The organism is Aquirufa sp., from assembly GCF_044239315.1.
Lineage (GTDB): Bacteria > Bacteroidota > Bacteroidia > Cytophagales > Spirosomataceae > Aquirufa.
Window position 1 is genome coordinate 1 of record NZ_JBIIBQ010000023.1, and the last position, 48,078, is coordinate 48,078.

The window sequence follows — 48,078 nt, forward strand, 5'->3', positions numbered from 1 at the left end:
GGATTTAGTAGATACCTATGGTAATGTTCCATTTACTGAAGCATTAAATGCAGCTAATTTCAATCCTAAGACAGATGATGGTGCTACTATCTACGCTGCCGCATTGAAATTGTTAGATGAAGCAGCTGTTCATTTTGCTGCACCTACTTCAGGTGGAACTCCGAATGATTACTTTTATGCAAGAAATTATACGCGTTGGGGTAAATTTGTTAATACTCTTAAGTTAAAGTATTACTTATACACTCGTTTAGTAAATGCTGATGTTTCTAAGACTGAAATCAATAAGTTGATTACAGCAAATGCACTTATCGGAACTGGCGATGATTTCGTTTTCCGTTTTGGTACTACTGCAGCTGATCCAGATTCTAGACATCCTAAATTTGCTGGTCAGTATACTGCCGGTGGTGGTGACTATCAATCTACGGATTTCATGCACCATTTGACTGTGGAAAAAGGTTTTGACGATCCTCGCGTTCGTTACTACCTGTATCGTCAAACATTGACGAATACGACTAACGTGGATGAGCAAGAGTGTATTTCTCAGATTGCACCTCCACACTACTTAGTTGGAAACTATTGCTACTGTAATCCTGCGGGTAACAAAGGATACTGGGGTCGTGATCACTTAGATCCAGACGGTATACCACCCGATGGTTTAAAGCGTACTGCTTATGGTGCTTTCCCTGCTGGTGGTCGTTTTGACAACAGCTCAGGAGCTCCAGTTGCTAACCCTGCTTTAGGTATGCGTGGTGCAGGTATCCACCCAATTATGTTAGCTGCTTATGTTGACTTTATGTTAGCTGAAGCTGCCTTGACTCTTGGAACAACAGGAAATGCGAAGACTTTGATGCTATCAGGTGTTAAGAAGCAAATGGACTATGTTCGTGCTTTTGCAGTAGCTGGTGCTGAAGGTGCTCTCATTAATACATTTGAACCTGCTGCTACTTTTACTACGAAAGTAACTAATTATCAAAATTATATAGGAGCTCAGTTTGATGCTGGTGCTTCTAATGATGCTAAGTTAGATGTTGTAGCAAGAGAGTATTGGTTGGCACTATATGGTAATGGTATGGAGGCTTATAACTTGTATAGAAGAACTGGTAAGCCATCTCGTATGCAACCTGGTTTAGAAGCGGTAACAGGACCTTTTGTTAGATCATTCTTGTATCCTAACAACTATCTTGTGACCAATACTAATGCTAAACAGAAACAGAATCTAGCTACTCAAGTGTTCTGGGATAAGAATCCTGCATCACCTTGGATTTATTAACCTTAAAAATTAGAAAATATGAAAATGCTAAGATATAGTTTCGGATTGTTGGCAACTATGCTCATCTTTCTAAGTTCTTGTAGAGATTTTGTGGAGCCAGCTGTTCCTTACAAAGATTTTGACACAGGAGCTTACTTGAGAACCATTGCCAGAACAAGCACTACCTTTAACTTCTTTGATTTGGCTAGCTCAAAATTTGCGCTAACTGTTGAAGCAGTTGATAAGGAAGATGGTAAGACGGTTCAGACCGTAGAAATTCGTGTTCGTCACAGACGTTTAGTTACGGGTGTTGGTTTAAAATACACTCCAGCGAACGACGTGTTAGTGAAGACGCTTCAAGCGGCTGATTTCAAACCAAACAGTAATTCTCGTTTTTTGAGAGCTGATTTCACTATTACAGCTGCTGAAGCGATTGCTGCTGTAGGCTTGACGAATGCAGGAATCAGTGGAGGAGATGCATTTGAGTTCCGTTTAATATTGAAAGACAAGTTTGGAAGAGTATTTTCTTCTGACAACGTTACTACCAATGTTGCGGGTGCTCCTTTCTATGATTCTCCATTCCAGTTCCCTGTTTCTGTAATTTGTCCTTCTGATTTAGCGGGTACATATGATTTCACTGCTACTGAGCAGAAGTCTGATTATGGTACTTGCGCAGGTGGTACTTATACAGGTAAAACTACATGGACTAAAGTTGGTACTTCTGCTAAATATACAATATCGGATGGTACATTTGGATTGTATGGATGTCAGAATGATAAATACTCAGGTGATGTTGCCATAAGCGATGCTTGTGGTGTACTTAGCATGGGTGGAGTAGATCAGTATGGTTCTCCATACTCTATGAAGTTTATCAGTAGTACTCCTGAACTTTTAACCTTTAGTGTTACTAATGGTTATGGAGATTTCATGATTGTTAAAGTTAAGTCTAACGCTGGCAAACCATGGCCGGCTACTTTGAAGTAATAGGTTAAATCCTATGATTATAAAAGGCAACGTCTTCTGACGTTGCCTTTTTTTTGTTATTTCTTTACGGTTTTTGAAACTAGGTAAGGAACTTAGAATTTTTCTATAACTCCTAACCCGAATAGCGCAAAGTCATATTTTACCGGATCTATTGGGTCAAACTCTTTTAAAACTGAATCTAAATCAACTACAGCTTTAGCATCATTCTGTTTGCGAGCTAGCATACCTAATTTACGGGCTGTATTTCCCGAATGAACATCTAGTGGTATGGATAGTTTAGATGGGCTAATGTTCTTCCAGAGGCCAAAATCTACACCCTTATTATCTTCTCTTATAAGCCATCTAAGCATCATATTAAGTCTTTTTGCGGCAGAACCAGTACTTGGGTCGGATACATGCTTTAGTGTTCTAGTGGGATGGGGTAGTTCGAAGAATATATGTTTGAACTCTGTTATAGACTCTTGGACAGAATACTTGGAAGTCAAAGTATTAAATATACGCTCTAGGCCTCCATGGTTTAGGTAGATATTTCTAATTGATTCTAAAAAATAGCAAAAATCTACACCATTAAAGGTCCTGTAGTAAAAATTGGATATTTGAGGGCTCTTGTAATCTTCACAATTCATAATGAAATCATAAGGGCTCTCACCCATTATTTGAATCATTTGATTTGCAGCACCTAGAATCGCTTTTCTGTTTCCCCAGCTAATGGTGGCGGTTAAAAAAGCAGCGATTTCGATATCTTCTTTTAAGTAGAACTGGTGAGGAATGCTAATAGGATCCAGTTCAATGAAATCTGGTCTATTGAATTCATCTACTTTATAATCTAGGAATTCTTTTAATTCAGTTTTGGAAAGACTATTCATATTTACTGTGTAAAGAATGAACTCCTAATCAGATGTTTTATGAGAATCGGTTGCAGTTAAAAAAACTGAAATCCACCTTGTGTAGGCGTCATTTAAGTAATTACTTTTTGCTAAACAAAGCAACCAAACGAGATGGAAGAGAAAAGATCCATACTAAAACTGTAACAGCCATTGAAAATGCAGCTATAAAGGGATAGGATAGGATAAAGAATACTTCAAAAACGATATGCCCTGCCGTTATGGGTCTTTTTCTTTTATTCATATTACTGTAATAAATAAGAGATTTCAGCTCGTACTCGCTTATCAACGGCATTTAATTTTTCAAAAGCTTTAGGAGATAGTTTGATGATTACTTTGCTATCTCCATTCGGTAAACGACCTATTACCTTCACCCAAATACTCTGATTGTTAGTAAGGTTCTTCACTAAAACTAAGGTTCCTATAGGGGCTGATCGATGAAGTGCAAGGAATTTTCCTGAATTATCAGGTACATCAATTAATTCAGCAATACCCGTTTCAATTTTCTTTTTGATGTCTTCAGGCCCTTTTTCTTTGGCAGGTATTGGAGCCTCTACTGTGGTTGAGGTAGGAACTGTTGTAGATTTAGCGGGTAATAAACTTGATTTGTCTACCGCGATACTGGATGTAGAATTAGTTGGATCTGAAACAATTAATCGTTGACCTTCTTGTAAGCGATCTGATGTTAAATTATTCCATTTTCTTAATTCAGCCATAGTTACTTTATGCATATTAGCCACGGACAATAATCCTTGTTTAGGCGCCACGATATGTATTTCAGCTTCTTTAGGCGAATCCGATTTAGTCGTTTCAGTTACCTTTTCCTCTATTAATTTAGGAGCTGGATTACTTTCTTCCAAATAATGCAATGGGATAAAGACGATTTCACCTGTTTTCACCGGTATTTGTAGGTCTGTATTGGCAGATTTGAATTCGCTTAAGGATAAATTATAGCGTTTGAGGATAGAGAAAAGAGATTGTTTAGGACCTACTTTGAATAATAGAAATGTCTTATTATTCTCCTTTTTTAAGCCCAAAGAATCAAGGGTACTTGCCTCTGCAGTTAGCTGCCAAGTTAATAAAAAGGCGATTAGTAGGGTTAGTTTATAATTTTTCATAAATCTTCAATTTCAGTTTATCCTTTACAAAAATCAATTGTTCATTGAGTATTGAAAAGGTTTGGTATCCGATGGTATCTCCTTCAGCGATCTGTTCTAATAGGATCGTGTCAAAAGCTAAATTGCATACTCGAAGGTAGTTTTTCCAGCCATTATCGTAAAGATAATAAGAAAACAATAGCTTATCATTTCCTTCAAAATAATCTATGCCTTTCGCAATCGTTTCGTTGAATTGCTTTTGAAAGAAGGCTTGAAAGTCTTTGAAATATTCTTGGCTTTCATCATAATGCTGTGGGACTTGAAATGAAAAGGCATTTTTCGGAATAATTGGAAGTGATTTTTCCTCTTTAATCAACTTTAACGGCTCTAATGAATAGGTTTGAATAGACTCAATACCCGGGTTTTTTGATTGTTGCAATTTGATAAAAATGGCCTCTTTTTCGTCTCCGGAGTGGAAGTTTAATTGTGCATAATCGGCGGGTGCTTTGCCTAAAAGCATTACATTTTTTGAACTCAAGTCGCATGAATGCCAAAATGCTTCCCCATTCCCCCTTGTTTCAATCCATAAACGTGGTTCCTCAGGAGTTCCCCAGTAGCGGATACTCCAGATTGGTTCTGCAAAGGAATGTTCAAAAAATGTGGACAAAGGATCGAATGTTTGGAAATTATGTGCAAATTTGGCAAAAATCTATCGAAAAAACGTATTTATTATGCTGCATGGCAAAAAGGTAGTCGCGATTATTCCGGCTCGTTTCGCATCCTCTCGTTTCCCAGGCAAGCCTTTAGTTGATTTAGGAGGAAAGCCTATGATTCAGCGGACTTATGAGCGAGTGAAAGCGGTGGAAGGTTTTGATCGTATCGTTATTGCAACAGATGATGAGCGTATTTTTGATGCTGCAAAGGTTTTTGGTGCAGAAGTAATGATGACGTCTTCAGAGCACCTTACAGGAACGGATCGCTGTGCTGAAGTGCTAAGTCGATTAGGCGAATCGGTTGATTATGTCATCAATATTCAAGGTGATGAGCCTTTCATCGAGCCCGAGCAGTTGAGAGAAGTAGCTGCCGGATTCACTTCTGGAGCGCCTATTTTAACATTGATTAAAAAAATCACAGATCAGGAAACCCTTTTTAATGTCAATACGCCTAAAGTGATTTGTGACGCGGAAGGCCATGCGCTTTACTTTTCTCGCCAAACCATTCCTTTTTTACGTGGGGTAGAGCCATCGGATTGGTTAATTAAGCACACCTTTTATAAGCATATTGGATTGTACGCTTTTCGGGCAGATATTTTACCAGGATTAAGTGCATTAAAACCTACTTCATTAGAGTTAGCTGAATCCTTAGAGCAGTTGCGTTGGGTGCAGAACGGCATTCGAATTAAAGCTATCGAAACGCAATTTGAAACGGTAGGGATTGATTCCCCGGAGGATCTAGAAAAAATTCAAAAAATGGGCCTTATTTAGGCATTTAAGCGGTATATTTGCTAGATTTTTGGCATAAATAACTGTCAAAGTTCGATTATACTTATGCATAGACCACACATAAAAGACGTATTACGTGAAAAGATTTTAATTCTTGATGGCGCAATGGGTTCTTTAATCCAACAATATAATTTAACGGATGCCGATTACCGCGGAGAAAGATTCAAAAATTTCCCGCACGAGGTAAAGGGGAATAATGATTTATTGTCGATCACTCGTCCTGATGTGATTAAAGAAATTCACGCGAAATATTTTGCCGCAGGTGCTGATATTGCGGAGACAAATACCTTCTCTGGGACCTCCATTGCCATGGCGGACTACCATATGGAGGAATTAGTGTATGAATTAAACTTCGAGTCAGCTAAAATTGCACGCGAAGTAGCGGATGAATATACGGCCAAAGATCCCTCAAAGCCACGTTATGTAGCAGGTTCAATCGGACCCACAAACCGGACGCTTTCTCTTTCTCCAGACGTGAATGACCCAGGTTTTAGAGCGGTTACTTTTGATGAATTAGTGATTGCCTATACCGAACAAATTCAAGGTTTAGTGGATGGAGGAGCTGACTTGCTCTTGGTTGAGACTATTTTTGATACCTTGAATGCGAAGGCAGCCTTGTTTGCTATCGATCAATATTTCAAGCAAAATCCATCAAAGCCCTATTTACCTGTGATGGTTTCGGGTACGATTACAGATGCCTCTGGGCGTACCTTATCCGGACAAACAACGGAAGCCTTCTTAACATCGGTTTCTCACATGCCTTTACTTTCAGTAGGACTAAATTGTGCTTTAGGGGCAGATTTAATGCGTCCTTACGTGAAGACGTTGAACGATAAATCCCCTTTCTTAGTTTCTGCTCACCCGAATGCGGGCCTGCCGAACGAAATGGGTGAATACGATCAGTCGCCTGCTGAAATGGCGGTGATTATTGATGATTTCCTTTCAAATGGTTTCTTGAATATCATAGGAGGCTGTTGCGGAACGACACCAGCGCATATTCAAGCGATTGCCGAAGTGGCTGCTAAACACAAACCACACGTTATACCTGAGGAAAATGTGAACCAGAAATTATCTGGATTAGAACCTTTGGAGATTACCGAAATAACCAATTTCGTGAACGTGGGTGAGCGTTGCAATGTGACGGGTTCGAAGAAATTTGCGCGTTTAATTCGCGAAGAGAAATTTGAAGAAGCCATCGCGGTAGCTCGTGAGCAGGTGGATGGTGGTGCTCAAATTTTGGACATCAATATGGATGAGGGGATGATTGATGGCGTGAAAATGATGCCACAATTCTTGAATTTATTGATGGCTGAGCCAGATATCGCTCGTTTACCAATTATGATTGACTCTTCTAAATGGGAGGTGATTGAGGCAGGTTTGAAGTGTGTACAAGGAAAATCGGTGGTCAATTCTATCTCTTTGAAAGAAGGGGAACAGAAATTCATTGAGTCTGCGAATTTGGTAAAAATGTACGGTGCTTCAGTGGTCGTGATGGCCTTCGATGAAACGGGGCAAGCGGATTCGTATGAACGACGCATCGAGATTTGCAAAAGAGCCTATGATATTTTAGTAGATAAAGTAGGATTTCCAGCTCAGGATATCATTTTTGACCCGAATATTTTAACGGTAGCCACGGGAATCGAGGAGCATAATAATTATGCGGTTGATTTTATTAAGGCTACAAAATGGATAAAAGAAAACCTGCCGCTCGCGAAAGTGTCAGGTGGGGTATCTAATATTTCCTTCTCTTTCCGTGGAAACGAATTAGTTCGTGAAGCAATGCATACGGTATTCCTTTACCATGCGATTAAAGCTGGTATGGATATGGGTATCGTAAATGCCAGTCAACTAGGTGTTTACGACGACATTGACAAGACCTTACGTGATTTATGTGAAGACGTTTTATTAAATAGAAATCCAGAATCAACCGAGAAATTAGTGGCCTATGCGGAGACGGTGAAGTCTGCTGGTAAGGAGCAAGTAGTGGATGATGCGTGGAGAAAAGAACCGGTGAATAAGCGTTTAGAACACGCCTTGATTAAAGGTTTGACAGAATTTATTGATGAAGACGTCGAAGAGGCGCGTCAATTAGTAGAACGCCCAATTCAGGTGATTGAGGGTCCTTTGATGGATGGAATGAACGTGGTGGGGGACTTGTTTGGTGAGGGTAAAATGTTCTTGCCTCAGGTTGTTAAGTCTGCCCGCGTGATGAAGAAGGCGGTTGCCTATTTATTGCCTTATATTGAAGCAGAGAAACAGGGAGGAGAGAGTTCATCAGCTGGCAAGATCTTGATGGCAACAGTGAAAGGCGATGTGCATGATATTGGAAAGAATATTGTAGGTGTAGTTTTGGCCTGTAACAATTACGAGGTGATCGACATCGGTGTCATGGTTCCTTGCGATAAGATCCTAGCTGCGGCTAAGGAGCATAACGTAGATATTATTGGTTTATCTGGTTTGATCACTCCGTCTTTAGATGAGATGGTGTATGTGGCCAAAGAAATGGAGCGTCTCGGTTTCAAAGTGCCTCTTTTGATTGGTGGAGCCACCACATCACGTATTCACACGGCGGTTAAAATCGATCCTCACTATTCAGGACCGGTTATTCACGTATTAGATGCCTCTCGTTCTGTGCCCGTGGCTGGTCGATTATTGCAAAGTGAATTAACTTCTCAAGAGATCTTCACCGAGATTAAAGCGGAATACGCAGAATTGAGAACGGCTCACGCTGCTCGTCAACAAGAAAAGAATTACTTATCTATCGATCAAGCTCGCGCAAAATCGAGTGGCATTGATTGGACAGGATTTAAAGCGAAAAAGCCGTCATTCTTAGGCGTGAAGTATTTTGAGGATTATTCTTTGGAAGAAATTGCGAAGTATATCGACTGGACTCCCTTCTTCTCGACCTGGCAATTGTCTGGAAAATACCCACGTATTTTTGATAATGAGGTGGTAGGGAAAGAGGCGAAGAAATTATTTGATGATGCGCAGGCTTTATTGAATGAAATTATTGAGAATAAATCACTTCAAGCCAAAGCTGCACTCGGTTTCTTCCCAGCGAACTCACTAGGAGATGATATCATCTTACACGATTATGTGGAGAAGGCTTTAGAGGTGGCTTGTGAAAAACACGGTTCACACCAGCAGGTATCTTATGAGATTCAGACGAAAGATGAATCATCCGATAAGAGCCAGTGGTTACACCATTTACGTCAACAAGGCCAAAAAGCAAGTATGCTTCCTAACCGTTGTTTAAGTGACTTTGTGGCCCCATTAAACTCGGGTGAGACGGATTATGTAGGCGCCTTTGCGGTGACGACAGGTCTAGGAATCGAAGCGCTATTAGATAAATACGAAAAAGAACATGATGACTATAACTCGATTATGGTCAAGGCTTTAGCAGATCGTTTAGCGGAAGCATTCGCCGAATTATTGCACGAACGTGTGCGTAGAGAATTCTGGGGTTATGCGGCTGATGAAAAGCTGAGCAATGAAGAGTTGATTTCGGAGAAATACGACGGAATTCGTCCGGCACCGGGTTATCCGGCTTGCCCTGATCATACAGAGAAGAAGCGCTTGTTTGAATTATTGGATGCGGAGAAGCAGATTGGGATTCAATTGACTGAAAGTTATGCCATGTATCCTGCCTCTGCGGTTTCAGGTTTTTATTTCTCACATCCGGAAAGTACCTATTTTGGTTTAGGTAAGATTGCCAAAGACCAAGTAACAGATTATGCGAAACGCAAAGGCATGTCCTTGGATGACGTAGAAAAATGGTTAAGTCCCGTATTGAATTATGACTAAGATTACAAAATATTTTGAGCAAGCGGCGGGAAAAACACTTTTCTCGATCGAGATTATTCCACCGATGAAAGGCCAACATTTGGGCGAATTAATGTCGCACATTGAGCCTTTGATGGAGTTTAAACCACCTTTTATTGAGGTGACTTACCACCGCGAAGAATATGTAGACAAAGTCGTAGGTGGCGTTTCTAAACGAATTCCTATTCGCAAGCGTCCAGGTACTTTAGGTATCTGTGCCTCCATCATTCAGCGTTTTCAAATAGAGGCTGTCCCTCACGTAATTTGTGGTGGATTTACGAAAGAAGAGACGGAAGATTTCTTGATTGATTTACATTATTTAGGAATCGAAAACGCACTATTATTGCGCGGTGATCAGGAAAAGGGCGAAGCCCATTTTGTACCCAAGCCAGGAGGTCATGCCTATGCAAACGAATTAGTAGAGCAAGTAGCGGCCATGAACAAGGGTATCTTATTGCATGAGGAGACGGAATCCTTGCCTACCAATTTCTGTATCGGTGTGGCTGGTTATCCCGAAAAACACATTGATGCCGTTTCTTTCGATCAAGACCTGAATTATTTAAAGCAGAAAGTAGATGCTGGTGCGGATTATATCGTAACGCAGATGTTTTTTGATAATAAAAAATACTTTGATTTTGTTCAAAAATGCAGAGAAAAGGGCATTAAAGTGCCTATTATTCCAGGATTAAAACCACTAGCTACGGAACGTCAATTGGATATTTTGCCAGAGATCTTCCATTTAGAAATTCCTTCGGAATTTGTTTCTGAGGCGCGTAAATGTGCTAATAATGCCGCTATTAAGCAATTAGGAATTGAATGGGCAGTTCAACAAGGAAAGGAATTGATTCAAGCCGGAGTTCCAGCGCTTCATTTCTATACGATGAGCAAGTCCGATAGCGTTAGAGCTATCGCTGAAAAATTATTCTAATGAAGGTCTTAGTCTATGGTGCGAGTACAAACCCGAGTCGATATGCTTATATCGCGACGGAATTACTGTTGCAGCACCGCCATGAGGTTTCTTTAGTTGGAATTAAGAAAGGGGAGGTGCTTGGACTGACCATTCAGCAAGAACAACCCATAGTAGAAGATATCGATACGGTTACCTTGTATGTAGGTCCTGCTAATCAGGAAGGGCTTTTTGATTATCTTAAGGCATTAGCCCCAAGACGCGTCATATTCAATCCCGGAACGGAGAATCCAGAACTCGAAAGAGCATTAGAGATAGCGGGAATACAAACTGAAGAGGCCTGCACGCTTGTTTTATTGCATACAGGCCAGTTTTAAGATCTATTGAGCTACTAACGTAAACTCAAATTCCTCCATAATTAAGTTCGCTAGCAATTTCTTGCAAGCATTGGTTACCACCTCATTTGCCTCAGCTTCTGATGCCGCTTCCACCGTTAATGTAATGTGCTTGCCAATACGAACGCCATCTACTTGGTTAATCCCTAAGTTTTGTAAGCCAATAAGTACTGCTTTTCCCTGAGGGTCAAGGATTTCTTTTTGAGGCATTACGTTGATTTCAGCTAAGAATTTCATTATTTGTTTGGATTTAAAAGGAAAATAAGGCCGGATAGGAGGATGTATGCGATCACTAAAACCGGAATTGCTGCAAATTTAAGCATAACAAGGGCAGCAATGCAAAAAATAAGGAAAATGAATTTCACTTGATTACTTTTCCAATCCCAGGTTTTGAACTTGAAGGCTAAAAGAGGCAATTCGCATACTAATAAATAGCTCATCAATACTGCATAGATTAATAGGCCTTGAAAATGTAGAATATAAGGGCTGAATTCAGGTTGAAAACGTAGAATTATAGGCAATGATGCAATAAGAAGACCGTTAGCAGGGGTAGGTACACCAATGAATTGATCGCTTTGGCGGGTATCTATATTAAATTTTGCCAAACGATACGCTGACATCAAAGTCAAGGCAAACACCATAAAGGGTTTATAAAATCCGAATAGTCCTACCGTGCAGGAAATCCCACAGCTTTGCTCCACTAAGGCAAATAAGATAAAAGAAGGTAAAACCCCAAAAGAGACCATATCTGCTAGGGAGTCTAATTCTTTACCTAAATCAGAATAAGCTTTTAAAGCACGGGCTAAAAAGCCGTCGAAGAAATCACAGACTAAGGAAATGAAAATGCAATAGGAGGCACTCACTAAATCGCCTTGCATCACGAACCAAAGTCCGATACATCCAGCGAGTAAATTACCCAGCGTCAATAGATTAGGGATTTCTTTTTTCATGCTTTTACGTATGGATTGGATACTTTTTCATCCCCGATGGTCGTGCTACCCCCGTGTCCAGGGTACACAATGGTGGATTCAGGTAAAGTGTATAATTTCGTTTGAATGCTGTGAACTAAATCAGCGTGATTGCATAATTGAAAGTCAGTTCTGCCTACACTGCGTCTGAAAAGTACGTCACCATCAAATAATAGTCCTTCCTTCTCGAAATACAAAGCCACGTGACCTGGTGCGTGTCCAGGAACAAATAAGATCTTGATTTCCATTTCACCTATCTGCAGTATTTGGTTATCCTCGTACCATACATCCACTTCAGTAGGTTGGTAATGCGGGAAACCATATACTTGCGCACGATTCGCTGAATCTGTTAGCAAAGGTTCGTCTTTCGGGTGAAGGTAAAACGGAATTTTATACTCTTGTCTAAAATATTCCACACCTAACACATGATCAATGTGCGCATGTGTATTTAAAATATGAGTCAACTTAATATTTTTCTCCTCGATGAATGTTTTTAAGGTTTGGCGTTCCTCGAAGGTATAACATCCAGGGTCTACGATAATACCTATTCCATTTTCATCCCAAATAATATAGGTATTTTCTTGAAATGGATTCAGCGTAAAGGCTTGGTGAAAGATCATATTTATTTACCTAAAAGAAATATACAAGGTTTTTTGTGCAAATCGGGTTGTGCTTTCGCCCAGTCGCTTGCCTTTTTAGTTTGAACAAAACCGGAGGGCGCAGTTACCTCACAGGCAATGCAAATTAAGGAATCTGGAGCACATTGTGCAATTAGGTCCTCTAAAAGTGCATTATTTCGGTACGGCGTTTCGATGAAAATTTGTGTTTGGCCCCATTTAGCAACATCTCGGTCTAGTTGTTCGATTTTACGAATGCGTGCAGCCTTGTCGATGGGAAGATAGCCAATGAAAGCGAAGCTTTGGCCAGAAAAACCTGATCCCATTAAACCTAATAGGATGGATGAAGGGCCTACTAAAGGAATCACTTCGAGGCCTTGTTGTTGTGCAATCGAAACCGCTAGGGCCCCAGGATCTGCTACGCCCGGGCAACCAGCTTCTGAAATAACGCCAATATATTCGACCGCGGCATGCTTTTTGTAGAAGTCGGTAACTGTCTTAGGCTGAGTGTCTTTGTCTAATACCTCAAAAATTAAGCGATCAATCTGAATCCCTAGTTTCAATTCACTAATGAATCTTCGAGCCGTCCGTACATTTTCGACTAAAAAATGTGTTGTCTGCTGTAGTGCCGCTAAGATTTGTGGGGGTAGGACTTCGGATGAAGTGTTTTCGGCAATCGGGCAGGGGATGAGGTAAATTTTCATAAAAACGGTTGAATCGCCTGTAGAAACAAGTCCGGTTGGTCCGCTTGCACCCAATGGCCCGCACCTGGAATCTCTACAACTTCAAAATTAGGGAAAATTTCGGCAATGTATCGTTCGTCTTCCGGTTGTATATAATGAGAATCAGCTCCTTTAATGAAAAGCGTTTCGGTATTTGAGGCACTAGAAACGAGTAATTCGTGTCCCACCACGTCAATATTTTTGGTTATCACTTTCAGATTAATTCTCCAGGCAAATTGCTGCTCCGCGTTACGGTAAAGGTTCTTTAAAAGAAATTGTCGAACACCTTCTTTTTCTTCGAAGCGTTTCAAATGCTCATTCGCCGCTTGTCGACTCTCAAGTGTGGCTAAATCTAAACTATTTAATCCCTCTAAAATGTGTGTATGGTGTACCGGATAGAATTTAGGTGCGATGTCGACAATGACAATGCGAGAAGCAATACCCGGGTGCAATAAATCGAATTGCATCACCACCTTGCCACCCATACTGTGCCCGATCAAAATGGGATTTTCTAATTGATGTTCGTGAATGAATTCCAATAAATCCTGAGTCATCACCTCATAATTGAAATCATCACCCCAAGGCGATTGTCCGTGGTTTCTTTGGTCCATTAAAAATACGCGGTGATTTTCAGAGATAGCTTTTCCAAAACCGAGCCAATTATCTGATGTGCCAAAAATTCCGTGTAGAATAATGACCGGCGTTCCTGTTTCCCCAAGTGCGCGATAGAATAATTTCATTAGGCTAAGTAAATGGCTTTTTCTTTCCGTTCCGTTAACTCGCCGATAGGGCTTAATTCATACCCGTTTTCGAGCGCAAATGCTTCGAATTTAGCCGTATGTTCCGCTTCTACGGCGATTAATAAACCACCAGATGTTTGTGGGTCTGCTCCAATAAAGCGTTGGCGCTCCGAAATATCTTCGCTCAATCGATCGCCATAGCTGGCTAAATTTCTTCCAGTACCACCTGGGAAACACTTTTGGTCTAAATAATGATCAATATTAGGAAGCAAAGGTAAGTTTTCGAAGGTAATTTTAGCACTTAAACCTGACCCATCCGCCATTTCGACTAAATGACCGAATAATCCAAAACCTGTCACATCCGTCAAGGACTTCACGAAGGACAAAGGACCTAGTTTCTCCCCAAAGCTATTTAACGTACTCATTTGCTTCACCGCTCGAGCTAAATCGGCAGGGCTAACGATGCCGCGTTTTTGGCCTGTAGATAAAATACCTACGCCCAGTGGCTTGGTTAAATAAAGCATACAGCCTTTTGTAGCCGTGTCGTTTTGTTTTAAATGTTCTTTACGTACTTTTCCAGTCACAGCAAGCCCAAAGATTGGTTCAGGAGAATCAATCGAATGACCTCCCGCTAATGGAATTCCTGCTTCTGCACAAGCCGCGCGTCCACCTTCTAAAACTTGGGCCGCAACTTCTGGAGCTAATTTATCAATAGGCCAGCCTAGAATGGCAATGGCCATCAGTGGACTTCCGCCCATCGCATAGATATCTGAAATGGCATTTGTTGCCGCAATTTTCCCAAAATCAAACGGATCATCCACTATCGGCATAAAGAAATCCGTCGTCGAAATAACCGCCTCGCCATTCTGCCAGTCAAATACAGCAGCATCATCCCGGCTTTCATTTCCGACTAATAAAAGGGGGTGATTAGCCTTCGGTTTGTCTGATTTTAGTATTTTGTCTAAAATCTGTGGTGATATTTTACACCCGCAACCTGCGCCGTGACTAAAAGAAGTTAATTTGATATTTTCTGACATGATGATTTAGTAGGTTGCTACATTATATCGCAACACAATTTTCTATATTAATTAGAATTTTCCTTAGAGGTTTTAAAAAATGCGAGGGCAGAAATTTATTGCGCAGCACAAATTTGGAACAAATAAAATTAAAACTCTTTATGATGCGCCATTCTAAACAAATCATCCTTACTCAACGACTTGAAATAATTGTAAGTGATCTTCAAACCCTCTGCACGACTCACCTTAGGTTCCCAGCCCAGAATACTGCGAGCTTTTGTGATGTCTGGTTTACGTTGTTTGGGATCATCTGTAGGTAAAGGAAGAGAGATTAATTTCTGAGATGTACCCGTTAATTTGATGATCTCCTCGCCAAATTCTTTTATCGTAATCTCATCTGGATTTCCGATGTTCACTGGTTGTGCATAATCGCTCAATAAGAGGCGATAAATGCCTTCTACAAGGTCATCTACATAGCAGAAAGAACGCGTCTGCGAACCATCGCCAAACATCGTTAAATCCTCACCACGCAACGCTTGCCCAATGAATGCAGGTAATACACGCCCATCATTTAGACGCATGCGAGGACCGTAGGTATTGAAAATACGGACAATACGTGTTTCTAGGCCGTGATAGGTGTGATAGGCCATGGTCATCGCTTCTTGGAAACGTTTTGCCTCATCATACACGCCACGAGGACCTACTGGATTTACATTTCCCCAATACTCCTCCGGTTGAGGATGTACATTTGGATCCCCGTATACTTCTGAAGTGGATGCGATTAAAACACGTGCATTTTTTACGCGCGCCAAACCGAGGCAATTATGAATTCCTAAAGAACCCACTTTCAAGGTCTGAATAGGGATTTTCAAATAGTCAATAGGAGAGGCAGGTGAGGCGAAATGCAAGATATAATCCAATTCGCCTGGTACGTGAATGAACTTAGATACATCGTGGTGATAGAACTCGAATTGCTTTAAATGGAACAAATGTTCTATGTTCTTTAGATCGCCTGTAATCAAATTATCCATAGCGATCACGTGGTAACCCTCTTTGATAAAGCGATCGCATAAATGAGAACCTAGGAATCCAGCTCCGCCGGTGATTAAAACTCTTTTCATATTAGTGTATGGTTTGACGGCCGATGGAATAATAAGTATATCCTAGCTCCTGCATTTGGCTTAATTCGTATAAGTTTCTTCCGTCAAAAATGACTTTATTCTTTAATAAACTATCCATTCTATCGAAGTCAGGTGTTCTAAATTGTGGCCACTCAGTCACAATTAGTAAAGCATCTGCGTCTTCTAAAGCTTCGTAGGGATTCTTTGTAAAGGTAATTTTGTCTCCTAAAAGATTTCGAACATGATTCATTGCTTCTGGATCATAGGCGCTAACCGATGCACCTAGTTCAAGTAATGCATCGATATTATATAAAGAGGGAGCCTCTCTAATATCATCGGTATAAGGTTTGAATGCCAAACCCCACATGGCAATTTTCTTCCCCGATAAATCACCTTTAAAATGTTTCGCTAGGTGAGGAATGAGCTTCGTTTTTTGATTCTCATTTACTTTCATGACCGAGTCTAAGATTTTAAACTCATAGTCGTTTTCTGCGGAAGTTTTTGCCAAGGCTTGCACGTCTTTTGGGAAGCAGCTTCCACCGTATCCGATACCGGCAAATAAAAAGCGTTTCCCGATTCGAGAATCCGTTCCGATACCTTTGCGCACCTCATCCACATTTGCACCTACGAGTTCGCAAAGATTAGCGATCTCATTCATGAAAGTGATTTTAGTGGCTAAAAAGGCATTAGCGGCATATTTAGTTAGCTCAGCTGAACGCTCATCCATAAAGATGATCGGATTCCCTTGTCGAACTAATGGAGCATACAAGCGTGACATCAAGTCTTTTGCTCTCTCTGATTGCGTACCTATAACGACACGGTCTGGTTTCATAAAATCCTCTACGGCTACGCCTTCTCGTAAGAATTCCGGATTTGAAACGACATCGAAATCGACTTTTGCGTTTTTAGCAATAGCTGAGTGTACTTTTTCGGATGTGCCTACGGGAACGGTACTTTTATCAATGATAACTGCATATTCCGATAGGAGTGGACCTAAATCATCCGCTACCTGCAAAATGTATTTTAAATCGGCAGAACCATCCGCACCCGGAGGGGTAGGTAGAGCTAGGAAAATGACTTTTGCTCCAGTAATACCTTCTTGTAAAGAGGTAGTAAAATCCAAACGACCTTCTTCCGTGTTTCTTTTGAACAAATCTTCTAAACCAGGCTCATAGATAGGAATGATTCCGGCCTGCATTTGTTTTACTTTCTCTTCATTGATATCTATGCAAGTAACGTGGTTTCCTGTTTCAGCGAAACAAGTTCCCGTCACTAAACCTACATATCCGGTTCCTACAACAGCTATTTTCATATTCTTACTGAATTACTTTACCAATACTTCCTGAGGGTTCATTTATTTTTAACCAATTCGCTAATGTGCTGGAGATGTCACTTATGTTTGTTCTTTGGTTTATTTCTTTTGGTTTTACGTTCCATCCGAAAAATAACAAGGGAACGTGGGTATCATACGTATAAAGTGAGCTATGTGTTGTACCTGTTTTGTAACCAGAAAACCACTGTGGTTTTAATAAGTACATAAAATCACCGCTTCTTGCTTGATTATAGCCATTAGAGATCATTTCACGATAAAGTGCTGGTAAAGGGCTATTCAAAGCATTTCTGATGTCTACTAATTCTGCAAATCCCGCTTGATTTTTAAATGATTTCTCCAAAATCTTTCCCACTGCCTCTTTCGAAATATGTAATCTTTCTAGGTTTGCATGGTTTAGATAGATTTGGTAATTATCATTTCCAACCATGATTTCTACCTCGCCAAATTCTTTTTTTAGCGCCGTTTTTGCCTCATTGATTGCCTTCACATTGTCAAAAACTCCACCAGGTAATCGTTTGCTCTGAAGGTAATATGGAATTTCAGCTACAGCATGATCAGCTGTTAAAAAAACAAGGTATTGATTCTTGCCTAATTTGGCATCTAAATGCGTTAAAATGTCTGCAATATCTTGATCCAAGCGTAAATAAGTATCTTCTAATTCGATGGATTGAGGACCGAATGAGTGCCCTACATAATCAGGTGAAGAGAAGCTGATGGCTAAAAAATCGGTCGTTCCGTTCTTTCCTAAATTCTCCTCATCAATCGCTTTAAGAGCGAAGTCTTTCGTTAGTGTATTGCCAAAAGGAGTCGTACGTATTACTTCCAATGGATTCCCTCCCTTTAATTCATGAGGAAAAGTAGGAGTTTTCTCTCCCGGTAATTTACTTTCATATGGACTATCGTCTTCAGCAGAACGGGTATAAGTTGCGATAGGATATAGCGTATTCCATCCTTTACTTAGGTATTTCTGTGGTCTTGCTTCTAAATTAAATTTCTGAACCCAAGTAGGTAATTCTTTCATGTAAAAAGAGGAGGTAATCCAATACCCATCAGCCGAATCATACCAATAAGCTGCATCTGCAGTATGACCACCTGGTAAAATGGACCCACGGTCTTTTAAGGCAATGGCGACCGTTTTAGATTTGTAATTCTGTGCCATTTTTAATTGATCCGTGATCGTGGAAGTGAACATATTCTTAGGTGACATAATTCCAGCTTTGCTTTTACTTCCCACTGTTAGTACGGTGCTGTCATCTACACAATACATTTTCTTTCCATTAGCTACTTCAATCCATTCGTTACCTACGATACCGTGAACCGCTGGAACCGTTCCTGTATAGACGCTAGCATGTCCTGCTGCTGTTACCGTAGGGGCATAATTATAATGATTATCCTTACAATTAATCCCTTCAATCATTAAGCGTTTGAAGCCTTTATCTGAATAACGATCATAGAATTTATTCAGGTATTCGTAGCGCATTTGGTCTACGACAATACCCACGACTAAGGCTGGTTTTTTTTGTGCCAAAACTGGTAAAGAAAGTATTCCTAGGAAAACAAGAAGGACTTTTTTCATAGATAAGAAGGGAATTCGGTTAAAATTTTTGTTGACTGATCTAGTATAATATTGCTGAGGCCGTTTGTTATAACTAGGTACTCTGCTTTTTGTATTTTCTGGTATTGGCTAATTTGTTGTAAAGTGCTTAAGCTAATGTCAATATGCGGTGCTTTACATTCAATGAGCATAAATACGTCCCCTTGTGAATTATAAACCCGTATATCCGTTCGCCTGTTCAATTGATCTACCTTCATACTTCCCTCTATTTGGAAAAGAGAAGCTGGGTATTTTAATTCATTAACTAAATACTGTAAGCAATGTTGTCTGACCCATTCTTCTGGCGTCAGTAATCGATACTTGTTGGTGATTTCTTCAAAAATATACAGTTTCCCGTCCTTTTTCTTTACTTTGTGAGAATAGGCAGGAAAGACTAAGTTTATTTCCGGGGATGTAATCATCTAAATAATCGATATAACCTCTAAATTAATCTTTTTGCTTTATTATTTCATCACATCTAAGGGTATAATATGAAAACGAAAGAGGAAATTGTTCAAAATTGGTTACCCCGCTACACAGGAACAAATTCGGAAGATTTTGGACAGTATATTTTATTGACCAATTTCAAGAATTACGTAGATATGTTTGCTGAGAAATTCGGGGTGGTAATAAAGGGCCAAGACCGTCCGATGCAGACGGCTACGGCACATAATATAACCATTATCAATTTTGGAATGGGATCGCCCATGGCAGCTACCGTGATGGATATTTTATCAGCTATTAGTCCTAAGGCAGTTTTGTTTTTAGGCAAATGCGGGGGGTTAAAAAAGAATTTATCCTTAGGAGATTTAATTCTTCCAATAGCTGCGGTTAGGGGAGAGGGGACATCAGATGAATATATGCCTAAAGAAGTGCCGGCGCTACCTTCCTTCCGATTACAGCGGGCCGTTTCATCCATGATTAAGAAACATGAATTAGATTATTGGACTGGTTTAGTTTACACCACGAATCGACGCGTTTGGGAGCATGATGAGGTGTTTAAGGCTTATCTATCCGATATTCGGGCGATGGGTATTGATATGGAAACCGCTACGATATTTACGGTCGGTTTTAAGAATAAAATACCACACGGAGCCTTGTTATTAGTATCCGATAACCCGATGACTCCTGATGGAGTGAAAACGGATGCGAGTGATAAGAATGTAACGGCTAATTTTGTTCATAAACACCTCCAAATCGGTATCGATTCCCTAGAGGAATTAGCAAATTCAGGCGAATCGGTTAAGCACTTACGATTTGATTAGTAAATAAGTCCGTTTTTATTAGTTGCAATAATCGCGGATCACGTTGTAAGCTCCTGCATAACCTAGCTCGCCAGCTTTGCTTAAATCTAAGCAGCCCGAAGTATCATTCAAGGCAAGTTTGATGATTCCGCGAATGAAATAGGCTTCTGCAAATTTGCTATTTAATTCGATGGCATTGTTGCAATCTTGAATTGCGTTGCGTTGATCACCTAGACTTGATTTAGCGATTCCCCGTTGAAAATAAGCATCTGCATAAGTGGGTAGGAATGAAATGGCGCGGTTATAATCTTCAATGGCACTTTTAGGGTCGCCGGATTTTGCTTTGGCTAAACCTCTATGAAAAAATACCTCGGCTCTTCCGGCACTCATATCGGACATTTTTGTGCGGTCTACTAAACCGTTTCGGATTTCATCCAGTTGAATTTTACCGAGTTTGGCGGTATATAGAATTTTGGCGTTTTCATTATTCCCAAATTCAATAGCTTTCGTAAAATCCTCCATTGCTGCGCGCTGGTCGCCTAATTTCGCTTTTACAAAGCCTCTCCCATAAATCGCCTCGATTTTTTCAGGATCTAATTCTAAGGCTTTATTAAAATCTTCTAATGCTCCTTTCTCTCCATTTTCCCCTCTGTAATTTTCTAACTGCACTTTGCAGAGGCCAGAATAATACCATTCGTCCGCTTTCTCTGGACTTAATTTTAATACCTCGGTGAAATCCGTTAAAGCGCCTTTATAATCCCCCATTTTCATCTTGGCAAAAGCACGTCCAGAAAGGTAATTTGTGCGTTTAGGAGTGATTTCGATCGCTTTATTATAGTCTTCAATACTACCTATGTAGTCGCCCAGCTTTGATTTGCTGTCGGCTCTTACGGCTAAAGTGGGAGCGTAATCAGGTAATAATTCGAGTGATTTATTGAAATCGGTGATGGCACCGCGGTAGTTTTCTAATTTGTTTTTGGAAATACCTCTGCTTAAATACGCCGTTCCCTCTAAAGGATTCAATCGTATGGCTTCGTTATAATCTTGAATAGCTAATGGGTGATTATCTTGCTTGCTATAACTTTGGCCACGACCAATGAAGGCTTCAAAATAATTAGGCTTTAATTCTAGTGCTTTATTGAAGTCCAAAATAGCTCCCTGAAAATCCTTTAAATTGTATTTCGCAAAACCCCTATTATAAAAAGCAATCGAGTTTGGATTAGCTGCAGTTTTCTCAATTTCAATACTGAAATTGCGTAAGGCGTCTGCGTAATTACCGGATTTATTTTGGTTCAAACCAATCTCTAAATGATTGATTTCCGTTGTCTGTGCTGATAAGGAGAAAAGGCAAGCCAAAAAGGCAAAGGCTAAAATGCCCACTTTGAATTTCATAGTAACTTATTTTTTGTAAAAATAAGCGAAATTACTGGCTTGTTAAAATTTGAATACCACCAAAAACAAGGATCAAAAACAGCGTTCTCAAGGCTGTTTTTTTCAAATAAGGATCAATTTGTGCGGCACTCATCCCAGAATGTAATTCGCGGAATAGTTGAATAATGGGATAAATACCGACAATAAGTAATTGTTGGTTGATGCCTATTTTAACCCCAGCTACGAAAGGATACGCATAAAAGCAGGCAATGGCCGCTATGTACAAGCATTTCTGGTAGTAGAATCCGAACGTTTTTCCAATTCGCACAGGAATCGAGTTTTTCCCGGCTTTGATATCATTTTCGATATCTCGTAAATTATTCAGATTTAATACGGCAACGGAGAGAAATCCACATCCTGATGCTGGTAATAGGATAGCGTAATTCACACTAAAGGTCTGAAGATAATAGGTGCCTAAAGTGCCAATTAATCCGAAAAACAAGAAAACGGAAATGTCTCCTAAACCCATGTAGCCATAAGGCCTTTTACCCACCGTGTAAGCGATGGCTGCCGCTATAGCAGCCAGTCCTAGGGCTAAAAAAGTGCCCCAAACTTCGATAGGAGCATCTTTTAATCCAAAATACAATAAACAGATTCCAGATAAAAAAGAAAGAACTGCTGTCATAATAACAGCAGTTCTCATCTCTTGTTGACTAATTTTTCCTGTTTGAACAGCTCTTAGAGCTACTTTGCGATCTGCATTATCGACTCCATTAGAGAAGTCACCTAAATCATTCGCAAAGTTGGAAAGTATTTGTAATAACAGGGTAGTTAAAGTGGCAAGAATAGCAATGATTAAATCAAATTTTCCTGTGGCATATGCCAAGAAATTGCCTAATAAAATACTGCCAACCGCCAACGGTAAGGTTCTTGGTCTCGCCGCATCCACCCATCTATTCATATTATTTTCCTATCGCCGCTAAAAATTCTGGACTGCTTGGCTTAATGCCCGAAGCAAAGAAGTTTTGTAATTCGCCTTTCTCATTGATTACGTATTTGCAAAAGTTCCAGCTAGGCTCTTTCTCATTCCAGCCATTCTTTGATTTGTCCGAAAGCCATTGGTAAAGGTCACATTTTCCTGATCCTTTCACTACCACTTTTTCCATCATTTGGAAGGAAACGCCGTAATTTAAGGTACAGAAAGAAGAGATTTCTGCGTTAGAGCCTGGCTCTTGTCCACCAAATTCATTCGCTGGGAAACCTAAGATCACAACGTCCTTATTTTCTTTGTGGAATTTCTCCCAGTCAGCATATTGAGGAGTATAACCACATTTAGAAGCGGTATTTAAGACGATAATTTTCTTTCCTTTAAATTGAGAGAAATCAATCTCTTTTCCATCGATTCCTTTCATTTTGAAGGAATGGAAGTTGGTAGAAGCTGTGGAAATTTCCATTTTTTCTGGTCTGTTTAAGACGGTTTTTTGGGTGAATGGTAGGGCTAATACCGTTAATAACGATCCGATTTTCATAAAACTTGCGATCATAATGATAATAATTAAAATGGTGAGGTAAAGGTATTTACGTTTCAAATTACATTCGATTAGGTGAAACTATACCTAATAACGAGGTGGCATGCTGAATTGTTTTACCTGTAAGCTCAGCTAAGGTAAGACGAATGTTTCTTTTTACCTCATTTTCCTCTGATAGAATGGTTTGTTCGTTGTAAAATTTATTAAATGTCTTCGCTAAATCGTAGGCATAATTGGCGATTACAGAAGGTGCAAAGTTAGCTGCAGCTTGCGTAATATTCGCTTTGTATTCCCCTAATAAATAGATTAATTCTTGCTCAGAATCTGCTAATTCTGAGTTGGTTGACACCGGATTGATTTTACCTCCTTTGCGCAATATAGAACAAATACGAGCGTGTGTATATTGGATAAATGGACCTGTATTTCCTTGGAAATCAATGGATTCTTCCGGATTAAATAACATCCGTTTTTTCGGCTCCACTTTCAATAAGAAATACTTCAAGGCGCCTAATCCTAAATTGTGGAATAAATCGTTTGATTCAGCTTCGGTAAAGCCATCTATTTTACCTAATTCCAAAGTGCGGTCTTTAGCCGTTTGAATCATCTCTGCCATCAAATCATCCGCGTCGACTACTGTTCCTTCGCGGGATTTCATCTTGCCGCTAGGTAAGTCGACCATACCATAAGAAAGGTGGAAATTGCCGTTTGAATAGGGCTTATTTAATTTTTTCAAAATATGGAAAAGCACTTCAAAGTGGTAATCCTGCTCGTTTCCGACCACATAAACCGATTGATTCGTTTTAAAATCTTCGTATTTCAATTGAGCAGTTCCCATGTCTTGGGTGATGTAAACAGAGGTACCGTCTTTACGTAAAACTAATTTTTCATCTAAGCCTTCTGCCTCTAAATTGATCCAAACAGATCCATCTGGTTTTTGGAAAAATACACCCGATGCTAAACCCTCATCTACTATTTGCTTGCCTAGTAAATAGGTATTCGACTCTCGGTAGATTTTATCAAAGGAAACGCCCATGGTTTGGTAGGATTTCTCAAAACCAGCGAAAACCCAGGCATTCATCTTATTCCATAAGTTCATCACCTCTTCGTCGCCTTGTTCCCATTTTAAGAGCATTTCCTGCGCCTTCAATAGGATAGGAGCCTGTTTTTTCGCTTGTTCTTCTTCAAGTCCATTCGCCTTTAACTTGGCGATTTCTTCTTTATAAGCCACATCGAAAGCCACATAGTATTTGCCCACTAAGTGATCGCCTTTTAACCCGGATGTTTCAGGAGTTTCATTATTGCCAAAAAGCTGGTAAGCTAACATCGACTTACAGATGTGTATGCCTCGGTCATTTACTAAATTCGTTTTGACCACATCGTATCCACCTGCTGCTAAGATTTGTGCAACCGAAAAGCCCAAGAAATTATTACGTAAATGGCCTAAATGTAAAGGTTTATTAGTGTTAGGAGAGGAGTATTCGATGAGTACTTTTTCTTTTTTAGATTCAATTTGGAAAGGATTTTTATCCGAAGCAACGCTAGCTAATAAGTCTAACCAAGCGGAATCCTGGATGGAAATATTTAAAAATCCTTGAACGACTTGAAAAGCTTTTACTATTCTGCAATTCGCCATCAAATACGTTCCTAAATCAGTCGCAATGGCAGCTGGAGCTTTTCCTGCTTGCTTTGTATAAGGGAAAACAACTAAGGTATAAGTGCCTTCAAACTCTTTTTTTGTCTCTTGCAACACGATTTCTGTAACGTCGATTTGAAAGAGGGCTTTTAGTCCTTTAGCGAGTTCTTGCTGTAATGTTTGCTGAATATTTGACATCTAAATGGCTGTAATTTTTCAATCTGTAAAGGTAGCTAAATTCGGGCTAAACATTGCCTCTAATGCTCAGAAATGAATAAATTAATCTTACCTTTGCCTTAATTATGCAAAATACGTACCACGAGGCAATTCAAACTTTAAAATCAGGAGGCGTGTTGCTGTATCCTAGTGACACGATTTGGGGTTTAGGCTGTGATGTTCGAAATGAGCAGGCTATTGAGAAGATTTTGGAGCTAAAAAATAGACCCGCCTCTAAAGGATTGATTGTCTTGATTGCTAAAATCGAGCAATTGAGTGAATATGTAGAGCAGGTGCCGGAGATTGCTTGGGATTTAGTGGAATTTGCGGAGGATCCTTTGACGATTATTTATCCCAAAGGGAAAAACGTTTCTCCCTCTTTATTAGGCCCAGATGGTAGTATTGCGATCCGTTTAGTGAAAGATGAGTTTTGTAAAGGATTGATTTACCGATACCAACGGGCGATAGTTTCCACTTCCGCGAATCTTTCTGGGGAACCTTCTCCATTAAATTTTGCTGGAATTGCGCCTTCCATTGTAGCGGGGGTAACGCATGTGTTAAAGAATCCATTAGGAGAAGGGCCAACTAAAAAGGCGAGTAAAATTGTGCAATTAGGCCTATATGGTGATTATAAGTTAATTAGAGGTTAGATGAAAGAAGGGAAGGAAATTGTACAAGATCCGATATTCTCCAAAATTGGCCTCGCAGCCGATCGTTTGGGGGTAGATAGTTATGTGATTGGTGGTTACGTGCGGGATGCGATTTTAGGGCGTGATTGCAAGGATATCGATGTGGTTTGCCTCGGATCTGGGATTGATTTAGCTTTAGAAGTAGCCAAAGAATTTGATTTACCAGAGCATGCCGTGTCCGTTTTTAAGAATTTTGGCACGGCGATGATTAAAGTCGATGACTGGGATCTGGAATTTGTGGGAGCTCGAAAGGAATCGTATAATCGGGATTCGCGAAAGCCTGTGGTGGAGGAGGGTACTTTAGTGGACGACCAAAACCGCCGTGATTTCACCATCAACGCGATGGCAGTTCAGTTAAATAAGGCGAATTGGGGTAAACTATTGGACCCATTTAACGGCCTCGAAGATTTAAGGGCGAAAATTATTCGCACACCTTTAGCCCCTGGTATTACTTTTTCAGATGATCCATTGCGTATGATGCGTGCGGTTCGTTTTGCAGCGCAGCTAGGATTCGATATTTATCCGGAAACTTTTGAGGCCTTAAAAACCGAGAAAAATCGCCTGGAAATTATTTCGATGGAGCGCATTTCTGATGAATTAAATAAGATGATTCTCTGCAAAAAGCCTTCCTATGGCTTTCTTTTGCTGGATGCTTGTGAAATTCTGCCTATCATTTTTCCTGAGTTCATGAAGCTGAAAGGCGTAGACACAGAGGATGGAAAGGGTCATAAAGATAATTTCTACCACACTTTACAGGTACTAGATAATATTGCAGAAAACACGGATGACCTTTGGTGGCGCTGGGCGGCTATTTTACATGATATTGCCAAACCACAGACAAAACGTTTCGCCCAAGGCAAAGGTTGGACTTTTCACGGACACGAAGATATGGGCGCACGCCAGGTGCCGAACATTTTCAAACGCCTAAAATTGCCTTTAAATGAAAAGATGAAACTGGTTCAAAAACTAGTTCGCCTACATTTACGCCCCATCGCTTTATCGAAAGAGGAAATCACCGCTTCCGCCTTACGCCGTCTTTTATTCGAAGCAGGAGAGGAGTTAGAAGCCTTGATGACTTTGTGCCGTGCTGATATTACTTCTAAAAATGGAGATAAGGTCAAACGCTATCTGCGCAACTTCGATATCGTAGAGCAAAAACTAAAGGAAGTAGAAGAAAGTGACTCACTTCGTAATTTCCAACCCGTTTTCTCTGGCGAAATCATCATGCAGGTTTTCGATATTGGTCCAGGTCGTGAAATTGGTATCATTAAAATTGCCATGCGAGAGGCAGTTTTAGAGGGAGTGATTCGAAATGAATTAGAATCTGGCTGGGATTTGCTGATAGAGGAAGGGCGCAAGCTAGATCTTAAACCAGTCGTTTCTCTCGCTGAAATACAATAAAAAAGGCTCCGATTTCGGAGCCTTTTCTTTTATGAATGCGGTGATTATAAGTTGATTACAAAATCTTCTTTCGCATAACGAACCTTAGTAGCACTCGCCATAAAGTCATTAGCTGCATCGCGCTCACCTACTGCAAGCATTAATACAGAATGTAACCCCATCGCTTCTAGACCTAATAATTCATCTAGTTTAGCAGGGATAAAACCTTCCATAGGAGTTGAATCGATTTGTAATTCACCAGCCGCTGCAAGAGCTGTCCCCATCGCTAAATAAACTTGGCGATCAGCCCAATTTTGCTTTGCTTCTACTGGACGTCCTAATAAAGAACCAGCGATTGCACCACGGTAATCTCCTAGCACATCCACAGAAAGACCACGCGTATCAGCTACTAATTGGATGAAAGAATCGATTTGTGCTTCTGTAATATCATTCCAAGCCGCAAATACTAACAAGTGAGACGACTCTACTGCTTGTGGTTGACCATAAGCGATGGGTTGAATTTTAGCTTTTAATTCTGGGTTTTCAATCACTAAAATTTTATAGGGTTGTAAACCAAAACCTGATGCTGAAAGGCGGATTGCTTCTAATAAAGAATCAATTTTATCTGTGGAAACTTTGTTTCCAGTCATTCTTTTGGTGGCGTAGCGCCAGGATAATGAGTCGATTAAAGACATAATGTAGATTATAGATTACAGATTATAGAGAAGAGATTCTTCTTCAAATAAGCCTTGATAATTTATCAAATAAATAAAAGCAATTTCTATTCAATCTCCCTTAAAAAGAGAGCGAAAGAGTTCGGATAGTATATATAAATTTTAAAGTGCAATCTCATAAAACATTGTCGCTAGGCAGTTTTAGAGATTGCACTTTGAAATTGAGCCATTTTACAGCCCCCTATTTAAATTTATTCTGAAACTAAAGAAACGGTAAGAGCGAAATCATCATAAATCGCCTTATCACCAATTGATTCGAAGAATTTCTTAGAACCGTAACGGATATTGAAGTCTGTACGATCGATCGTGATGTTTGCTTTTGCAGTTACTTTACCACCTTTTACAGCGATTTCAGCCGGGAAAGTGATTGATTTTGTGATTCCTTTTACTGTTAAATTACCAGTTACTTGGTTACCTGCTACTTTAGTGATAACGAAAGTGGCTGTTGGGAATTTTTCTACTTCGAAGAAATCACCTGAACTGATGTGTCCGATGAATTTTTGATTGTAATTAGCATCTGTGATATCTAAATCTTTGATTGATTTCAAATCGATCGTGAAGTTTCCACCTACAAGTTTGTTGCCATCTACATTCAAAGCGCCAGCAGAGATACCTACTGTACCATTGTGCTCGCCTGTTACTTTCTTAGCTAACCAAGCGATTGAGCTAGCTGATTTGTTAATGTTTACCGCTTTAGGTGCAGCTACACCAGCGAAAGTGATTAGGCCTACAGCCAAAGTTGCAATAATTACTTTTACAGATTTCATCTTTTTTATTGTTTAATTGTGAGAAAATACGGTTCTAAATTCGTCCAAAATTTGGTTCATTTCTTCGAGCTTTTTAACTCCTAAAGCGTCGAAATGTTTTCCCCAGTCTTTTTGAACTTGGTCTACTTGGATTAATAAGTCTAGTCCAGCCGGCAAAATCAAGATATCTACCGCTCTGCGATCTTTTGGACATTCGCGGCGAAGCACTAAATTCTTCTCCACTAATTTGTCTACTAGGCGTGAGGCATTTGACATTTTATCTAACATCCGTTCGGTAATGGCTAAAACGGTCATGGGGTTACCTTGTTGTCCTTTTAAAATCCGGAGAACATTGTATTGTTGTACGGTAAGTCCAAAAGGCTTCAAAAGCTCTTGTTGTTGCTGAACTATCCAGTTTCCAGTGTAGATCGCGTTAACAATAGCTTTTTGGGACTCTGACTGAAAATTACTTTGTTTTAAATCCTCGGAAATACCCATGACTAAAATTTGATGTAGCAAAATTAAATGTAATTACATTAAATGCAAGTGAATTAAAATTAAATTATTGTTAACTCCTGAAAATTTTAATTTTTGACCTATTTTTGAACATGCAGAATTCCTTATCCCTCCAATACCCTTTTGTCCTAGCTTCTAATTCACCACGCAGAAAAGAGATTCTTCTAAATGCGGGTTTTGAATTTTCGGTTTTGCCAAGTGATGTGGATGAGTCGTTTGATGCGGCAATGAAACCACAAGAGGTGCCTGTGCATTTGGCAGAAAGAAAAGCCAGTGAACTAGCTCGAATTTCTCCATCGACCTTGGTTTTAGCGGCGGATACGGTGGTTATTCTAGAAAATGAGATATTAAATAAGCCATCAGATAAATCTGAAGCCATTCAAATGCTTCAAAAGCTATCGGGAAAAACACACGAAGTGGTCACTGGTATTGCCTTGCACACGCCACAAGGCTTGTTTACGAAAGCAGATTCAGCTCTGGTTAAATTCAGAACTTTTGAAGAATGGGAAATTGATTTTTATGTCAGAGAGGGTTCTTGTATGGACAAAGCCGGTTCTTATGGTGTTCAAGATTACCTAGGAATGGTGGGTATTGAATCTATTCAAGGTTCTTTTTACACGGTAATGGGATTGCCCATTTACGAAGTATATCAATTAATGAAACCGTATATTCTAGACGGGAAGCAGTTATTAATTAGATAGAGAAACTCTCTCCACATCCACAGGTACGACTTGCATTGGGGTTTTTGAATTGAAAACCTTTGCCATTTAGACCATCTGAAAAGTCTAATTCAGTGCCTGCAAGGTAGAGGATAGATTTCTTATCAACCATTACTTTTACGCCCTTATCTTCGAAAATCATATCATTCGCTTGAGGCTCTGCTGCGAAATCTAAATTGTACATCAAGCCAGAGCAACCGCCACCTTCTACTGCCACGCGGATGTTAAATTCCTCCGTTAAACCTTCTTTAGAACGCAATTCTTTGATTCTATTCGCTGCTAAATCTGATATCGAGATCATGTTGGTTATATTTTGATGAATTTCCGACACAAAAATAAGAAAAAAATCGCTAAAAAAATCATTTATTTAGAGTGAATCTAAATAAAGTCTAGTTTTTCAAAACCATTGGCCTTAATTTTGCGTTTCAATTGGAGTAAAATAGCCAGATTAAAAACACATACCATGCTTTCAATAAAGAATTTACAAGCAAGAATAGGGGAGAAGGAAATCTTAAAGGGGATTAATTTAGAGATCAAAGCGGGAGAAGTTCACGCGATCATGGGACCGAATGGTTCAGGTAAATCAACGTTAGCGTCTGTTTTAGCCGGACGCGAGGATTATGAGGTGACAGGAGGTTCGGTTGACTTTTTTGGTAAGGATTTATTAGATCTAGCTCCTGAAGAACGTGCCGCAGAGGGTTTATTCCTTGCTTTTCAATACCCAGTAGAAATTCCGGGTGTGTCGACGACGAACTTTATGAAGTCGGCTGTAAATGAAATTCGGAAGTACCGCGGGGAAGAACCATTGGATGCTGTTCAGTTTTTGAAGATGTTCAAAGAGAAGATGAGCTATGTGAATATTGACCAAAGTTTATTGTCTCGTGCATTAAACGAAGGTTTCTCTGGCGGTGAGAAAAAAAGAAATGAAATCTTCCAAATGGCCGTTTTAGAGCCTAAATTAGCCATTTTGGATGAAACAGACTCTGGACTGGACATCGATGCATTGCGTATCGTGGCTGAAGGAGTAAATAAATTGAAATCCCCAGATAATGCGACGATCGTAGTGACTCACTACCAACGCCTTTTGGACTACATTATTCCAGATTTTGTACACGTTCTGTACAAAGGAAAAATTGTGAAATCAGGTGGAAAAGAATTAGCGCTTGAATTAGAAGAGCGTGGATACGATTGGATCATTTCAGCTTTAGGAGAATAAGATGGTGTATACAGAATTAAGTTCAGCGTCTCAAAAAGAGGCTATAGAACGTTTTAAGGCCAAAGGGTTTCCCACCAACAAATGGGAAGAATGGAAGTATGCGTCCTTGAAGTCTTGGAATGAAAAAGACCTAGATTGGCATCCTGCATCCTTAAATGAGTCCTCAACTGCTAGTTTGCAAACCCAAAATGGCAACACCAGTTTTCAGGGTTCCTTGCCTGCCGGAGTAGAATTCATCTCATTCGATGCATTTTTAGCTTCTAATCCAGCGCTTGCAGCGAAATGGGAGCAACGCCTACCTATTTTAGATCAGAACTCTTTGTATGATTTAAATACTGCTTTGGTGGCTAATACTAAGGTATTATGGGTCAAGGCAGGGGTTTCGGTAGACGAGGCCATCGCTCACGATTTTATTGTATCTGCCTCAAAGGCTTCCGCTATTCAAAGTCGTTTGATTGTTTATTTAGAAGAAGATGCTTCGTTAACTTTAATTGAGCGTGCCTATACTAAGGTGGGTTCAGCTGAAGTTTTGTCCAATTTTGTGCAAGAAATTTATGTGAATGAGAAGGCAAATTTGACCTATGTGAAGGAACAAGATTTGGCCCAAAACACCACTCACATTGACCATACCTTCATTACGCAGCTTTCTAATACCCAGGTAGATCTTTTTACCTTCTCGCTGAATGCTGCCTACATACGTAATAACTTGCATTTCTACAGTGATGGAGAAAATGTTATTTCGAATTTAAATGGCCTTTACGTCCCAGGAGAGGATCAATTAATGGATTCTCACACAGTAGTAGATCACCGCAAGCCTAATTCAGAGTCGCATGAATTATACAAAGGTGTGTTGATGGGGAACGCTACAGGCGTGTTTAATGGAAAGATTTTTGTGCGTCCTGATGCTCAGAAGACGAACGCATTCCAAAGTTGCAAGAACGTTCTTGCCTCCACGAGAGCAACAATGAATACGAAACCTCAATTAGAGATTTGGGCGGATGATGTGAAATGTTCACACGGAACCACGACAGGTCAATTAAATGATGAAGCCTTATTCTATTTACGTTCGAGAGGTATTTCTTTAGCGAATGCGCGAACTTTATTGTTACTCGCTTTTGTTCAAGAGGTAATCGATCGAGTAACTCATGAAGAGACGAAGTTACGTTTGACAGATAAAATTATTTCAAAAATCCAGACTTCCTTAGCGATTTAATCATGGCGGAAAAATTAAATATAGATCAAATTAGAGCAGATTTCCCTGTTTTACATCAGCAGGTAAATAAGGCTCCCTTGATTTATTTTGATAATGCGGCGACCACACAAAAGCCAAAAGCCGTTATGGATGCGCTTACAGCTTATTATGAGCAGGATAATGCGAATATTCACCGGGGTATTCACACCTTGGCAGAACGTGCGACGACTGCCTATGAGCTAACACGGAAAAAGCTATCATCCTTTTTGAATGCCCCTTCCACGGATCAGATTATATTCACTTCGGGTACAACTGCAGGGATAAATCTCGTGGCTCAAACTTTTGGACGTGCTAGCATCGGAAAAGGCGATCAAATCATCGTTTCTAACCTGGAACACCACTCGAACATTGTGCCTTGGCAAATGATCGCGGAAGAGAAAGGGGCAGAGATTAAGGTGATTCCGGTAAGTGATGAAGGCGTTTTAGATATCCAAGCTTTTAAAGGCTTACTGAATCCTAAAGTCAAATTAGTCGCAGTCAATCATGTATCCAATGCCATTGGAACCATTAATCCGATTGCAGAAATTATCCAATTATCCCATGCGGTAGGAGCCAAGGTCTTAATTGACGGAGCTCAATCTGTCGCTCACTTAGCTGTGGACGTGCAAGCATTGGATCTAGATTTCTTTGTTTTCTCTGCACACAAGTTGTTCGGTCCTACGGGAGTGGGCGTGTTGTATGGTAAGCGCGAACTATTGGAAGCCATGCCACCTTACCAAGGGGGTGGGGAAATGATCAAAGAGGTGAGTTTCAGTGGAACGACCTACAATGAATTACCTTATAAATTTGAGGCTGGAACGCCTAATATTGCGGATGTGATTGCTTTTGGAGCCGCATTGGATTATGTACAAGCGATTCCTGCAAAAGCTTTGGCCGCGCAAGAAGAAGCTTTATTAGCCTACGCAACAGAGAAATTACAAGCCATTCCCGGTTTACGTATCGTGGGAACCGCACCTGAAAAGATTGCCGTTATTTCATTCGTAATTGATGGTGTTCATCCACAAGATATTGGTGTTTTATTAGATAAATTTGGCATTGCGATTCGTACAGGTCATCACTGTGCACAGCCTTTGATGCAGCGTTATGACCTAGTGGGAACCTGTCGTGCTTCGTTCTCCTTCTACAATACTTTCGAGGAGATAGATCGTTTTGTGCTTTGTTTAGAGAAAACTTTACAGATGCTAGGATAATGGGACAGCCGATTGACGAGATACAAGAGGAATTAATTGAAGAGTTCGGTCTTTTTGAAGACTGGGCGGATAAATATGAGTATTTGATTGATTTAGGCAAGAAGTTAGCGCCTATGTCGGATGCTTACAAAACAGAGGAGAATGTGATTAAGGGCTGCCAAAGCCGGGTATGGTTACATGCCGAAAAACAAGGTGATTTAGTCGTATTTCAAGCTGATTCTGAGGCTATTATTGTGAAAGGAATGATCTCGATGTTGATTCGGGTATTGTCTAATCACACCCCAGCAGATATTTTAGCGGCTGATTTATATTTTATTGATCAAATTGGAATGAGTCAGCATTTGGCCCAAACCAGATCAAACGGTTTAGTTTCCATGGTAAAACAAATGCAACACTATGCTTTGGCCTTCTCTTAAGCGATTATTTAAAATGGAAAATTCAAGTCAAATGAATGAGGTAGAATTAAAGGAAAAAGTGGTCAAGGCGATTAAGACCGTCTATGACCCAGAAATTCCAGTCGATGTGTATGAACTCGGATTAATCTATGAAATCAAGATTTTTCCGGTGAACAACGTGTATATTTTGATGACCCTAACTTCACCATCTTGCCCATCTGCGGAAAGTATTCCGGTGGATATTGAGAAAGCAGTTCGGGAGATTGAAGGTATAGCAGAAGTGTCAGTTGAATTAACATTTGATCCTCCTTACGAGCAGGATATGATGTCAGAAGTGGCCAAATTGGAACTTGGTTTTATGTAATTGCGTTTAATTTTAAATCTAATAGAATAATATATGTATCCAGAACATTTAGTACATCCTATGCGGATGGATATCGTTGCCGGAGGTTTCCAAGAATTGAAGTTAGCTTCAGAAGTGGAAGACGTAATGGCTAAGCCAGGAACTACCTTGGTATTTTTCAACTCAGTTTGTGGATGTTCTGCTTCTACAGCTCGTCCAGGTGTAAAAAATGCGGTAGCAGCTTCAGCTAAAAAGCCGAATCAATTAGTGACGGTTTTTGCGGGTGTGGATCCAGAAGCGGTTCAAAAAGCTCGTGAGTATACACTTCCTTATCCTCCATCATCTCCATCGATTGCTTTATTCAAGGATGGTGAGTTAGTTCATTTCGTAGAGCGCCATCACATTGAAGGTCGTTCAGCAGATATGATTGCAGGACACTTGGAAGGTGTATTTGACGAGTTCTGCTAATAAAAATTTGCCATAAAAAAAGGGAGCTTCGAAAGAAGCTCCCTTTTTTTATGTCCTTTCAGAAAGGATTATTGCTTAGGCGCACCGCCCATCGCTCCTGATTCTGAACTGCTATTCTTAGCTTTTTCAGCCATTTTCTTAGCTGCTCCTTCATAGTCACCCGCTTTAATGAAGGACATCTTCAACAAGTCGATTGATTTTTGAGTTGCCTCTTGAATTTGTGCTGGAGTTAAGCTCTTCACCTTGTTTTCTAATTCTTCAGACCATTTCATGTTACGGCCTAAGAACAAGTTGCTGTTCAAGCTTCCTACTAAAGCATTGTCTTGTGAACGCGTCACTTGACGTGATTGTAACCAAGATTTCTTCGCTTCGTCGATTTCTTTCTGAGTGAAACCTTCTTTCAATACTTTCTCGATTTCCTCTTTGAATGCTGACTCTAGCTTAGCTAAGTTTTCTGGAGCATAGATTGCATAGCCGATGAATGCACCACTTTGATCTAATGGACTAGCTACGAATTGAGAACCTACACCGTAAGATAAACCATCTTTCTGGCGAATACGGTTCATTAAACGTGAGCTTAATCCGCTACCACCACCTAACATATAGTTAGATAATTCTAATGCAGCATAATTAGGATCGCTATCAGAAATTTTCAATGGTTGGTAAGCTAAGAAGAAGGCATTTGCTTTATCTGGTGTTTCGATAGATATCGCTTTTCCGCCTGTTTCTTTAAACTCATCTGCAACGCGTTTGAATGGCTTAGGAGATTTCCATGTGCCAAATTCTGCTGCAATTAAATCCTTCAATTCTTTCTCATCAAAATCTCCTACCGCTGAGAATGTCGCGTTAGAAGCTCCGTAGAAGTTTTTGTAGAAATTAACCGACTCCTCTAATTTTACAGCGGCATAGTTAGCCGTTTGCTCAGCCATAGTAGGCTGGTAGCGAACATCTTTCTTGTCATAGTGCCCAGCTCTTAATTGGCCTAATGCCTCAGAACCTTTCGCTTGTGGCTCACTTTTTTGACCTTCGATGGCTGTCAAATTCTCTTGCTTCAATTTTTCAAATTCAGCCGCAGGGAATACAGGTTGTTTTAATGCCTCAGCCACTAATTTCATAGCAGGGATTAAATTTTCACGCGTTGTTTCAATAGAAACGTTAGCTTGTGTTGCGCCACCAGAGATACCCACGCGTGCTTTCAACTTGTCTAATTCATCTTGGAATTGTTGACGTGTGTGCTTGGCTGTACCTTTAGTTAACATATCAGCCGCTAAATCTGCTGCAGTAGCTGTACCCATTAACGATTTTTCATCACCAAAACGTAAGGTCATTCTAGCATAAACTGAATTACCTCTTGTTTTCTTAGATAACAAGGCTACTTGAACACCACCGATTTTCTCTGTCTTCGTACGCGCATCAATGTTTGCTGGAGATGGATCAAAAGCTTCTCCTTGGCTAACTGCTGCCTTAGGTTTGAAGTCCTTTAAAACAGTTGCTACGTCTTTTGCTTCAGGAATCTCCGCACGCTCTGGTTTCTCTGTAGGGTAGAAAGTACCTGTCGTTCTATTGGAAGATTTAAAGTAAGCTGCTGCCACTCGTTGAATATCAGCAGGAGTGATTTTCTCTAATTGGTTACGCGTGTGGAACAATAAACGCCAATCGCCTTGTGCAATGTATTCTGAAATACCTACTCCCACACGTTGTGCGTTGTTTAATAACAATTCAATGTTCTTAATACCTTTTGTCTTAATACGATCCACCTCTTCTTTTGTTGGAGGAGTTTTGGCAAAATTCTCAATCGTTTCCACCATGATCTTGCGAACAGAATCCAGCGATTTCTCCTTTAATACTTCAGCACCAAAATAAACTAAGCCTGGTTCCTTCAATTGGAAAGTCATACCAAATTGGCTACTTGCTTTCTTCGTATCAATTAATGCTTTGTACAAACGGCCTGATGGAGCATCCGTTAATAAATCAGTCATTACATCCACCGCTACATAATCTGGGTGCAAGCCTGAAGGAATATGGTAGGCCATTCCGATCACTTGAACATCACCTACACGACGAAGTGTTACTTCTCTTTCGCCATCTTGTGTCGGTTCAGCAGTGAATGTAGGCGTTAATACGCGCTCTGGACGTGGAATAACACCAAATTTCTCATTTACTAACTTCAATGTTTTGATTGGGTCGAATTTACCAGCCACTAATAGTACCGCATTATCTGGTTGGTAATATTTGCGGTAATAGGCTTGTAAATTTTCGATAGGCACTTTTTCGATGTCAGAACGAGCACCGATAGTAGAGTTACCATAGTTATGCCATAAGAAAGCAGTAGAAACGATACGCTCCATTAAAACACTTCCTGGATCGTTTTCACCACGTTCGAATTCGTTACGAACGACGGTCATCTCTGTTTCTAATTCGCTTTTCGCGATACGAGAGTTGATCATACGATCTGCTTCCATATCTAATGCCCAGTCTAGGTTTTCATCCGTAGAAGCGAATGTCTCGAAGTAATTAGTTCGGTCTAACCAGGTTGTACCATTGAATTGAGCACCATGATCTGAGATCTCTTTGGCTACTTCTTTGTGTTTTTCTTTCGTACCCTTGAACACCATGTGTTCTAATAGGTGTGACATTCCCGTTTCACCATAGCCTTCGTGGCGAGAACCTACTAGATAGGTAATATTAACGGTTACGGTTTGTTTAGATGGATCAGGAAATAACAATACTTTTAAGCCGTTAGCTAGTTTATATTCCGTAATTCCCTCCGCTTCAGTTACCTTTTCAGGTATTGGAAGGCTAGCGGATGCCTTTTGTGTTGATGGAGTGGGTTTAGGTTGTGCTAATGCAGGTTGCAAAAGACAAAGCAGTAAACCCGATAGAATAATTCTCTTCATAGGGGTATTTTGTTTATTAAGGATAGAAAATTAAAAATTATTTAATTGAGTGTATTCGATTTAATGATGAACGGCAAAAATTATTTCTTGTATTGTTGAATTAACTTGTAAATCGCTTTTTGTGTTTCCATGTTAGGGAAATATTCAAAAATTATTTCATGCTTATCATAATCCAATAGAAGGCCTGATTCTAAAAAGTGAAAGGCCTCTTTGAATTGACCTGCTTTAATTAAAAAGATAGCTGCTCGGTAATATAAGTCTGCTTCTTCTGGCAATTCATCGATGGCAGAAAGCATAATTTCTGCACATTTTTCGAAATCATTCAAATCGTAGTGCAATTGCGCCCATTTGACCCAAGTTGGAGCGAAGAAGGAGTCTAAGTCTATGGATTTGGAATAGGCCTCATCAGAAGAAACAGAATTGCCTAAATAGGCCTCTACATCTGCTAATCCCGTCCAATAAAGTGGATTCGTGTCATTTAACTTCAGCGCTTTCTTCAGGAAATGCAAAGCCTCAAACCATTTGTCCATTTCAGTCAAACAAACGGCCAAGCCATAATAGCCCTCATCCCAAAGAGGATCGACCTTAATTGCCTCTTTATACTGAATTAATGCCTCATCAAAACGACGCTGGCGTTCAATACTAGCACCTAAACAGCAGTATAATTCTGGATTCGGATCATCGTATTTCAAGCACAGGAGATAAGATTCTTCCGCTTTTACATATTCCTGAATGTTCATGTAGGTATTCCCTAAATTGAATAAGGAAGACCCAAAAGTAGGTTCTATAGCAAGCGAATATTCATAGGCATCAATCGCCTTTTCAAACTGTTTTAATTTCGAATAGGCAATGCCTAAATTATACCATGCCGTAAATGAGAACGGATCAGCATCAATAAATTGCTTATAATAAGGTATACTTTCCTCGATTTTTCCAATCTCATCTAAACAGTTGGCTAGTTCGACTAGCGCATTTTCATTTTCTGAATTTAACTCCAAACACTTCTTTAGCATATCTACCGCTTCACGAGGTTTCCCCCAAGCTTGGTAGCTAAGTCCTATTCGAAAATAAACCTCATCTTTTTCCTCCGTACGATCTAGGGAAGCTAGAAATAGTTGGATAGATTCTTCGTGTTGCCCCATTTGGCTTAATAAATAGCCTTTTACTAGGGTTAATTCGATGTCATTGGGGAATAATAGAATGGAATTTTCAATCAGTTCCATGGCCTCCTCTGGTCGCTGCATTTCCCCTAAAATCTGTGCTTTTAGGGTAATCAATTCTAGTGAATAGTTGAAGTGTGAGAGGCCTAAATTAACAGCTTCCAAGGCTTGGTCAAAACGGGATTGAACAAAGTAATGTTCGGCGATTTGTTCCAAAGTCTCGGCATCGAAAAACGCGTTTTCTTGCTGATTCAACATGTTTTCGTAGCGTTGTACGGAAGCTTGGATGTCTTCTTTATTCTCGTCGAATTCGTGATCTAGCATTTTTCAAGATACATTTTTACTAAAATAAAGAATAATATTTATTCTTGAACCCCTTTTCGGCTTATTTTTGTTCCAAATAACTAATAATGTCAAAAATCTGTGCCATTGCGGACCTCGGTACGAACACCTTTCAATTATTAATTTCTCCTCTTTCTAAGTTTCAAGTGGAAGAACAGCTCCAGAGACCAGTCGGTTTAGGGAAGGGTGCCATGGAAGAGGTGACCTTGCAGCCAGATGCAATGGATCGAGCGCTGACTGCTTTACATGAATTCAGGACTTTGTTTATTTCCAAAGGAGGAGTTGCCTCCGATTTTTATGCCATAGGCACCAGTATTTTACGTCGAGCATCCAATGCAGATGTCTTTATTCAACGGGTTTACGAAGAATTAGGCATTCAAATTCTGATTATTGATGGCATGCAAGAAGCAGAATATATCTATGCTGGTATACGAAATTCCTTGCCAGAACGTTGGGAGAAAGCAAGTCTAGTAATGGATATTGGCGGAGGAAGTGTGGAGTTTATTTTGTTTAGAGGTGATGAAGTGCTTTATCGCGTGAGTTTGGAGTTAGGTGGATTGCGTTTGAAATCCCTTTTTTCGGTAGATAATGAGTTTGATTTATCGATTATTGCAGGATTAGATGCGTATGTGATGAAGGAAATGGCTCAGCTTATGGATGTTTGTAGAAAGGTAAAGCCCGAGGTTTTAATCGGTGCGGCGGGTGCCTTTGAAACGATTTTGGATTTAGAAAAAAGATCAGGACATGCGCCTGCTTCTTGTGAGTTAGATTTAGCGGTTTTTTTAGGGCATAAATCAAGCTTGGATGCTTTAGCGTATGAAGAGCGGGTGGGATATCCAGGAATGAAAGCATTTAGAGCGAGTATTTTTCCCTACGCTACCTTTTTAGTAGAGAAAGTTTTGCGGGAATTGGAGATTAAGGAGCTTTGGTTTTCGTCGTATAGTTTAAAGGAAGGCTTTTGGTTTACTGAACTCCAAAATCCATCAAACCAACCTTAGATTTTGAAAAAAAAATTGTAAACTTGTAGTATATAAGATTAATCAACCCCTTCATATGGCTTTTTCATTAGCAACTATTTTACTTCAGGCGGGTACAGTGACCGTCGATTCTACTGCAGCTATGGCAGATTCCATTGTTAACTCGGCTCCTGTTCAGGAAGTTACGAAAGTAGTAGTGGAAGAGTTTTCTGTATTGGATTTATTAGGAAAAGGGGGATATGTCATGTATCCGATTGGCTTTTTATTTGCAGCAGCCGTATTCTTGTTCATTGAACGTTATTTGTACATCCGCAAGACGGCAAAATTAGATGAGGATTTCTTGCACAAGATTCATGACATGTTGCAAGCAGGCAACGTACAAGGAGCGATTAATTTCTGTAAAGCAACGTCTTATCCGATTGCTAAACTTTTAGAAAAGGGTTTATCTCGTTTAGGTTCTCCAATCCGTGATATCGAAGCGGCGATTGAGAATAAGGCCAAAGTGGAGATCTATAACATGGAAAAGAATTTAGGTATTCTAAGTGCAATCGCACGTATCGCTCCCATGTTTGGATTCTTAGGTACCGTGACGGGTATGATTCGTACGTTCCATAACATCTCCATCTCCAATAAAATCGATATTTCAACGATTGCCGGTGGTATTTATGAGAAAATGGTGACATCCGCATCTGGATTGATTGTAGGTATCATTGCTTATGTATTATATACTTTATTGACGACTATGATTGATCGCACGATTAATAAAATGGAAATTACTGCGATTGATTTCTTAGATATCCTTCACAAACCAGCGTCTAAAGCCTAATTCGATGAATTTCAGAAAAAGAGCCAGAGAAGCATCAGAAGTAGAAACAGGGGCCCTTGCGGATATCCTTTTCTTTCTATTGATGTTCTTTTTAATGATTTCAACGCTAGCTTCTCCGGATGCAATTAAATTGCTTTTGCCAGAAACAGCAAAGCCGATGCCTACACCAGCCAATGAAGTGATTCGTTTGACCGTAGATGGGCAACTTAATTATTACATTGATGATCGTTTAGTAGATGTGGCTAATTTAGAAGCAGAATTGACGAAAGAGGCGACATCTAAAAAGGCTGTCACCTTGGTGGTTCGGATGGATCGCAACCAGACGGTACAAGAATTGACCAATATCTATGACCTAGCGGCTAAATTAAAGCTTGCGATGGTGATGGCTGCGGAAAAGAAAAAATAGAAAACACCGAATTCTTGGGCAAAATACGGCCTAAAATCGTATATTTGCACTTATATCTCAGCTGTTTGTAGAGTTGAGAATCATTTTGTTTTCTTAATTAATGGAAAAGATCCTAAAGTTCGGTGGTACTAGTTGTGGTAGCATTGAAAGTATTCAATCCGTTCTGACTATCATTGAGTCGAACTGGAAATCCTCCTCAGACTTTGCTGTTGTCTTTTCTGCCATGAGCGGTGTGACGAATCATTTATTAGAAGCGGGCACCCTTGCTGCTCAGCCGAAAAGCACGGTAAATACCTTGATTGAGACGATTGAAACACGTCATTTTGATGTTATTAAGCACTTTATTCCGGTAACGGAACAAAGTCAAGTTATCGCACATGTACGTACTTTGGTTAATGAATTACGTGATGTGTTGAAAGGAATTAATTTGATTAAGGAGATTTCGCCTAAGACTTCAGACGCATTAGTGAGTTTTGGGGAGCGATTATCGACGTATTTAATTTACGCAATTCTACAACAGAAAGGACTCCCGGTTGTCTATGTTGATGCTCGGGAGATCATAAAAACCAACAGTGCTTTTGGTCATTCAGAAGTAGATTTTCCGGTAGCTAATCCCTTAATTTCTGCCTACTTTGAAGCGAACAAAGGTAAAATAGGGTTGATAACTGGTTTTATTGCTTCCAATAACAAGGGGGAGACAACTACTTTAGGTCGTGGTGGTTCTGATTATACCGCTTCAGTGATTGGAGCTGCGCTAGTTGTAAAAGAGATTGAGATTTGGACGGATGTAGACGGAATGATGACAGCTGATCCACGCAAAGTAAAGTCTGCCTTTACGATTCCTTCGATTTCGTATGCGGAAGCGATGGAGTTAACCCATTTTGGGGCTAAAGTTATATACCCTCCGTCATTGCAACCTGCTTTTGCTAAAAACATCCCGATTCGGGTGTTGAATACCTTTAATCCATCTTTTGAAGGGACGGTTATCAGCAAAGAGCCGACCAGTAGTCCCTACATTATTACAGGAATTTCTTCCATTGATGCGTTAGCTTTAGTGAACTTGCAAGGTTCAGGGATGATCGGTGTGGCTGGGGTTTCAGCTAAATTATTTACCGTTTTAGCCCGTGAAAAAATATCAGTTGTCTTGATTTCTCAAGCATCTTCTGAGCACAGTATCTGCTTTGCTATCGATCCTTCTGTAGCGGATAAGGTAAGTAAGGTGTTGGTTAAGGAATTTGCAGCCGAAATGGCAGCGGGAGATATTGAAGGAATTGATATTCAAAAAGACCTCTCTGTCATTGCGGTTGTGGGTGAAGGGATGCGTAAGCATACCGGTGTTAGTGGAAAGTTATTCTCTTCTTTAGGGAAAAATGGCATCAATATTGTCGCTACTGCCCAGGGTTCTTCTGAGTTGAATATATCGGTGGTGATTGAAAATAAGGACCTTTCCAAGGCTTTGAATGTCATTCACGAGACTTTTTTCTTCTCTCAGATTAGAACATTACACCTCTTTTTAGTGGGTGCTGGTTTGATAGGAAAGACTTTATTAGCGCAAATTATTGGTCAGGAGCATTATTTGGCCAAATACAAGGGTATCAAAATTCGTTTAACTGGCATCGCGAATAGTCGCAAGCAAATCATTAAAGAGGAGGGAATCGAGTTAGATCAAGCGTTAGACGTATTAGAAGCTATGGGTGAGCCGGCTGATTTAGCTGGATTTATTACTCAAATAAAAACATTAAACTTACCGAATTCCATTTTTGCGGATTGTACGGCGAGTAAGGAAATTTATACAAATTACTTAGGTTTATTTCACTCTAATATTTCGGTGGTAACGCCTAATAAGGTGGCTAATTCAGGTCCATATGATTTGTATGCGCAATTGCATCAAACAGCTCTAGCTAAAGGAGTTAAGTTCTTGTATGAAACGAATGTGGGTGCCGGATTACCTGTTATTAATACCTTGCAAGGGTTAATCGCTTCGGGTGATCGCTTTGAGAAAATTGAAGGGATTTTATCTGGTACCTTATCGTTCCTGTTTAATCAATTTAAGCCAGGGAAGTCCTTTGGTGAAGTATTGAGAACTGCGAAAGAAAAAGGCTATACCGAGCCAGATCCAAGAGAAGATTTGAGCGGTATGGATGTCGCGCGTAAAATTTTGATCTTGAGTCGTGAAATTGGAATGAAATTAGAGTTCTCCGATATAACCATAGAAAAGATTATTCCTCCAGCCTGTGAGGCGGCACCATCAGTGGACGCCTTCTTCGAGGAGATTGATAAAGCAAACGATTTCTTCGAGCAATTAGTGAATGAGGCCGCTTCGAAAGGGGAGGTTCTGCGTTACATTGCTTGTTTGGAAAATCAAAAAATCACCATCGGTTTACGCTCAGTAGGTTCTTCTCACCCATTCTATCAGATGGACGGGGCAGATAATGTGATTGCTTTTACTACGAAACGTTACCATGATCGCCCATTAGTGATCAAAGGACCTGGTGCTGGAGCGGAAGTGACCGCGTCTGGTGTTTTTGCAGATATTGTATCCATTGGTAGTCATCTCGCATAATATGGAAAAGATACGTGTTTATGCTCCAGCAACGGTAGCGAATGTGGCTTGTGGATTTGATATCTTCGGTTTTGCGGTAAACCACCCGGGAGATGAGGTCGTTTTAGAAAAGAAGTCAACACCTGGAATCATTATTAAAGAAATTACAGGCGACGATGGTCGTTTGCCGAAAGCCGTGGAGAAAAACACGGCCGGTATTGCCATCCAAAAATATTTATCCTTCATCGGTCGTGAAGACCAAGGTTTTGAGCTGTCATTGCATAAGGATATGCCATTGGGTTCAGGCTTGGGTTCCTCAGCAGCTTCGGCTGTAGCAGGCGTTTTCGCAGCAAATGAACTGATGGGCCGCCCTTTATCCCAAAAAGACCTCTTGCCCTTTGCGATGGAAGGTGAGCGCGTCGCCTGCGGCTCCGCGCACGCGGACAATGTAGGCCCCTCGTTATTGGGCGGCTTTATCGTCATTCGTTCCTACGATCCTTTAGATATCATTCAGGTGCCTGTACCTGAGGATTTATACGCCAGCATCGTTCATCCTCAAATCGAGGTAAACACAAAAGATGCCCGCGGTATTTTAAACAAAGAGATTCCTTTGTCCACCACTATCACCCAAATGGGTAACGTAGCAGGGCTTGTTGCAGGGCTTTTATTGCCTGATTATGAATTGATAGGCCGTTCCTTAGTGGATGTGATTATCGAGCCATCAAGAGCCATCTTAATACCTGGATTTGCAGAAGTGAAAGCAGCGGCTATCGCCAATGGTGCTTTAGGTTGTTCGATCTCCGGTTCCGGCCCATCGCTATTTGCCTTGTCGAAGGGAGAAGAAACGGCCCAAAATGTAGCGAAAGCCATGGCGGCAGAATTTACTGCTTTAGGTATCGGATCGGAACAATATGTATCCCAGATCAACCAGAAAGGCCCCGTTATTTTAGCTGATTAAGCTTTCGGATGAGCCTGCTGGTAAATCGCCTTCATCTTTTCCATTGAATTATGCGTATAGACTTGTGTGGCGGCAAGATTCGCGTGTCCTAATAGCTCTTTGATGGCATTTAAATCAGCCCCTCTATTCAAAAGATGCGTCGCATAGGTATGGCGCAAAACGTGCGGAGATAGTTTCTCTAGCTGGCTGTATTCCCCTAAATTTTTCTTGACTAGTCGTTGTACAAACATCGGGTACAAGGGTTCCCCTTTATCGGTGAGCAGTAAATGAGAGTGTTCTATCGTGCAGAAGCTGCGATAAGCCGCTATTAAGTCAATGAGCAGTCCAGGTATAGGAATGACCCTTTCCTTATTTCGTTTTCCGATGACGCGTATCGTTTTAGCCGCTAAATTGACTTGGGTATTTTGCAAGGATATGAGTTCAGCGAGTCGAATGCCGGTCCCATAAAGTAAAAACAGGATGAGTTCGTCGCGCGCTTCACTAAAATTAGAGGCTATTATTCGGTTCTCTATAAGGTTTTCCATCTCCGATTCACGGACGAAATGGGGGATTTTCTTCGTGGTTTTTACCATTCGAATGGAGGCCATCGGATTTTCGGTGATTTTTCCTGTTCGTAAAAGGTATTTATAGAAGGTTCGAAGCGTGGCTAATTTGCGATTAATGCTTCGGTTTTGAATACTGTCATCGGATAAGCTGATGAGCCATTTCCTCACCTCCATAGCTTGTACCTGCTGGAGTTCTATAGGATTTACAAAAGCGGTAAATTGCTCTAAGTCAGTGGAGTAGGAGGTAATCGTGTGCGAACTGAGGCGCCTTTCGATGGACAGGTGGTCCAAAAAAAAATTGACTAATTCACGATTCATCATCGAAATTAGTCAATTCCTGTAAAGAATGTATAGGAAATTAGTTATTAATATTTCCGTAAGTGATTTGCTTGTAAGCAGCACGAATCATTTCTTTACGACGTCCTACAGAAGGTTTTTCGAAAGCAGATCTTCTACGTAGTTCTTTCACTACACCTGTTTTTTCAAATTTCTTCTTGAAGCGCTTTAAAGCCTTATCAATTGATTCGTTCTCTTTTATCGAAATAATTAACATTTTATTTTGTCTGTTTTTTTTAAATAGTTTGCAAAGATAATCATATTTTTTTGATGCGCAATAGGTGAATCGATTATTTCAATGAATGTTTTTGCCTATTTTTGTAATTCATTTTACCCTTATTTATGTCAGACTTTTCACGGACAACGGTTACTGCAGCGTTAATTTATGCGAACGGGCCTATTCACATCGGTCACTTAGCAGGTTGTTACTTGCCAGCAGATATCTATGTTCGCTATTTGCGCCTACAAAAGAAGGATGTGATTTTTGTGTCTGGAACAGATGAACACGGAGTGCCTATTACCATTAAGGCAGCTAAGGAGGGTAAAACTCCACAACAAGTCGTTGATTATTACTACAAAGAGATCAAAGACTCTTTCGAGCAATTTGGCATATCGTTTGATATTTATGGGCGCACTTCTGATCCTGTGCATCATGAAGTTTCGCAAGAATTCTTTTTGAAATTATATAACGAAGGGAAGTTTATTGAGGAAGTGACGGAGCAATTCTATGATGAAGAGGCCAAACAATTTTTAGCGGATCGCTACATCACGGGTGATTGCCCTTCTTGTAAGCAGCCTGGCGCTTATGGTGATCAGTGCGAAAAGTGTGGAACGACACTTTCTCCTACTGAATTAGTTAATCCAAAATCGGCTTTGAGTGGCTCAAAGCCCGTTTTAAAGCCTACCAAAAACTGGTTCCTGCCCTTAGATCAATGGCAGCCAGAATTAGAAAAATACATTGCTTCACACCCGGAGTGGAAGTCGAATGTGACAGGTCAGGTGAAATCTTGGTTGCAAGAAGGCTTGAAACCTCGCGCTATGACGCGTGATTTAAACTGGGGGGTGCCTATTCCTTTGCCCGATACGGAAGGGAAAGTACTTTACGTATGGTTTGATGCGCCTATCGGTTATGTCTCCATGACGAAGCAATTAACGCCGGAATGGGAGACTTATTGGAAGGCAAAAGATAGTCGGATCGTGCATTTTATTGGAAAAGATAACATTGTCTTCCATTGCTTGATCTTCCCAGCCATGTGTATGGCACACGGAGGCTATCAATTAGCGGATCAGGTGCCAGCAAATGAGTTTATGAACCTGGAAGGGGATAAGATTTCAACCTCGCGCAATTGGGCGGTTTGGTTGCATGAATATTTAGTTGATTTTCCTGGAAAGCAAGACGTTTTGCGCTATGCATTGACTGCTTCTAGTCCAGAGACGAAAGATGCTGATTTTACGTGGGCTGATTTTCAGACCAAAAATAACTCCGAATTAGTGGCCATTCTAGGCAATTTCGTGAACCGAGCCTTTGTGTTAATTGATAAAAACTTTAATTCAGTTGTACCTCCTAAGTTAGAGGGTACAGGTTTAGAGGCGGATTTAATGGCCGCCGTAGCCGATATTCCGGCTAAACTGGAAACTGCTTTAGAGAATTACAAGTTCCGTGATGCGCTCGTTTTAGCTATGGAAATTGCTCGTTTAGGTAATAAGTATTTAGCGGAAGCGGAGCCTTGGAAGATCATGAAAGAGGATGCGGCAAAGGCTGGAACAGTGTTGAATTACGCGGTGCAGTTAGTTGCTCATGCTAGTATTGCTTTAGAGCCATTTATTCCGTTTAGTGCGTATAAATTGCGTTCTGCTCTCGGAATGACTTCTTTTGAATGGTCCAGTTTAGGTAATTTCGAGGTAATCTCTGCTGGAACTGCTTTGCAGAACCCAGGTTTGTTATTCGAAAAGATTGAAGATGAGGAGGTACAAAAGCAAGTGGATAAATTAACCCAAACAAAAGCTCAGATGGAATTAGCTTCGAAATCGGTGCCGGCATTAAAGGAAACGATAGCCTTTGATGATTTTGCCAAAATGGACATTCGCATTGGCGAAATCGTCGCAGCAGAGAAGATGGAGAAGAGTAAGAAGCTATTGAAGCTTCAGGTAAATGATGGTTTTGTGACACGTACGATCTTGAGTGGTATTGCAGAGCATTTTGCTCCAGAGGATCTTGTAGGTAAGCAAGTGACTTTTTTAGCTAATCTAGCACCTCGTAAAATGATGGGCATAGAGAGCGAGGGCATGATTCTAATGGCAGAAGATGCGGATGGAAGTCTAGCTTTAGTGCAGCCTAACAAACAAATCTGGAACGGAGGAACCGTGAATTAAGCTTTTAAATAGGCTAGGTATAAAATAAAATAAGGTCAGAAGAAACTTCTGGCCTTATTTGTTTAACCTCTAAACCTATTTAACTATGAAAATTTATACAAATATAATGCTTTTGTGGATATTT

At 40.3% G+C, this 48,078-nt stretch carries 47 protein-coding genes; 22 read left to right on the forward strand and 25 right to left on the reverse strand.

Features of this window, described 5'->3' with window-relative positions:
- On the forward strand, nt 1-1,270 hold a 1,270-nt coding region (locus ACILP5_RS08825), incomplete at its 5' end, for a SusD/RagB family nutrient-binding outer membrane lipoprotein (RefSeq protein WP_395618294.1).
- Nucleotides 1,271-1,288: 18 nt separating this feature from the next.
- Nucleotides 1,289-2,233, forward strand: coding sequence for a hypothetical protein (locus ACILP5_RS08830; RefSeq protein ID WP_395618295.1), 945 nt, complete (start codon nt 1,289-1,291; stop codon nt 2,231-2,233).
- A 92-nt stretch (nt 2,234-2,325) separates the two neighbouring features.
- Here ACILP5_RS08830 and ACILP5_RS08835 read toward each other — a convergent pair whose 3' ends face one another.
- From ACILP5_RS08835 to ACILP5_RS08845, 3 genes are all read right to left on the reverse strand, one after another.
- Nucleotides 2,326-3,099, reverse strand: coding sequence for a TIGR02757 family protein (locus tag ACILP5_RS08835; protein WP_395618296.1), 774 nt, complete (start codon nt 3,097-3,099; stop codon nt 2,326-2,328).
- A gap of 263 nt (nt 3,100-3,362) precedes the next feature.
- Nucleotides 3,363-4,235, reverse strand: a complete 873-nt coding sequence (locus ACILP5_RS08840; protein ID WP_395618297.1) for a LysM peptidoglycan-binding domain-containing protein — start codon at nt 4,233-4,235, stop codon at nt 3,363-3,365.
- A complete protein-coding gene (locus tag ACILP5_RS08845) occupies nt 4,222-4,881 on the reverse strand; it encodes a hypothetical protein (protein ID WP_395618298.1) in 660 nt (219 codons plus the stop codon). The genes ACILP5_RS08840 and ACILP5_RS08845 overlap by 14 nt, the downstream gene beginning before the upstream one ends.
- A gap of 64 nt (nt 4,882-4,945) precedes the next feature.
- Between ACILP5_RS08845 and kdsB the strand changes: the two genes are divergently transcribed.
- The 4 genes from kdsB to ACILP5_RS08865 all read left to right on the forward strand — a co-directional run bounded on the left by kdsB (nt 4,946) and on the right by ACILP5_RS08865 (nt 10,822).
- Entirely contained in the window at nt 4,946-5,698 is a 753-nt protein-coding gene (kdsB, locus tag ACILP5_RS08850; RefSeq protein WP_395618299.1) for a 3-deoxy-manno-octulosonate cytidylyltransferase, read from the forward strand.
- Between the two features lie 63 nt (nt 5,699-5,761).
- Complete coding sequence (gene metH / locus ACILP5_RS08855; RefSeq protein ID WP_395618300.1) at nt 5,762-9,520, forward strand: methionine synthase; 3,759 nt, start codon at nt 5,762-5,764, stop codon at nt 9,518-9,520.
- Complete coding sequence (metF, locus tag ACILP5_RS08860; RefSeq protein ID WP_395618301.1) at nt 9,513-10,466, forward strand: methylenetetrahydrofolate reductase [NAD(P)H]; 954 nt, start codon at nt 9,513-9,515, stop codon at nt 10,464-10,466. Before metH ends, metF begins: the two co-directional genes overlap by 8 nt.
- Nucleotides 10,466-10,822, forward strand: a complete 357-nt coding sequence (locus tag ACILP5_RS08865; protein ID WP_395618302.1) for a CoA-binding protein — start codon at nt 10,466-10,468, stop codon at nt 10,820-10,822. The genes metF and ACILP5_RS08865 overlap by 1 nt, the downstream gene beginning before the upstream one ends.
- A gap of 3 nt (nt 10,823-10,825) precedes the next feature.
- On the opposite strand, the gene purS is transcribed toward ACILP5_RS08865, so the two are convergent.
- The 10 genes from purS to ACILP5_RS08915 all read right to left on the reverse strand — a co-directional run bounded on the left by purS (nt 10,826) and on the right by ACILP5_RS08915 (nt 19,373).
- Nucleotides 10,826-11,077 carry a phosphoribosylformylglycinamidine synthase subunit PurS gene (purS, locus tag ACILP5_RS08870; protein WP_395618303.1) on the reverse strand — a complete coding sequence of 84 codons (252 nt, stop codon included), beginning with the start codon at nt 11,075-11,077 and terminating at the stop codon, nt 10,826-10,828.
- Nucleotides 11,077-11,790, reverse strand: coding sequence for a CDP-alcohol phosphatidyltransferase family protein (locus ACILP5_RS08875; protein ID WP_395618304.1), 714 nt, complete (start codon nt 11,788-11,790; stop codon nt 11,077-11,079). The genes purS and ACILP5_RS08875 overlap by 1 nt, the downstream gene beginning before the upstream one ends.
- Entirely contained in the window at nt 11,787-12,428 is a 642-nt protein-coding gene (locus ACILP5_RS08880) for an MBL fold metallo-hydrolase (RefSeq protein WP_395618305.1), read from the reverse strand. The genes ACILP5_RS08875 and ACILP5_RS08880 overlap by 4 nt, the downstream gene beginning before the upstream one ends.
- 2 nt (nt 12,429-12,430) lie before the next feature.
- A complete protein-coding gene (locus tag ACILP5_RS08885) occupies nt 12,431-13,129 on the reverse strand; it encodes an SAM-dependent methyltransferase (protein WP_395618306.1) in 699 nt (232 codons plus the stop codon).
- A complete protein-coding gene (locus ACILP5_RS08890) occupies nt 13,126-13,887 on the reverse strand; it encodes an alpha/beta fold hydrolase (RefSeq protein WP_395618307.1) in 762 nt (253 codons plus the stop codon). Before ACILP5_RS08890 ends, ACILP5_RS08885 begins: the two co-directional genes overlap by 4 nt.
- Nucleotides 13,887-14,924 carry a selenide, water dikinase SelD gene (gene selD, locus ACILP5_RS08895; protein ID WP_395618308.1) on the reverse strand — a complete coding sequence of 346 codons (1,038 nt, stop codon included), beginning with the start codon at nt 14,922-14,924 and terminating at the stop codon, nt 13,887-13,889. The genes ACILP5_RS08890 and selD overlap by 1 nt, the downstream gene beginning before the upstream one ends.
- A 128-nt stretch (nt 14,925-15,052) precedes the next feature.
- Nucleotides 15,053-16,024, reverse strand: coding sequence for a UDP-glucuronic acid decarboxylase family protein (locus ACILP5_RS08900; RefSeq protein WP_395618309.1), 972 nt, complete (start codon nt 16,022-16,024; stop codon nt 15,053-15,055).
- A 1-nt stretch (nt 16,025) separates the two neighbouring features.
- Complete coding sequence (locus ACILP5_RS08905) at nt 16,026-17,336, reverse strand: UDP-glucose dehydrogenase family protein (protein WP_395618310.1); 1,311 nt, start codon at nt 17,334-17,336, stop codon at nt 16,026-16,028.
- Between the two features lie 4 nt (nt 17,337-17,340).
- Nucleotides 17,341-18,933, reverse strand: coding sequence for an alkaline phosphatase PafA (pafA, locus tag ACILP5_RS08910; RefSeq protein ID WP_395618311.1), 1,593 nt, complete (start codon nt 18,931-18,933; stop codon nt 17,341-17,343).
- On the reverse strand, nt 18,930-19,373 hold the full coding sequence (locus tag ACILP5_RS08915; RefSeq protein ID WP_395618312.1) for a type I restriction enzyme HsdR N-terminal domain-containing protein: 444 nt from the start codon (nt 19,371-19,373) through the stop codon (nt 18,930-18,932). Before ACILP5_RS08915 ends, pafA begins: the two co-directional genes overlap by 4 nt.
- A gap of 69 nt (nt 19,374-19,442) precedes the next feature.
- Here ACILP5_RS08915 and ACILP5_RS08920 point away from each other — a divergent pair, with 69 nt between their 5' ends.
- Nucleotides 19,443-20,216, forward strand: a complete 774-nt coding sequence (locus ACILP5_RS08920) for an AMP nucleosidase (protein WP_395618313.1) — start codon at nt 19,443-19,445, stop codon at nt 20,214-20,216.
- Between the two features lie 18 nt (nt 20,217-20,234).
- On the opposite strand, the gene ACILP5_RS08925 is transcribed toward ACILP5_RS08920, so the two are convergent.
- Genes ACILP5_RS08925 through argS form a run of 4 tightly spaced genes read right to left on the reverse strand, consistent with a single transcriptional unit; the run spans nt 20,235 to nt 24,926 of the window.
- Nucleotides 20,235-21,587 carry a tetratricopeptide repeat protein gene (locus tag ACILP5_RS08925; RefSeq protein ID WP_395618314.1) on the reverse strand — a complete coding sequence of 451 codons (1,353 nt, stop codon included), beginning with the start codon at nt 21,585-21,587 and terminating at the stop codon, nt 20,235-20,237.
- Nucleotides 21,588-21,618: 31 nt separating this feature from the next.
- Nucleotides 21,619-22,527, reverse strand: coding sequence for a 1,4-dihydroxy-2-naphthoate octaprenyltransferase (menA, locus tag ACILP5_RS08930; protein WP_395618315.1), 909 nt, complete (start codon nt 22,525-22,527; stop codon nt 21,619-21,621).
- A gap of 1 nt (nt 22,528) precedes the next feature.
- Nucleotides 22,529-23,110: a glutathione peroxidase gene (locus ACILP5_RS08935; RefSeq protein ID WP_395618316.1), complete on the reverse strand. Its 582-nt coding sequence runs from the start codon at nt 23,108-23,110 to the stop codon at nt 22,529-22,531.
- Between the two features lie 46 nt (nt 23,111-23,156).
- Nucleotides 23,157-24,926, reverse strand: a complete 1,770-nt coding sequence (gene argS / locus ACILP5_RS08940; RefSeq protein ID WP_395618317.1) for an arginine--tRNA ligase — start codon at nt 24,924-24,926, stop codon at nt 23,157-23,159.
- 104 nt (nt 24,927-25,030) lie between these two features.
- On the opposite strand from argS, the gene ACILP5_RS08945 reads away from it, so the two are divergent.
- Nucleotides 25,031-25,594, forward strand: coding sequence for an L-threonylcarbamoyladenylate synthase (locus tag ACILP5_RS08945; RefSeq protein ID WP_395618318.1), 564 nt, complete (start codon nt 25,031-25,033; stop codon nt 25,592-25,594).
- Nucleotides 25,595-27,034 (forward strand): CCA tRNA nucleotidyltransferase, encoded by a 1,440-nt coding sequence (locus ACILP5_RS08950; protein ID WP_395618319.1) that lies wholly within the window; start codon nt 25,595-25,597, stop codon nt 27,032-27,034. It begins immediately after the preceding gene.
- A 44-nt stretch (nt 27,035-27,078) separates the two neighbouring features.
- Here the strand turns inward: ACILP5_RS08950 and ACILP5_RS08955 are convergent, their stop codons facing one another.
- The 3 genes from ACILP5_RS08955 to ACILP5_RS08965 all read right to left on the reverse strand — a co-directional run bounded on the left by ACILP5_RS08955 (nt 27,079) and on the right by ACILP5_RS08965 (nt 28,991).
- Entirely contained in the window at nt 27,079-27,708 is a 630-nt protein-coding gene (locus ACILP5_RS08955) for an NAD(P)H-dependent oxidoreductase (protein WP_395618320.1), read from the reverse strand.
- Between the two features lie 230 nt (nt 27,709-27,938).
- On the reverse strand, nt 27,939-28,514 hold the full coding sequence (locus ACILP5_RS08960; protein WP_395618321.1) for a YceI family protein: 576 nt from the start codon (nt 28,512-28,514) through the stop codon (nt 27,939-27,941).
- A 12-nt stretch (nt 28,515-28,526) separates the two neighbouring features.
- A complete protein-coding gene (locus ACILP5_RS08965; protein ID WP_395618322.1) occupies nt 28,527-28,991 on the reverse strand; it encodes a MarR family winged helix-turn-helix transcriptional regulator in 465 nt (154 codons plus the stop codon).
- A 110-nt stretch (nt 28,992-29,101) separates the two neighbouring features.
- Between ACILP5_RS08965 and ACILP5_RS08970 the strand changes: the two genes are divergently transcribed.
- The gene (locus ACILP5_RS08970) at nt 29,102-29,710 is read left to right on the forward strand and encodes a Maf family protein (RefSeq protein ID WP_395618323.1); all 609 of its coding nucleotides are present in this window, start codon (nt 29,102-29,104) and stop codon (nt 29,708-29,710) included.
- Here ACILP5_RS08970 and ACILP5_RS08975 read toward each other — a convergent pair.
- On the reverse strand, nt 29,703-30,029 hold the full coding sequence (locus tag ACILP5_RS08975; RefSeq protein WP_395618324.1) for a HesB/IscA family protein: 327 nt from the start codon (nt 30,027-30,029) through the stop codon (nt 29,703-29,705). The genes ACILP5_RS08970 and ACILP5_RS08975 overlap by 8 nt on opposite strands.
- A gap of 162 nt (nt 30,030-30,191) precedes the next feature.
- Here ACILP5_RS08975 and sufC point away from each other — a divergent pair, with 162 nt between their 5' ends.
- From sufC to ACILP5_RS09005, 6 genes are read left to right on the forward strand one after another with little or no spacing between them, the layout of a single operon-like run.
- On the forward strand, nt 30,192-30,944 hold the full coding sequence (sufC, locus tag ACILP5_RS08980; RefSeq protein ID WP_223130438.1) for a Fe-S cluster assembly ATPase SufC: 753 nt from the start codon (nt 30,192-30,194) through the stop codon (nt 30,942-30,944).
- A 1-nt stretch (nt 30,945) separates the two neighbouring features.
- Complete coding sequence (gene sufD / locus ACILP5_RS08985; protein WP_395618325.1) at nt 30,946-32,157, forward strand: Fe-S cluster assembly protein SufD; 1,212 nt, start codon at nt 30,946-30,948, stop codon at nt 32,155-32,157.
- 2 nt (nt 32,158-32,159) lie between these two features.
- Nucleotides 32,160-33,386: a SufS family cysteine desulfurase gene (locus ACILP5_RS08990; protein ID WP_395618326.1), complete on the forward strand. Its 1,227-nt coding sequence runs from the start codon at nt 32,160-32,162 to the stop codon at nt 33,384-33,386.
- On the forward strand, nt 33,386-33,802 hold the full coding sequence (locus tag ACILP5_RS08995) for a SufE family protein (protein WP_395618327.1): 417 nt from the start codon (nt 33,386-33,388) through the stop codon (nt 33,800-33,802). Before ACILP5_RS08990 ends, ACILP5_RS08995 begins: the two co-directional genes overlap by 1 nt.
- A gap of 31 nt (nt 33,803-33,833) precedes the next feature.
- The gene (locus ACILP5_RS09000) at nt 33,834-34,145 is read left to right on the forward strand and encodes an iron-sulfur cluster assembly protein (RefSeq protein ID WP_223131844.1); all 312 of its coding nucleotides are present in this window, start codon (nt 33,834-33,836) and stop codon (nt 34,143-34,145) included.
- Between the two features lie 33 nt (nt 34,146-34,178).
- Complete coding sequence (locus tag ACILP5_RS09005; RefSeq protein ID WP_395618328.1) at nt 34,179-34,592, forward strand: BrxA/BrxB family bacilliredoxin; 414 nt, start codon at nt 34,179-34,181, stop codon at nt 34,590-34,592.
- Nucleotides 34,593-34,660: 68 nt separating this feature from the next.
- On the opposite strand, the gene ACILP5_RS09010 is transcribed toward ACILP5_RS09005, so the two are convergent.
- Nucleotides 34,661-37,489: a M16 family metallopeptidase gene (locus ACILP5_RS09010; protein ID WP_395618329.1), complete on the reverse strand. Its 2,829-nt coding sequence runs from the start codon at nt 37,487-37,489 to the stop codon at nt 34,661-34,663.
- 80 nt (nt 37,490-37,569) lie between these two features.
- Nucleotides 37,570-38,973 carry a tetratricopeptide repeat protein gene (locus ACILP5_RS09015; RefSeq protein ID WP_395618330.1) on the reverse strand — a complete coding sequence of 468 codons (1,404 nt, stop codon included), beginning with the start codon at nt 38,971-38,973 and terminating at the stop codon, nt 37,570-37,572.
- An 86-nt stretch (nt 38,974-39,059) separates the two neighbouring features.
- Here ACILP5_RS09015 and ACILP5_RS09020 point away from each other — a divergent pair, with 86 nt between their 5' ends.
- From ACILP5_RS09020 to ACILP5_RS09040, 5 genes are all read left to right on the forward strand, one after another.
- Nucleotides 39,060-39,989 (forward strand): hypothetical protein, encoded by a 930-nt coding sequence (locus ACILP5_RS09020; RefSeq protein WP_395618331.1) that lies wholly within the window; start codon nt 39,060-39,062, stop codon nt 39,987-39,989.
- A gap of 55 nt (nt 39,990-40,044) precedes the next feature.
- Nucleotides 40,045-40,794 (forward strand): MotA/TolQ/ExbB proton channel family protein, encoded by a 750-nt coding sequence (locus ACILP5_RS09025; protein WP_395618332.1) that lies wholly within the window; start codon nt 40,045-40,047, stop codon nt 40,792-40,794.
- A 4-nt stretch (nt 40,795-40,798) separates the two neighbouring features.
- On the forward strand, nt 40,799-41,200 hold the full coding sequence (locus tag ACILP5_RS09030; RefSeq protein ID WP_395618333.1) for an ExbD/TolR family protein: 402 nt from the start codon (nt 40,799-40,801) through the stop codon (nt 41,198-41,200).
- Nucleotides 41,201-41,300: 100 nt separating this feature from the next.
- Complete coding sequence (thrA, locus tag ACILP5_RS09035) at nt 41,301-43,763, forward strand: bifunctional aspartate kinase/homoserine dehydrogenase I (protein ID WP_395618334.1); 2,463 nt, start codon at nt 41,301-41,303, stop codon at nt 43,761-43,763.
- Nucleotide 43,764: 1 nt separating this feature from the next.
- Entirely contained in the window at nt 43,765-44,700 is a 936-nt protein-coding gene (locus ACILP5_RS09040; RefSeq protein ID WP_395618335.1) for a homoserine kinase, read from the forward strand.
- On the opposite strand, the gene ACILP5_RS09045 is transcribed toward ACILP5_RS09040, so the two are convergent.
- Complete coding sequence (locus ACILP5_RS09045; protein WP_395618336.1) at nt 44,697-45,566, reverse strand: tyrosine-type recombinase/integrase; 870 nt, start codon at nt 45,564-45,566, stop codon at nt 44,697-44,699. The two genes, ACILP5_RS09040 and ACILP5_RS09045, sit on opposite strands and share 4 nt — an antisense overlap.
- A gap of 37 nt (nt 45,567-45,603) precedes the next feature.
- Nucleotides 45,604-45,798: a 30S ribosomal protein S21 gene (gene rpsU, locus ACILP5_RS09050; protein ID WP_130896373.1), complete on the reverse strand. Its 195-nt coding sequence runs from the start codon at nt 45,796-45,798 to the stop codon at nt 45,604-45,606.
- A gap of 125 nt (nt 45,799-45,923) precedes the next feature.
- On the opposite strand from rpsU, the gene metG reads away from it, so the two are divergent.
- Entirely contained in the window at nt 45,924-47,954 is a 2,031-nt protein-coding gene (metG, locus tag ACILP5_RS09055; RefSeq protein WP_395618337.1) for a methionine--tRNA ligase, read from the forward strand.
- Nucleotides 47,955-48,078 lie beyond the last annotated feature (124 nt).

Excerpts from the sequence above, each read along its gene's own strand:
- ACILP5_RS08830 (WP_395618295.1), top strand. The coding sequence starts at position 1,289 with ATGAAAATGCTAAGATATAGTTTCGGATTGTTGGCAACTATGCTCATC.
- ACILP5_RS08835 (WP_395618296.1), bottom strand. The coding sequence starts at position 3,099 with ATGAATAGTCTTTCCAAAACTGAATTAAAAGAATTCCTAGATTATAAA.
- ACILP5_RS08840 (WP_395618297.1), bottom strand. The coding sequence starts at position 4,235 with ATGAAAAATTATAAACTAACCCTACTAATCGCCTTTTTATTAACTTGG.
- kdsB (WP_395618299.1), top strand. The coding sequence starts at position 4,946 with ATGCTGCATGGCAAAAAGGTAGTCGCGATTATTCCGGCTCGTTTCGCA.
- metH (WP_395618300.1), top strand. The coding sequence starts at position 5,762 with ATGCATAGACCACACATAAAAGACGTATTACGTGAAAAGATTTTAATT.
- metF (WP_395618301.1), top strand. The coding sequence starts at position 9,513 with ATGACTAAGATTACAAAATATTTTGAGCAAGCGGCGGGAAAAACACTT.
- ACILP5_RS08865 (WP_395618302.1), top strand. The coding sequence starts at position 10,466 with ATGAAGGTCTTAGTCTATGGTGCGAGTACAAACCCGAGTCGATATGCT.
- purS (WP_395618303.1), bottom strand. The coding sequence starts at position 11,077 with ATGAAATTCTTAGCTGAAATCAACGTAATGCCTCAAAAAGAAATCCTT.
- ACILP5_RS08875 (WP_395618304.1), bottom strand. The coding sequence starts at position 11,790 with ATGAAAAAAGAAATCCCTAATCTATTGACGCTGGGTAATTTACTCGCT.
- ACILP5_RS08880 (WP_395618305.1), bottom strand. The coding sequence starts at position 12,428 with ATGATCTTTCACCAAGCCTTTACGCTGAATCCATTTCAAGAAAATACC.
- ACILP5_RS08885 (WP_395618306.1), bottom strand. The coding sequence starts at position 13,129 with ATGAAAATTTACCTCATCCCCTGCCCGATTGCCGAAAACACTTCATCC.
- ACILP5_RS08890 (WP_395618307.1), bottom strand. The coding sequence starts at position 13,887 with ATGAAATTATTCTATCGCGCACTTGGGGAAACAGGAACGCCGGTCATT.
- selD (WP_395618308.1), bottom strand. The coding sequence starts at position 14,924 with ATGTCAGAAAATATCAAATTAACTTCTTTTAGTCACGGCGCAGGTTGC.
- ACILP5_RS08900 (WP_395618309.1), bottom strand. The coding sequence starts at position 16,024 with ATGAAAAGAGTTTTAATCACCGGCGGAGCTGGATTCCTAGGTTCTCAT.
- ACILP5_RS08905 (WP_395618310.1), bottom strand. The coding sequence starts at position 17,336 with ATGAAAATAGCTGTTGTAGGAACCGGATATGTAGGTTTAGTGACGGGA.
- pafA (WP_395618311.1), bottom strand. The coding sequence starts at position 18,933 with ATGAAAAAAGTCCTTCTTGTTTTCCTAGGAATACTTTCTTTACCAGTT.
- ACILP5_RS08915 (WP_395618312.1), bottom strand. The coding sequence starts at position 19,373 with ATGATTACATCCCCGGAAATAAACTTAGTCTTTCCTGCCTATTCTCAC.
- ACILP5_RS08920 (WP_395618313.1), top strand. The coding sequence starts at position 19,443 with ATGAAAACGAAAGAGGAAATTGTTCAAAATTGGTTACCCCGCTACACA.
- ACILP5_RS08925 (WP_395618314.1), bottom strand. The coding sequence starts at position 21,587 with ATGAAATTCAAAGTGGGCATTTTAGCCTTTGCCTTTTTGGCTTGCCTT.
- menA (WP_395618315.1), bottom strand. The coding sequence starts at position 22,527 with ATGAATAGATGGGTGGATGCGGCGAGACCAAGAACCTTACCGTTGGCG.
- ACILP5_RS08935 (WP_395618316.1), bottom strand. The coding sequence starts at position 23,110 with ATGATCGCAAGTTTTATGAAAATCGGATCGTTATTAACGGTATTAGCC.
- argS (WP_395618317.1), bottom strand. The coding sequence starts at position 24,926 with ATGTCAAATATTCAGCAAACATTACAGCAAGAACTCGCTAAAGGACTA.
- ACILP5_RS08945 (WP_395618318.1), top strand. The coding sequence starts at position 25,031 with ATGCAAAATACGTACCACGAGGCAATTCAAACTTTAAAATCAGGAGGC.
- ACILP5_RS08950 (WP_395618319.1), top strand. The coding sequence starts at position 25,595 with ATGAAAGAAGGGAAGGAAATTGTACAAGATCCGATATTCTCCAAAATT.
- ACILP5_RS08955 (WP_395618320.1), bottom strand. The coding sequence starts at position 27,708 with ATGTCTTTAATCGACTCATTATCCTGGCGCTACGCCACCAAAAGAATG.
- ACILP5_RS08960 (WP_395618321.1), bottom strand. The coding sequence starts at position 28,514 with ATGAAATCTGTAAAAGTAATTATTGCAACTTTGGCTGTAGGCCTAATC.
- ACILP5_RS08965 (WP_395618322.1), bottom strand. The coding sequence starts at position 28,991 with ATGGGTATTTCCGAGGATTTAAAACAAAGTAATTTTCAGTCAGAGTCC.
- ACILP5_RS08970 (WP_395618323.1), top strand. The coding sequence starts at position 29,102 with ATGCAGAATTCCTTATCCCTCCAATACCCTTTTGTCCTAGCTTCTAAT.
- ACILP5_RS08975 (WP_395618324.1), bottom strand. The coding sequence starts at position 30,029 with ATGATCTCGATATCAGATTTAGCAGCGAATAGAATCAAAGAATTGCGT.
- sufC (WP_223130438.1), top strand. The coding sequence starts at position 30,192 with ATGCTTTCAATAAAGAATTTACAAGCAAGAATAGGGGAGAAGGAAATC.
- sufD (WP_395618325.1), top strand. The coding sequence starts at position 30,946 with ATGGTGTATACAGAATTAAGTTCAGCGTCTCAAAAAGAGGCTATAGAA.
- ACILP5_RS08990 (WP_395618326.1), top strand. The coding sequence starts at position 32,160 with ATGGCGGAAAAATTAAATATAGATCAAATTAGAGCAGATTTCCCTGTT.
- ACILP5_RS08995 (WP_395618327.1), top strand. The coding sequence starts at position 33,386 with ATGGGACAGCCGATTGACGAGATACAAGAGGAATTAATTGAAGAGTTC.
- ACILP5_RS09000 (WP_223131844.1), top strand. The coding sequence starts at position 33,834 with ATGAATGAGGTAGAATTAAAGGAAAAAGTGGTCAAGGCGATTAAGACC.
- ACILP5_RS09005 (WP_395618328.1), top strand. The coding sequence starts at position 34,179 with ATGTATCCAGAACATTTAGTACATCCTATGCGGATGGATATCGTTGCC.
- ACILP5_RS09010 (WP_395618329.1), bottom strand. The coding sequence starts at position 37,489 with ATGAAGAGAATTATTCTATCGGGTTTACTGCTTTGTCTTTTGCAACCT.
- ACILP5_RS09015 (WP_395618330.1), bottom strand. The coding sequence starts at position 38,973 with ATGCTAGATCACGAATTCGACGAGAATAAAGAAGACATCCAAGCTTCC.
- ACILP5_RS09020 (WP_395618331.1), top strand. The coding sequence starts at position 39,060 with ATGTCAAAAATCTGTGCCATTGCGGACCTCGGTACGAACACCTTTCAA.
- ACILP5_RS09025 (WP_395618332.1), top strand. The coding sequence starts at position 40,045 with ATGGCTTTTTCATTAGCAACTATTTTACTTCAGGCGGGTACAGTGACC.
- ACILP5_RS09030 (WP_395618333.1), top strand. The coding sequence starts at position 40,799 with ATGAATTTCAGAAAAAGAGCCAGAGAAGCATCAGAAGTAGAAACAGGG.
- thrA (WP_395618334.1), top strand. The coding sequence starts at position 41,301 with ATGGAAAAGATCCTAAAGTTCGGTGGTACTAGTTGTGGTAGCATTGAA.
- ACILP5_RS09040 (WP_395618335.1), top strand. The coding sequence starts at position 43,765 with ATGGAAAAGATACGTGTTTATGCTCCAGCAACGGTAGCGAATGTGGCT.
- ACILP5_RS09045 (WP_395618336.1), bottom strand. The coding sequence starts at position 45,566 with ATGATGAATCGTGAATTAGTCAATTTTTTTTTGGACCACCTGTCCATC.
- rpsU (WP_130896373.1), bottom strand. The coding sequence starts at position 45,798 with ATGTTAATTATTTCGATAAAAGAGAACGAATCAATTGATAAGGCTTTA.
- metG (WP_395618337.1), top strand. The coding sequence starts at position 45,924 with ATGTCAGACTTTTCACGGACAACGGTTACTGCAGCGTTAATTTATGCG.